Genomic DNA, 57,671 nt, shown 5'->3' on the forward strand with positions numbered 1-57,671 from the left:
CGGCGAGAAGCTGTTCGCTGCTGTCGATACCGGCTTCCGTATACCATTCTGCCGGAAAGCGGTATTCGTTCTGTTTGATCACCGCTGCCAGGCCGCAGCTGTCGGCTGCTTCCTGCATCGACTGAAGGGCCCGAAGCACAGGCACCTGCTCGTCGGAACGACTGACAACAACAGCGTGGAGCGGAATCCGGTCATACATTGTGCGGATCGCTTCCGGTACATGCTCGTACATAGAAGAAAGAAGCGGCTCGGTTAAATATGTGCGGCTCTCTCCACGGAATACGAGAAGGCGGACACCGGATCTGACGGCAGGCTGCAGTTCAGCAGACGCCTCCTCCCAGAGCGTCTGAATGACAGAAAGCGGCACGTCTTCGGTCGTTATACAGCGGAGCACCATCCGCTCGAGCATGACTTTCTCTACCATCGCTGTCATCACCTGCTCTTCCTGCTTTGTCAGCATCGCTGTTCCCTCCTTACTTGGATTGGTAATCCGTTACTAACTCGGATACAGGTGTCGGCTGCCTGCGTTTCGGCGGCTCGGCTGGATCAAAAAAACCGAGGTGAAGAAATCCGGCAATCTTCTCATCCGGTGCCGCACCGATTTTCTCCCGTACTTTCGGGTCGTAAATATGCGGGTTCGTTTTCCAGACGACGCCGAGGCGCTTTTCCCAGGCGAGAAGCTGGAAGTTATGAATGAGGCAGCTGACTGCGCCGAAGTTTTCCTCCCACTGCTTCTGCCGCGGATCCTCTTTCATAAGAACGATTAAAAACGCCTTGGGATCGGAAAAATAGTTTCTGCGGTTTTCCCGCATATCCAGTGGGAAGGTCGATGCCATCTCTTCAGCAAACGCGTCTTTCTCTTCCCCGGAAACAAAGACGAAGCGCCACGGTTCCCGCAGCCCGTGGTTCGGCGCCCAGACGGCGTCTTCCAGAAGTTCCATGACAAGCTCCTTCGGTACGTCCTCCTCCAGATAGCCGGTTTTGATCGAGCGCCGTTCCCGGATCACTTTTGCTATCGGTGTCTGTACAGTTCGTGTAGTCATGAGCGTTCCTCCATTTGCAATTATATTCAGCCATTTCACTATTAATAAAATACGATGATATTGGATGTTGATAATCATTCCCACTATATTGTTTGATAAGTGAGGGGGAATTGCTTTTTTATTTTAGTGAGAATGATTATCAACTGTGGTACATTGTTTACTTTACTGCACAAAAAATAAAACGTCAATACAGCCTTTATATATATTTTCATTTCTTCATCTTTTTTTCATCATATTAGTGATTATCATTCTCATATATCCTGTTAGAGAGTATGTTAAATGCTTTTTCACAGGCAGTCTTCTCAGACAACCAAAGAAAACCACCTTCTTCCAAAAGTGAATATTCATTCAAGTAAAAAAACTCCGCGGATCGGCTTTTCAGCCGCCGCGGAGTAAAACGTCCCCACCACTTTTTTCTCTTGTTTGTTTTACTGGTCGTTCATGATCCGGTAGAGCAGGACGGAGAAATCACGGCGCGTCATGTCCTGGTGTACGCCGTAGGCATTCGCGGAGACACCTGCCGTGTAGCCGCTTCCGTAAAGCTGTCCGACAGCCGAAGCGTAGATGGAACCGTCAAGGTCCGTGAATGGCGTTTCTGTTCCGCCGCCGAGCGAGAATGCCCGTGACAGAACTGCCGCCATTTCCCCGCGGGAAATTTCCCGCTGCGGAGCAAAGTTCCCATCTGTTCCGCCGGCAAACAATCCGGCTTCTGTCGCAGCTGCGACAGCTCCTGCATAGTAGGCATCACCGGATACATCAGGATAATCTGCTGTACCGGAAGGGCTGAGTTCCAGTGCCCGTGTCAGAAGCACAGCCGCTTCGGCGCGCGAAATGCTGTTATCTGGACGGAACGTGCCGTTTTCGTACCCTTGGATCAGACCGGCAGCCTGCATCGCGCGGACCGCGGCATAACCGGGATCAGATTCATCGAAATCGGTGAACGCATCCGGAAGTTCGGGCTCCGGAGGGGCTTCCGGTCCGTCATTGCCATTGTCGTTGTCGTTGTCATCGTCTTCTTCTTCATACGCATCCATGATCGCATCAAACGCCGGTTTCGTATTGAAGTCCGTGTCAAAGACGAATGGAGCGTCTTTACCAACGCCGTCGTTGTACTCTTCGGCGCGGTCATCGAGCCATGTGTGATCATCTGCAATGCCCCAGAACGTGACGTTGGAGATGTCATCGTCGTGACGCTCATACAGGTTAAACAATGCATTGTAGCGGTCTGCCTGACGCTCAAATTCCTCATCTGGGATGGCGTCATAGCTTTCGTAGGCAGGCTCCGGCGGCCAGCCGTACAGGCTGACGTCAAGCTCAGTGATGTGCGTGTCCAGGCCGAGACCGGCGAACATTTCGATCGATTCTTCGATCTCATTCAGTGTCGGCCAGTCAAGTTGAATATGTGCCTGATGGCCGAACCCGTCAATCGGCACGCCTTCATCGAGAAGGTCCTCTACCAGACTATAAAGGTTGTCACGCTTAGGGTTAATTTCTGTGTTGTAGTCGTTAATAAACAGCTTGGCATCTTCCCCGCCGGCTTCACGTGCTGCTTCAAAAGCGGTGCGGATGTAGTCTTTCCCTGCGATCTGATACAGCGGTGATTCGCGGAGACCTTCGTCGTTCGGTTCACCGTCATCGATGACTTCGTTTACAACATCCCAGGCATCAACGACATCTTTGTACCGGTCGACGACTGTTTTTACGTGCGTTTCAATGCGCTCGAGAAGAACTTCTTTGTTCTCCGCACGCTTGTCCGGGTCTGTTTCATCGACCATCGGCTCCCCGTTCTCATCTTCGAAGAACCAGTCCGGCACCTGGTTGTGCCAGATCAGCGTGTGGTAGCGGAGGGTCATGTCATTTTCTCTTGCGAAGTCAGCGATTTGATCAGCGTCATCCCAGTAGAATACGCCTTCCTCCGGCTGAATGTAGAGCGGCTTCATGACGTTTTCCGCCACGAGGCTGTTGTAGTGGCGTTTCAAAATCTCTCCGTGCACACCTTCCAGCTGGTAAAGCTCCACTGCTGCACCGATGTCAAAGGAGTCTTCATACCGCTCCTTCATGGAATCAGCATCAACTGCTGCTTCACCGGCTGCGGATACGCCGGCCGGAACGGATGCAGCCATGATCGCTGCGGTTCCGCTTAGTAAGTACTTGTGTCTACGTTTCATTCCCTTACCTCCCCAGATAATGATGAAATCGATACGCTCTGTAAGCGTTATCATTTACTATCATAATCCCTCTACTTTGTTTAATCAATAACTTTACTTAATATTGGTAAAATTGCGTCATATGTCATTAAATATGGAATTAATTAGAAAATAAGAGCAATAATGGACGGTTCATTCTAAAAATACCGGCATTTTTACATAACCATCGTGGTATTTAATTTAATGAATGAACTATATGCCCAGGTGATTTCGTGCACTTTCATTGAGCGGGCCCGGTGTAAAATTTTACGTAGACATAAAAAAAGCTGACGAGGATCCACACCTCTGTCAGCATCAATCTCTTTATTCTGCTGCTTTCCAGTCAGCAATCAGCTGTTTTACCTGTTCCGCCTCCTGCCAGTTCCATGCATACGGCAGGGCGGCTGCCGATTTCTCCATCAATTCCGCCGCTTCCCGCCAGGCGTCCCAGACGGCCTCTGCCTCTGCCTGCGGATAAGTATGCTTCAGCTGCTGCTCCTCTTCTTCACTCAAACAGCGGAGCAGCCACTTATCGCTTTTCCCCGGGTTAAATGGCTTTCCCCGCTCGTATACCGCTCTCCAGACCAGCATCCGCCGCAGCATGCGGCGGGCTGTCTCCAGGTGGTCGAGCGCATACAGCATTTCGCCGCGCAGCAGGCCACGGGCGGTGTACGGAGCCAGCCACCAGAATTCATTCCAGCATGCCGCCGCTTCTTCATTTGATGGAAGCTGTATGTACCACGAAGAAGCATCCGGCTCTGCCGGCTCCAGCAGCTCCTCCTTATCCAAGAGCAGTTCTACAAGAGAGTCTTCTCTGTAAATGCGCGGCGCATCCTTTACCAGACAGAACGTCAGATCGAGCCGCGTGCCGTCGGTAAACTGCATGAGAAACGCGTACCGGTCTTTCCTTCCAGGGGAAAGGACTCCATCATCCGGCGTCTGTATGATCGCTGCCTCCCCGAAACGGGACAGCCAGGAAACGTCCGATAAAAACGGCTCCATGTCGTTTACCGCAAACACAGCGTCCACGTCCTGCCACGGATCCGGCGTGACTTCCGGATTCACGAGAGAGCCGTTCAGCCAGGCTGCCCGGATTTTTGCACATTCCTCCGCCGTTTTTTCGACGATACGCTTAAGCCCGGCAGTCTTCTCATTCAATTTCCCGCACATAGTGCACCTCATCCACCCAGTTTCCGTTCACCCAGAGAGACGCCGGTTCTTTTCCCCAGCGCCGGAATCCCATCTGGGAATAGAGCGATTCAGCTGCGTGGTTTTTCTCCGCACTCGTCAAGTGAACGTATTTCATTCCGCGGACCGCCGCCTCCTCCAGCACACGCTCCACAAGCTGGGTGCCGATTCCCTCATTGCGGCATTCCGGAATAACGTACATGCCGGTCAGCCAGCCTTTATGCTTCGTCTTCGGCCGGTAGTCAGGAATCAGCGTCGCCATCCCTGTCAGCGTACTTCCGGAAAACGACCCGAATGTTACGGTGCGCCCTTCTTTAAACTGTTCGGCAAGCCGGGAGATACCAAGCTCCTCTACTTCCTCGGGACTCTTTGCGAACGCTTCCGGGTGCTCACGCAGAGCACGAATGCGCAGCACAAAATAATCTTCTGCATCTTTTTCCGTCAGCTGGCGGATCTGCATCGGATTTCCTCCTTTACTTCAGCGGCTGGTGGTGCCTTACCGGTTCCGGCTGGACAGCTTCTTCTGACGGACGTTCCCCCGCGGTGCGGCGCCGGTTCTGCTCAATAACTCCCCAAACGAGAAGAATTAGTCCTGCCGCTGCTGCCAGTGCCATAACCGGGAGCAGCATCGAAATCCATTCCATTGCACACACTCCTCTCTACTAACCTAGTATGCCCGTTTTCCCACAAAAATATCCTTTTTTTACCGTTTATTCTCGTATTTTTGACATTTTTTCATAATTTGAAAACGACGATTTACAAATGTACTTCCTCCACGTATGATAATGACGGACTGTATTCACGGAAGGAGAATGAACATGTCATTTACCATTCACGATACGATGCTTTCAGAAGAGGCGATTCAAAAGCGGGTAAAAGAAATGGGAAAACAAATTGAAGCAGACTTTCAAGGGGAACCGGTGACATTGATCGCTGTCCTGAAAGGATCCTTCGTTTTCGCAGCGGATTTAATGAGAGCGGTCGGAGGAAATGTTCAGGTGGACTTTATTTCGGTTTCCAGCTACGGCAACCAGACCGAGACGACCGGAAAAGTGCGCCTGCTGAAAGATCTCGACAGCAATATTACCGGAGAAAATGTCATCGTCGTGGAGGACATTGTGGACAGCGGGCTGACGCTCCACTTCCTGCTCGATCACCTCCGCATGCATAAACCGAAGGCGTTGAAGGTGTGCACGCTGCTCGATAAACCGGACCGCCGCCGGGTGGAGCTTCCAATTGATTACATCGGCTTTCAGATCCCGGATGAGTTTATCGTCGGCTACGGCATTGACTACGCCCAGCAGTTCCGCAATCTGCCTTATATCGCCAGCGTACGGAACGAAGACGATTAAATAGAACGCTCTTCTACGCAGACAGGACCGCCCCGCGATGGGACGGTCCTGTTTTTTCATGATTATTATCCCTGCTGATTCGGACGGACGATGATTTCGTTTACGTCTACGTGCTTCGGCTGGCTGCAGGCATAAAAGACGGCTTCGGCGATATCTTCACTCTGAAGCGGCGTCATTTCATTTAAGCCGATGCCTTTTTTCAGCATATCGAGCGCTTCTTCATCCGTAATGGTGTCGGTAAGCTCTGTATCGACAACTCCCGGCGAAATGGACGTCGTGCGTACATCGCTCTTGGCAATTTCTTTGCCGAGTCCTTCCATAATGACACGCGCGGCAAATTTCGTACCACAGTAAACGGCTCCGGCCGGCATCACTTCGTGTCCGGCAATGGAGGATGTCGTAATAATATGGCCGCTGTTTCTCTCCAGCATATGCGGGAGCACGGCTCCGACGCCGTAGAGCACCCCTTTGATATTCACGTCGACCATTTTCTCCCACTCATCTACTTTTTTGTTTTTCATAAAGCTGAGCGGCATCAGGCCGGCGTTGTTAAAGAGAACGTCCACCTGGCCGAATGTATCGACGGTAAACTGAATCAGATCCTCGACCTGCTGCTGATTTGTTACATCTGTTGCTTTATACTCCACTTTACCCGGCAGATCGGATAAACGGTCTTTTAATTCCTGAAGACGCTCCTCGCGGCGGGCCGCTACGACAACGTCAGCACCTTCTTTCGCAAAACGGGCCGCTGTTGCTTCCCCGATCCCACTGCTCGCACCTGTTATTACTACGGTTTTTCCGGACCAGTCTCCCATGGTATAACCACCTTTGTTTGATAATTGTAGAACCCTTGTCTCATTCCCCATATGCTCAAAATAAAACGCCGCGCTAACTTTCTCCTTCTTTTCCATATTCAAGTGGACGTTTAAAATCATTCACCAAATAGTGAACGCATTCATAATGTAAGCGCATTCATTTTTCTGGCGTTTCGTCATATACTTTGTTTACAGAAAGGAGGTGCACATCATGAACGCCAGGCGCCGTCAATTAATACAAATGATTTTAAACGGACATACGCGCTTTAAGTTAAAAGAGGCAGAGGAAGTGTTCGGTGTCGGTGAACGGACACTCCGCTACGATCTCGATACCGTCGCAGACTGGCTGCACACAAAAGGGGTGACGCTGGAGCATCTGTCCGGACAGGGCGTATGGGAATTAGCCGGCGATCCGGACCCTGTACAGCTGGAACAGATCCATGAAGAGCTGAACAGACAGGGCCGGAGCGTCTCCACCAAAGAGCGTCTTTTCTTCATTCTCCACGAGCTTCTGCTGGCCGAAGACTGGCTGACGCTCCGGGAGCTGGCCGAAGAGCTGGAAGTAAGCAAAGCTACCGTTGTCCAGCAGATGGATCACGCTGAATCCTGGACCGCCTCGTTTCACCTTCAGCTGGAGCGGACGCGGCAGGGGTTCCGCCTTACCGGATCAGAACGGAATAAACGGATGGCCATTTTAAGTATCATCGGCCAGCTGGAAGAGCTGTGGGATTCAATGAACCCGCTCCCTTACATCAACTGGTTCCATTTAAAACTTCGTGAACTGGAGGAAAGTGAAGCTCTCATCTATGAGGCCCTTCCGGACAAAGGAATTCCATCCACGTTTTATTACGTTTGGGCCCTTCATCTGGAGCGTACGAGAGCCTCCTGTCCTATCCAGGGTGAGCGCTCGCCGGAGAACCTTCCGGAATGGTTCACCCGCTTATGGGAAGATCTCTGCCGGCAGACCGGTACCACTGTTTCCTCGGATGAGATGGCTTTTGCCTTTCATTATTTGAAAGCGACTTCAAGTATCTTCAGCGAAACCCGTCTCTCCGTTCAGGACACCGCCTTTTTCAGCTTTCTGGAAAAGATCGAGGTCCGCATGGGACTGACCGGCACCTCTGAAAAACAGCGGAATGAACTGTACCACGAATGGCAGGCACTTCAGTACGGACAGGCACACCGTATTCAGACGGTCCACCCGCTCCGGCAGAAAATCGAGGATCAGTACCCGTTTATTCTCTTTCATCTATGGGAGACGCTGCAGGAAGATACGGAGCAGCCGGCCCGGCTGACCGTGGACATGATCATTCCACTCGTTATCTGTATGGCAGTCATCTACGAAAAGGCTTCCTTTGAAAATGAACGGTATAAAGTCTGGGTCGTCTGTCCGCGCGGACTTGCCGCAAGCCGGCTTCTGACCGTGACGCTGATGAAGCATTTTCCGCAGATCGACGTGAAACGGACCATTTCTATCTCCGAACTGGAAGAAGAAACCGGATGGGAAAAACCAGACTTTATCGTCTCCTCCGTTTCCCTGCCGGCAAGTCCCTGTCCTTATGTGACTGTAAAGCCCGTCATGACCGAGGAGGAGATAAAAAAGATAGCACACTTTATTGAGGAAAGCGGACACCGGAACGACTCCCTTCTCGCCGGAGACAGCCGCAGCGCCGTCCATGCCCTTATTCCGCCGGAGCGTATCATGATTTATGCACCTGTAGAAGGAGAAGGCCTTGGACCTGTACTGCGGGCCGGTGTTTCCATGCTGGAGCAGGCAGGGATTACAGCTCCTGGATTTCTGGAGGATATCGAACGAACGGTACTGGAAAAAGACTATCTGTATGAAATCGTGCCGGGCCTGCTCTTCATTCATACGCACTCCGATCACGTGTACAGGGCCGGATTCAGCCTCGTACAGCTGCCGGAACCCTTCCAGCGCGGAGAGCGGATCCACAGTACGGCCATTCTGTTTATGGCTACCCCGGACAAACAGGCACATCTGCCGCAGCTGCAGTATTTATACCAGCTGCTTACAAACGAAGCGTGCATGAATGCAATTTTAGACTGGAAAAGACTTTCGAAGAGGTGACATGATGAGCGAAATTACTCTTTATTCAGAAGAAATTCAATGGTCAGATAAGCCAATGACATGGCAGGAGGCGATTGCTTTCAGTGCCGGACCGCTTCTCGATGCAGGAAAAGTTGAGCCTTCCTACATCGAGGCGATGATTCAAAACATCCATGATCTCGGACCGTATATTTTAATCGCCCCGCACGTGGCACTGCCGCACGCACGGCCCGAAGCAGGTGTAAATGAAGCCGGCGTCTCCGTCGCTGTTCTTCAGCAGGGCGCCGCTTTCCCGGAGGCAGGGCACACGGGAGATAACGAGGCCCAGATCTTTATCTGCCTCGCAGCCGTTGATTCGGAGTCCCACCTCCACCTGCTGAGAACGATCTCGACCTGGATCGAAGACAGCCAAGTGATTGAGAAGCTCCGCCGGGCCGGTTCAGCCGACGAAGTAAGAACAATTCTTTTCGACGTTCAAAAACAAAAAGGAGATGACGAAAAATGAAAATTTTATGTGTATGCGGAATGGGATTCGGCTCCAGCCTGATGCTGAAAATGACAGCGGAAAAAGTGATTCAGAAAAAGGGTGTCACCGCAGACGTGGAAGCCGTTGACATCGGAACAGCAGAGAGCGTGAAAGCAGATCTTATTTTAACGAACAGCGAGTTTGCCTCCCAGCTTGCCGGAGGATCAGCAGTAGTAAAGGCCATTAAAAATATGGCCAGTGAAGCAGAAGTAGAGCAGGCCGTGACGGAGTTTCTGGAGTCCAACTAACGACACCTGACACGAGGAACGAAAAGGTAATAGGGGGTTAATGTTATGGGTTTTCTCGATTTTCTAATGAATGACATTTTAAGTCTGCCGGAGGTGCTGGTCGGTCTGATCGTTATGACCGGTCTCATCCTGCAGCGGGCCAAATTTGAGAAGATTTTCTCCGGCACAGCCAAAAGTATCATCGGTTTCGTCATTCTCGGCGCCGGAGCCGGGGTGGTCATCGGCTCGCTGGATTCTCTCGGCGGCATCATTCAGGACCGCTTCCAGATTCAGGGGGTCATCCCGAATAATGAAGCCATCGTTGCCCTTGCACAGCAGACGCTGGGTACCGAAACAGCGCTGATTATGGGCTTTGGTTTCATTGCTAACATATTGTTTGCACGCTTCACTCCGCTGAAGTACATCTTTCTGACCGGACACCATACGTTCTTCATGGCTGCCCTGCTCTCTGCGGTGCTTGGAACATCCGGAATGACCGGTGTTCCCCTCATTGTCACCGGTTCTGTCATTCTCGGAGCGGTTATGGTCATCATGCCCGCACTCGCCCAGCCATTTATGCGTCAGGTGACCGGCGGCGACGATATCGCCATCGGACACTTCGGCACTGTCGGTTATATTTCCGCGGGGCTTGTCGGCAAAGCTGTCGGTGATGTGAATAAGTCCTCTGAAGATATTAAAATTCCAGAGCGTCTTTCTTTTCTTCGGGATTCCTTGATTTCCACGGCATTGACGATGGTCGTCATGTTCCTCTTTCTCGTCCTCGTTGCAGGTCCGGAAATTGTGAGCCAGTACGCAGGAGACCAGAACTATATCATGTTCGGAATCATGCAGGGTGTCACGTTTGCTGCCGGTTTCAGCATCATCATGGCTGGTGTACGGATGATCCTCACAGAAATCGTCCCTGCTTTTAAAGGGATAGCAGAAAAAATGGTACCCGGTGCGAAGCCGGCACTCGATGTACCGATCATTTTCAACTACGCACCGACCGCCGTTATCATCGGCTTTCTTTCCAGCTTCATCGGCGGTGTGATCAGCATGTTTTTCCTCGGGATCTTCTCTCTGGCACTCATCATTCCAGGGCTCGTTCCGCACTTCTTCACAGGTGCCGGAGCCGGTGTCTTTGGAAATGCTGTCGGCGGCCGGAGGGGAGCCGCTGTCGGCGGGTTTACCAATGGTGTGCTGATCAGCTTTATCCCGGCACTTCTTCTGCCGGTGCTTGGAAACCTCGGGTTTGAAAATACGACGTTCGGCGATTCCGATTTCGGCGTCATCGGTATATTGATCGGGCTGCTCGCTGATTTATTCAGCTGATCCCCGCTGGAGTACTAATCTGGAGAGCACTTCCTTATGGAGGTGCTCTCTTCGTTTTGTTACTGCAGCTGTGAGTCTGGAATTGGGTAGAGCTGCGGAGAGAAATTATCTCAAAGCGGCGGCTCCCACCCGTACCTTATTGTCCAGCTTTGGCAGGCGATTTTCCAACTTCCGCACTTTATTTTCTGCCCCTCTCCCTGGACCACCTGCGGTTTAAAGCGGAGGGCTTTGGCGGGAGGATCCCCACCGGCTTCTTTAACATTCACGGCTCCTGCACTTCTCCGTCAGTGTGCAGAATTTCTGTGACAGAAAATCAAACACTGGTATAGACATCTTATTCACTAGAGGTTATAATAACGTTTACATACAGTTCAAAGGGGGATCTATTCATGCTCAGCTTTCTTCAACGTATCGGTAAAGCTCTGATGCTTCCGATCGCGGCGCTTCCTGCAGCAGCCCTGCTGCTCCGTCTTGGTGCAGAGGACATTTTTAACATTCCATTTATGGAGTCGGCCGGGGCCGCACTTTTTGACAATCTTCCGCTGCTTTTCGCCATCGGAGTGGCGGTCGGTTTATCGAAAGACGGCAACGGTGCCGCCGGACTTGCCGGAGCCATCGGTTTTCTCGTATTAACAGAAGGAACACAGGCCATTAACGAAAACATTAACATGGCGTTTCTCGGCGGAATCTTCAGCGGCGTCGTCGCCGGCCTGCTGTATAACCGGTTCCATAACATCCAGCTCCCGCAGTGGCTCGGCTTCTTCGGTGGAAGGCGGTTTGTGCCGATAGTCACCGCCGCAGCGATGGTCGTCTTTGCCTTTTTATTCGGCTTTATCTGGCCGCCGATCCAGGCCGGTATTGATGCGCTCGGTCAGTGGATTATTGCTTCCGGTGCGGTCGGTGTCGGCGTGTACGGTTTCTTAAACCGCCTCCTCATTCCGATCGGCCTGCATCACGTATTGAACTCCCTCGTCTGGTTTGAATTTGGGGAATACAACGGAGCTACAGGGGATCTGAACCGCTTCTTCGCCGGTGATCCGACGGCCGGAACGTTCATGGTCGGTTTCTTCCCAATCATGATGTTTGCCCTTCCTGCAGCCTGTATTGCAATGATTTTTGCGGCGAAAAAAGAGAACCGCAAAGCCATCGCCGGTCTTATGATCGGTATTGCATTTACCTCATTCTTAACAGGCATTACAGAACCGATTGAATTTACTTTCATGTTCCTGTCACCGCTTCTTTATGTGGTTCACGCATTCTTAACAGCAAGCTCCATGGTGATCACGAACCTGCTCGGACTGCAGCACGGGTTCGGCTTCTCTGCGGGGGCGATCGACTATTTCTTAAACTTTGGTATCGCAACGAATCCAATTATGCTCGCTGTCGTCGGGCTTGGATATTCCGCCCTGTACTTCGTCATTTTCTACTTCCTTATCATAAAGCTGGACATTAAAACACCCGGCCGGGAGGATGAAGATCCGGATGCTCCTGCCGCTGTTTCGACAGAATCCGGCGGCGACAAGTATGAAGCGCTTGCTGCCCAGTACATCGAGGGACTCGGTGGTCAGGAGAATATCGCTTCACTCGATAATTGCGTCACCCGGCTCCGGATGAAGGTCCACGATATGGATCAGGTCGATGAGAGCAAATTAAAAAGCGCCGGCGCACGAGGTGTCATGCGGTTAAACCGCACAGATATCCAGGTCGTTGTCGGCACCGACGTTGAATTCGTCGCAGATAAGATGAAGCAGCAGATGTAGCAGCAGCCCCTCCCGTTGGGTAATCCGGCGGCAGGGGCTTTTTGGTACCATATGAACTATTTGATTTTATTATATTTCTCCCACCCATATTACAACAACGTTACAATTCGAAAAGATTCGTCAGAAATGTTTGTCTCTTTTTTAAGCGGGTACTAGTCGTTGTACGGGCGAAACTAGGGCAAAAGGTGAAACATTATTATCCAATAATAGAAAATAATGTTTTATCACCGATAGTCCCGGGTACACCCATCAATACGTACGGCAATGAGTACTTATCCGTCTTCCCCAGATTTTGCGAAGCGCCGTTCCGGGAACCGCGGCCCGGAACACGCAGAACCAATATGAAAAAGGAGACTTGCATTATGAGACAGACAGTTACAGACAAATATCCTTCCCGGACAGGTTCTGAAGCTGAAATTATGGATCGTAAAGATCCGGTTGTTCACCAGGAACCCGAACAGAGCAGCGGCCCGCTTTCCACAGATGAAATGAAGTCCTTCCAGAAAAACGGCTATCTGCTGAAAAAGCAGCTGTTCAACGAAGAGGAAGTGACCATACTCCGGAAAGAACTCGACCAGATCATGAAAGCGAACGAATCCCGCGATGCAGATGATGTCATAAAAGAACCAGGCAGCAATGAAATCCGATCCATATTTGAAATTCATAAAGACGGCGGATTCTTCCAGGCGCTTTCGAAAAACGAACGTATCGTAAAAATTGCCGAGCAGCTTCTGGCAGACCAGGTATATATTACGCAGTCCCGGATTAACTTTAAGCCCGGCTTCAAAGGGAAGGAGTTCTACTGGCACTCCGACTTTGAAACGTGGCACGTAGAGGACGGCATGCCGGACATGCGTGCAGTCAGCTGTTCCATCGTGCTGACAGATAACTATGAGTTCAACGGACCGCTCATGCTTATTCCGGGGTCCCAGAACTGGTACGTTTCCTGCCCGGGTAAAACACCGGAAGGCAACTATAAGGAGTCACTGAAAAAGCAGGAGAGCGGCGTGCCGGACAACGACAGCATGCGCTGGCTCGTGGACGAGGCAGACGGTGATATCGACCGTGCCACCGGTCCTGCAGGTTCCGTCCTTTTCTTCGACTGCAATACGATGCACGGCTCCGCAGGGAACATCTCCCCTTATGCGCGAAGCAACGTATTCTTTGTCTACAACTCGTTTAAAAACAAGCTGCAGCAGCCATTCTCCGGCATGGATCCGCGCCCTGAGTTTCTCGCGAATCGGGAAAACGTGGAACCGATCAAGCCGGGCCGCGATCAGCTTGCACGCAGAAAATAAACGACCCACGAAAACGGGCATTCCAGAAATGGAGTGCCCTTTTTTTCTATGTCTTTCTTTCGGATGCAGCCTTCCTCCAGGGGACGTCTTGAAAAAACGTCCACTACGAGCAGGGGAATGTATCGTAACCCGCCGCTGAACGTTCGTAAGCAGTGGTTCGACGTCCGTAACTCAGGCACAGACGTTCACTTCTCTAAAAAGGTACCACTTCACCACCTAAAACGTTCATAACCAGCGGGAAAGGTCCGTTCCTCCCGAAAAACGTCCGCTGCCTCAAAACCTGCCCCCCCCCCATCATCCCCGGCAGAGGCGGGCACCTCCCAGCCCGAAGTCTTCCACTCCTTTAACCCTTCCGTCATCACGAAAAAAACTGCCCCGGCCCATTAAAGGACCGGGACAGCTTCCTGAAATCAAAACAGCACTCTTCCGCACAGCACCGCTTTCTCAGGCATACGTCCATTTCCGCCACAGTGCTTCCATCGGCCCCTGGCGGAATCGTTTCAGCCAGAGCTGGCTCAGGACGACCTGGGCCGCAAAAACGCCCAAGGCAATCAGCATTCCCGTAAAAGCCCCGACACTGCCGTACAGACCGAAGCCGTAGCCGTGAAACAACAGTACGCCGATAACCGACTGCAGCAGGTAATTCGTCAGCGCCATCCGGCCGACCGGTGCCAGCCAGGCGAGCGGAGCTCCGCCTGAAACGAGCAGCACGAGCACGGATACGTAAAACAGCATAAGAAGCGGCCCGGCCAGAATGTTGAGCCCCTGGCCGAGAGCGTCGGCTGCCCAATATGGCACCGGCAGCTGATCAAGCTTCAGCATCACAACGAGCACTGCTCCGAGAATACCGCTCCATCCAGCATGCAGCCGGAGTGTTTTCCACTGCTTTTCGTACGTCTTCGGATCATGAAACCAGCCGGCTTTCCCAAGCGCAATGCCGATCAGGAAAATGCCGAAGACATTGATGACGGCAAACGGGGTGTTGAACAAAATAAGAAATACTTCCGACGACAGCCGGAAACCAAGAATTTCCGCATAGTTCCCGGAAGGCATAATGTCCATGGCACGGGACGCACCGGTCATCATTCCGCCCTTCATCATCGAAGCGGCGTTGCCGAGAAGAAGCAGGAGCGTCATGAGGACAGCGGAAAACGTAACCAGGCCGATCCCCCATTTCACCAGCGATCCCGCTGACTTTTTCACAAACAATAAAAGGAAAAATCCTCCCACAGCATACGTAAACAAAATGTCCCCCGACCAGATAAACACGAGGTGCACGAGCCCGAGGACGAGAAGAAAACTCATCCTGCGGTAGTAGCGGCGCTTCGTCTGATTCTGAAGCCGCTGGTAAAACAAATAAAATCCAAGGCCAAACAGAAGCGAAAACATCGGGTAAAACTTTCCTGTCACGAGTCCGTCGACACTGATGACGGCGAAGATATTCAGGGCACTGTCCGATAAAATCGTGCGCGCCTGCATCGCCCCTTCCTGAAACACCGGCGATTTAAACGAAGCCATATTCGCAAGCAGAATGCCGAAAAGAGCAATCCCGCGGATAATATCCAGGCTGATGATTCTTCCTTCAGCCGGCGTTGGTGTTTCATTCATCTGCTGTATCCCCTTCCTGTTCCGGCCGGAACTCCAGTGATTCCTCCGGTTCGGTAAACCGCATCGTTCCGTACGCCCCCTCTACCCACGTATCCAGCTGATCGTCGTAGTGCGGGGAGAGCCACTGACCGGACTGGCCCGGCAGCAGCACGTCTTCCGGATCCTGCAGATCACTGACAAAGCGCCAGCCGGCACTGTGGTCTGCTCCGCCGGTCTCTATGTTATAACTGACCGCCCCCGGCGTCATGCCGCTTCCCGGAAGGGCGTCCCCGCCGAGATTCAATACGTAGTTGAACGGAAATACGCCACCTAAGGGATGATTGATTTCCAGCTGGTGGTAGTCTCCCCACGCCCAGCCGGAAGCCTCATCTCCCTGCAGTTCCACCGCCCGCGTGACGGCATCATGGAACGTTTCCCGGATGACGCGTTCGATGGAGCGCTCCTCCACTCCTTCCAGTCCGGAAAACACCGTCCCCGAGGCGGCTCCTTCCGTGAGCACACGCTGACGCGTCAAATGATCCGGGAGCGTTATATCCAGGTGCCTTTCAAACAGCGTTTCCGGCAGCCCTTCATACCAGAGCTGATACACAAGCGCAGCCGCACTGTCTGTCTCTTCCCGGAAATCCCAGTCTGAAAGAAGAGCCAGCGCCTCTTCCTCTGTGGCACTCCAGCTGCCGAGCGCCTCTCCTTCCATATCCGTTCCGCCGTCCGCTTCGGTCCAGGAAGCCGCGGCTTCTGTCAAAAGCGGCACAAGTTCCCGCGCCTGGGTGTTTGTGATGTCCTGCTGCATCTGTTTCATATCCTCCAGTACCACCGGATCCTCTGCCCCGATTCGTTCCTGAAGAAGCTCTTCCAATCTTACGGCCCGGAACGGAAGAAAGTTCCGTCCGATTTCATATGGGTAGGCATCCGCCGGCACCGGCTGATGATTCGCTGTCATCAGATAACCCGATTCCGGATTCAGCTCCTGCGGCAGCTCTTCCCCTGGAATGAATCCGTCCCACTGGTAGGCCGGATCCCATCCCGGAACCGGAAGCTGACCGGTGGAGGACGGACGCACCGGCAGCAGTGCCTGACCGCGGAAACCAATGCCACCTTCCGTATCCGCAAACATCCAGCTGAGCCCCGGTGTGACAAACCCTTCAAGCCCTTCAGAAAATTCATCCACGGTTTCTGCACGATTCACCCGGAGAATCCCGTTCAGTTCCTCCCCCGGTTCCATCCCCGTCCAGCGGAGAGAATACGCTGACACCGGTCCTTCCTCTTCGACATGGTTCATTACCGGTCCGTTCCGCGTCACTTCCACACGGTGTATCCGCGGCTCTTCCTCGCCGTCGACAAAAATCTCCTCTTCGATTACTTCTGCCGCTTCATACTCTCCGTCATACAAATAAAAGGAGGGCCGCTCTGGATCCTGCCGCTCCAGATAGACGTCTTCATAGTCTGCACTCAACGACGTCACACCCCAGCTCACCGAGCCATTATGACCGAGCACAACGCCAGGTATTCCCGGCACCGTCACACCCATTGACGAAAAGTCCCCTTCAATCTCCAGCTGCGTCTGATACCACACCGCCGGAATGGCAAGCCCTAAATGAGGATCATTGGCAAGCATCGGCAGGCCGGTGTCCGTATGCTCTCCGCTCACCGCCCAATTGTTGCTTCCATTCCACGGATCCGGCGTCCACTCCGGTGCCATGCCAAGCTCCGGTCCAGCTGCCAGAGCAGGAAGATCTGTGCCGGCCGTTTCCACTCCATCAAGAATCGCAGGATACTCTCCAGCCTCTTCATAATCTGGGAAGTAAAAAGACGCCTCCTCCCCGAACCGCCGGAGCAGCTCATAGTTACGAAGCTCTTCCGAAAAATTCCCGTTCAGCGTATAGCCCATATACTTCACCGCAATCGCCGTATCCTCCGGCGTCCACGCCTCCGGCTCATAGCCGAGCACCTGAAACTCCAGCGGCAGCTCCCCGGCGGAAGACGCCTCCTCGATATACGCCGTCACGCCGTCCGCGAACGCCGTCACCATCGCTTCCGTCTCCTCATTAAACTCCGCCGTCAGCGCCTCCGTCCCGCGGTGCATCCCATATGTACGAAAATACTCATCGCTCTCAACCGCCTGCGGACCAATCACCTCCGCAAGACGCCCGCCAGCCTGCCGCCTCGTCATATCCATCTGGAACATCCGGTCCTGCGCCATCACATACCCCTGCGCAAAAAACACATCCTCCGCCGACTCCCCGCTGATCTGCGCCACACCGCGTTCATCCCGGTCCACACGCACCTCCGAACCGACCGGCGCCTCGATCACCCCGTCCGTCTGCGGAAGCCCCGAACGCACGTAAAACCACACCGCCGCAAGCAGAACCGCCGCGATCCACACCAGCACGACCGCCGTCCAGCTCACAACCTTCCACCAGCGCCGCTCATACCAGCGCTTTCTCCGCATCGACGTCATCACCGTCCCATACATACACCCAAGCCCCCTCTTCCCGGAAACCAACCACATTGTATCCGCTTCCGCTTTTCTGTTTTAAGAATACCTTTTTCTTCCTGCCTTCAGCAAGTTTTCCTTCTGCGGGACATGCCTTTCGGTTTTCAATCCGCCGCCGGAAAACGTAGAATGGAGTCAGAGGAGTGTTATATATGACAAAAACCAATCACGGATGGAACCTTGCATCCACCTATACACAGCTGCGGTCGTTTTTCTACACGGAAGCCGCGCCGCAGGAAGTGCCGGCACCGGAAATGGTGCTCTGGAACCGCTCGCTTGCGAGAGAACTCGGACTGGATGAGAACGCCCTTTTCCACGAGCCTGCCCTGTTTGCAGGTGCGGCGTTTCCTTCAGGTGCCGTGCCGATTTCCCAGGCGTATGCCGGCCATCAGTTCGGAAACTTCACGATGCTCGGCGACGGGCGCGCCGTCCTTCTCGGAGAGCAGCAGACGCCGGAGGGACAGCTTGTGGACATTCAGCTGAAAGGCTCCGGCAGAACTGCCTATTCCCGGAGCGGGGACGGGCGCGCCGGACTCGGTCCGATGCTCCGCGAATACGTGATCAGTGAAGCGATGCACGCGCTCGGCATTCCGACGAGCCGGAGTCTCGCCGTCGCAAAAACAGGAGAGCCCGTTTACCGGGAAAAGCCGCTCGAGGGCGCCGTGCTCACCCGCACCGCATCGAGCCACCTCCGCGTCGGCACGTTTCAGTACGCCCGCGCAGCCGGCTCTATCGAAGACGTCGAGCAGCTGGCGGATTATGCTATTAAGCGGCACGATCCCGAGGCAGGAGAGGCGCCCAACCCGTACCTTGCATTTCTCCGCGGCGTGATCCAGCGGCAGGCAGCCTTGACGGCATCCTGGCAGCTGACTGGATTTATCCACGGCGTCATGAATACCGACAACATGACGATCAGCGGGGAAACGATCGACTACGGGCCGTGCGCGTTTATGGACACGTACGACCCGGAAACGGTATTCAGCTCGATCGACACCGGCGGACGGTACGCCTACAAAAACCAGCCGTACATCGCAGCCTGGAATCTGTCCCGGCTGGCAGAAGCCATTCTCCCGCTTCTTGACGACGATGAAGAAGCGGCGCTGAACCAGGCACAGAAGGAAATTACGGCGTTTACTCCGCTCTATCAGCAGTACTGGCGGGACGGCATGAGCGCGAAACTCGGTCTCGCCTCCAGCCACCCGGGCGACGACAAGCTGTTTGAAGACCTCCTCGCCGTGATGGAAGCGGAAAAAGCCGATTTCACGAACACGTTCCGCGCGCTCGCACTCGATCCGGAAGAAGACGAGCTGCTCGGCGGCACCTTTTCCGACTGGCATCTCCGGTGGGAGGAGCGCCTGCAGTCCGAAGGCACAACGCCTGCGGCCGCTTCGCAGCGGATGAGACAGGTGAACCCGGCCGTCATTCCGAGAAATCACCTGGTCGAAGAAGCGCTGGCAGCGGCCGTCGACCAAGGCGACATGGGGCCATTTCATGAGCTGCTTCAAGTACTCTCGAACCCATACGCCGATATCGACCCGGACAGTCGCTTCTGCCGTCCGGCGCCTGCGTCCGCCTTCCCATTCCGTACGTACTGTGGGACGTAAAATGGCCTAATCAAGCAGATAGATAACAAAGAAAACAGATCCAAGGAAATAAACACCCGTAATCAGACGCAGAACGGCCCGGTCGGGTCCGCCGGCCCGCCATTCCACCCAGACCCGCAGAAGATACTGCAGCAGAAGGGCGGCGGCCAGCACGGCCGCTGCCTGTCCTGTTTCCATAGGAAACGCGGTGCCACGGGCGTTCAGAAGGTAAACAACAAGAAAAAAGAGCACGGCCGCGCCCGGTATATACCGCCCCGCTGCGTGCAGGACACCTCCTGCATGTTCCAGCGGGTCCTCCTGGACGCGGCTTACGCCGAGCCGACGCGCACACCAGCGCCGCAGAAGGGCCCCGCCGGAAGCCAGCGCAATAAGCAGTAGAAGGAATGGAATCATATTCACCAGCATCACCTCTTTTCCCTTATACGCATACGAAAGGAAGACGTTTCATGCCGATCCCATTTCAAAAACGAACCTGTCATTTCTGCAGAAAAAAAGAGCGCGGCATGCAGAAATACTACGATACGGCCCGCCGAAAAATTTACGTCTGCCGCACCTGTGTCCCCTACGCCGAACGCCGAGCGTATCCGAAGCGGTAAAGAGCCGATATCTCTTCTGCCAGCGCGAAAAAGCTTCCGGTCCTCCCACATATGGGTTGATCAGAAGCTTTTTTGTTCTTTTATTCCTCCATCCGGGCAATGCAGCGTTTATCGTCATGCACCGGCTTATTTACGTAGCGGCTGACCGGATACATCTCCATGTCCTCCGAAGTGTAAGGAACGAGGAGCTTTTTCAGCGTAGATGGATCCTGCAGGCTCCGGTCCAGCCAGACTGCTTCCTGCTCTTTCGGCATAATCACAGGCATACGGTGATGAACCGGCGCCATGACGTCATTGGCCTCTGTTGTAATAATCGTGCACGACTGAATCACGGCACCGTCGTGCTCCCAGCGGTCCCACAAACCGGCAAAGGAAAACAGCGTCCGGTTCTTTAACTGAATGCGCATCGGCTGCTTCGTCCCGTCCGACGCACGTTTCCACTCATAGAAACTGTCTGCTGGAATCAGGCAGCGCCTGCGCGTCAGAAGCTGCCTGAAGCTCGGTTTCGTGTCGATCGTTTCCGCCCGGGCGTTGATCATTTTCGCACCGCCGCTGCTGTCTTTCGCAAAAGAGGGGATGAGGCCCCAGCGGAGCAGGCCGAGCCGGATGTTCTCTCCGTCATGCACGGCCGCTGCGATCTCCTGCGTCGGTGCTGCGTTGAAGCGCGGAACCTGCAGTGCAGCCGGTTCGGCACCATAGTAGGCTGCGATCTCTTCAGCTCCCGGTATTAACGTAAATCGACCGCACATCGGATTTCCCTCCCGGCGCTACAGCGCGCTGATAATATCTCCTGCAGTTACATTCTGCGAACCCGGCCGCTGTTCTGCCGCCTGATCTCCTGCTCTTCCGTGCAGATAAACCGCACAGACAGCAGCCTCCTCTCCGGTCATGCCGCGTGCCAGAAAAGCGGCGGTCATACCGGTGAGAACATCTCCTGCACCACCGGAGGCCATGAACGGATTGCCGGTCGTATTAATGGAAACGAATCCGTCTGCTGAAGCCGTCACGGTTCTCGCTCCTTTTAACACCACGGTCACCCCATGGTCGACAGCGAAGCGGCGGGCGGTTTCGATCCGGTCTGTCTGTACGTCTTTCGTCTTTTTTCCAGAAAGGCGGGCCATTTCCCCCGGATGGGGCGTGAGGATGACTTCGCCTTCCCGCGGCTTCCAGTTCTGCCAGTCGGCATCGGCAAGAATATTCAATGCGTCTGCATCCACAACGATCGGGGCGGTCGTGTTTTCCCAGATATGCTGAAGCCATGCTGTATCTCCGGACCACCTTCCCATTCCCGGTCCGATGGCACCCGCCGTTCCCTCATTCAAGAATGCGGCGGCTTCATCTGCTGAAACGTTCTCCCACGTACCGGTACCGCCGTCCGCAAGCGCCTCCAGCATAATTTCCGGCTGGTGGCCGGCAGCGGAGGCGAGTACAGTGTCCGGCAGTCCCCACGTAACGAGCCCGGCACCGCTCCGGAGCGCTGCGGTGCTGCTCAACAGCCCCGCTCCGAGCATCCGGCGGGTTCCCGCAAGAATCCGGGCGTGGCCGTACGTGCCTTTATGGGTGTCGGCCCCGCGGTACGGCTCGACAACATCGATACCGAACCGGTCTGCGATAGAGAGGGCGTCGGCCGTGACGGTCTGAATACCGAAATCCTCCGCCGTTTTCGGCGGGATGCCGATATCACAGACAGTGATTTCTCCGGCCTGCGAACGTCCCGGATACTGCTCTAGTCCGCGCTTCGTGTAGGCGAGTGCTGCCGTTTTTACCGCAGCAATACACGGGTCATACACTTTGCCGGTATCTGCATCGAGACCACTCGGGATATCGATGGCAACAACCGGCAGGCCTGCGGCGTTGGCTTCACGGATGAGTCCTGCGTAAGGCTCCCGCGGGGCTCCGGCCGTTCCTGTACCGAGAAGAGCATCCATAACGCCGTCAAACCGCTCCCAGGCAATCTTTCCCGGCTCATATACCGTACGCTCGACGGCGAATTCCTGCATAATATCACGCTGCCTTGCTGCTTCACCGACGCACGCACCCGGATCCTCTGCAAAAATGACGACCGGCTCCAGGCCGAGGGCAGCCAGATGGCGGGCGGCAACGATGCCATCACCGCCGTTGTTTCCCTTTCCGACCAGAACCGCCCAGGAAGGCCCCGCCTCTTCGGCTTCCAGTGCTGCAAGCTCTGCCGCTTCTCTGCCGGCATTTTCCATCAGCACCATGCTCGGGATACCGACCGATTCGATTGTGTGGGCATCCATCGCCCTCATTTCTTCGCGTGATACGACGTACATGGCTTATTCCTCCCTGTTTAGTTACGGACCTCGCCGCCTGCTTCCTCCACTGCATTCATTACTGTCCGCCGCTGCTGGACCAGCTCCATATTCATATCCAGTTCGAGCCGTGTTCCGTCTTCAAGCTCCAGGTTCATGCCGGCATATCCTGCTGTGCCGTCGGTTTCCTCCCGCTGCATTTCGATGACTTCCACTTCCGACCATGCGTACGTCTCTGCTTCAAACGAGAGCAGTGGGTTCCACGTGATTCCGTCTTCATCCATTGTATAGTAATGGAGCAGTCCGGAGGCCGCTGCCGGAATGGCTGCCAGGCTCAGAATAAGAAACAGCGCAGCTCCCGCAGCAGGGTGCCGTTTTCTCCGCCACCGGCCGGCAAAGGCATAGATGATGGCTGCGGCCGGTACGGTCAAAAAGCTGCCGATCACGACGATGTAGGAAAGCGCCGGACGCGTCAAAAGCCACTGTCCGCTTCCGTAAAAAAACAGCTCCTGAAACACAACCACCATCACAAACGGCGCCATCAGTGCCATCATCGAAAAGAGGATCGCCAGCACGATCACGCCTTTGTCTACATCATCATGATCCAGTCGATTAAGCATATCGTTCCTCCTGATAGGTTATTTACCCGTTCCGGGGCTTCCTAAATACAGTTCTGCCATCACCCAGTGGCGGTAGGCGGCGAGAAGCTCCCGGTCCTTCTCTGTAAAACGGCGCGGCTCGAAATCGAGCAGGCACAGCGTGCCGATCGCCTCGCCCGTATCGGTTTCAAGCGGCATGCCCGCATAGAAGCGGATGCCGAACTCCTTATGGACATCACTTTCCTTGTATATCTCATCTCCTGCAAGATCCTCGATGACGAGCGGCTGTTTCGCCAGCACCACCTGGTTGCAGATCGTATTTTCCCGGGGCACCTCACGGAAAACGCCCCATGATACCGGAAAGCCGCTTTTCGCTTTCAGCCACTGCGTTTCTTCAGTAATAAATGAAATGTAGCTGATCGGCGCCTGAAACGCGGCACGGACAGCTTCCGTTATCCGGTTGTAGCGCTCCTCAAAATCGGTATATAAAATATCAAACGAACGCAGAGCAGCAAGCCGGCGCTGCTCTTCTTCCTTCCCTTTCCGGGAGGTGAAAAGCTGTCCGTTCAGCCGGCTTTCCGCTTCTTTTAAATGAGCATGCACCTGGGCCACAGCTTTTTTCAACTGACGGATCGGCACAGGTCTGCTCAGGAAGTATCCCTGCAGTTCTTCACATTGAAGATCCAGAAGCGTCTGCATCTGATCCTCCGTTTCGACACCTTCGGCTGTCACAGATAAGTTCAGCCGCTTGGCGAGCTGCATGATAAAGGAGACGATTTCGTACTCCTTTTTATTCAGGTTCCGGTCGATTTTCCGGATAAACGACTGGTCGATTTTGATCCCATCGAGCGGGAATGCGGCCAGATAATTGAGGGAGGAATAGCTGACACCGAAATCATCGATGACGACACGGAATCCTTCGTCCCGGAGGTATTCCACGAGCCTGCGCCCTTCCTCCGGATCTTCCATCAGCATCCCTTCGGTAATCTCCAGCTCGAACCGGGAAGTCGGAATCTTGCAGGAGCTGGCCGTATCGACAAACAGGCGCTTCAGAAGGTCTTTCCGGAACAGGTTGGCAGAAACATTTACTGCAGTGACAGAATCCCCAAAAGCTTCCGGACGAAGCAGCTGGTCCTCGCACACCCGGGTGAAAACGAATTCGGTGACCTTCTCAATGAGCGACGAACGTTCTGCTATCGGAATGAACCGTCCCGGCGGAATCGTGCCGAGATGAGGCGAGTGCCACCGTGCAAGCACTTCGAGATTCACACGCTGGTTTTTCGTATCAAGTTTCGGCTGGTACGCGACCGACAGCTCTTCCTCCTGAAGCGCACGCATCAGCTCCAGCTCCAGCATCAGCTCTTCTTTCCGCTGGACGGTCTGGGCGTTTTCCTGATAAAGCCGCACGGTGTTTTTTCCGAACATTTTCGCTTCCGTCATTGCCTGTGACGCATTTGTCAGAAGCACATGGGCATTCTCCTGTCCGCCGCTGATGCCGATGCATGCAGACAGCGTAAACGTCATATCCCGCAGCGTGTAGCGGAAGCGGTTAATGCAGTCAAGCACGCGGTGGGCGGCCGTCTCCGCTGCTTCCGGCGTAAAACCGGGAAGCACTGCAGCAAACTCATCCGCATCGACACGGCCGAGCACGGTTCCTTCAGGGAGTACCTGTACAATTTCTGCTGCGAGCCGCTGCAGCAGCTGGTTTCCGCTCTCCCGTCCAAGCACTTCATTAATAATGTCAAACCGGTCCAGGTTGATGCAGAGAACCTGTACGGGCTTTTTTTCACGGGAAATATAGGCGTTCATTTCCGAACGGAGGCGCATCACATTCGGAAGTTTCGTCAGATAGTCAAAATCCTCGATCGATGTGAATACTTCCGAGAGCGCCTGGTCGGATAAATCAGACGTGATTCCTATAATAAAGGCAGCTTTCCCCTCCACCGTATGCACCGGCATTAAAATGGAGGAGGCGTAAGCTGCCACGTTCGTTTCCTTGTTCATCTTGTCGGAAAAAAAGACCGGTTCCCCCGCCTCTTCTGCGCGCCGGTACTGTGCCGTAAGCGGCTCCGCCACCTCTTTTGTATACATTTCCCCGATCGTCCGTCCGGCGAAGTCTTCCGGAAGCGAAGCGAGCCGGCGCGCATCCTCACTGACACGCACGTACGTAAAATCGTCGTCTTCCACTCTCATCAGAAAGACCATTTTATACAGCTTTTGAAAGAATTCAAACAAGTAATCCGGATCTGCCCGCAGCAGGGACTCTTTCATGGCTGCACCCCTTTTCCTATCGACCAATTTCCCTCATTGTACCAATAGTCTGTCACTTTCTCCATAGTCATTTTGGGTGCATGTTCTTACCTGCCTGCAGAGATCCGCTTCGAAAAGCAGACGACCCGTGCCGCTTCAGAGAACCCCGACGCACGGTGGAACTGCTGTCCCGCAGCATTATCCAGCTCACTGTCCGAAGCCACCCACCGGCAGCCGCGCTCCCGGGCCCACCGCTCCGCTTCCTGAATCAGCGTCCCGGCAATTCCCTTTCTGCGCGCTTCCTGACGCGTATACACGCCTTCGATATATCCCGTCGGCGGCTCTGCACCCTCGACATACTCGCGCCGGATCGTTGCATGCAGAAACGACACGGCTCTTCCGTCCATCCGGGCAAGCCAGACCGAGGCCGACCGGCTTACCGCCGAGTCCTGCATCTCCCGTTCCAGCTTTTCCCGGACAGACTCCGGCCATAACTCCGATGCCAGCGTCACTGCTTCCTGCACGTCTCTTTCCGTCTGTACACGCTCGATCTCCATGATTTTACCTCCTGATTCATTCCAGATGCTTTCTCAGCCACTCCCCGGCGAAAACGACGCTCGATTTCAGCGGAAACCGGCGGCACGCTGCATCGCCGATCGTCACTTTCCTGACCTGGTGGGCTTCTTCATATGCCTGTCCGCAGGCTGCGAATGGACTGCTGTCGTACGCTTTGTCTTCATATTCCACCCACGTGCGGACACCGTCTTTCATCATCGGCGCCCCGCGTGTTTCTGTTTCAACTTCAGAGAGCCTCGCTTCTGCCAGGTGGAATCCGGTCGCTGTATCGTAGCCGGTTCCAAGGAAAAGGATGTCCGCATCGAGCTGCTCCAGCCGGCCGAGGGGGGACGTTTCCCCGAAACTGTCTCCAGGCTGGTGCGTTTCCAGCACCCAGGATGCTTCTTTCCCCCAGGCTGCAAACGAATCGGCCGGATGCAGACTCCGGTGGACACCCGGATACGTGCGGAACAGCTCTGCAATCGTCCCCATACCGCGCGTCGGTGTTTTTTCCGGATCATACAGCGGCATCGTCCGGCGGATTTCCTCCCACCAGGCAGACGGAACGGCCGGAGCACCCCAGTTTTTCGGGTCGCTCCAGTCACCGCTCTGCGCAGGCATGACAATGGTTCCCGAGGGACCGACCGCTTCCTGAAGCGCATCGATCACGGCCGCCGCTCCGCCGTTCACCCAGCCGAACGCAGACAGCGAGCTGTGTACAAGAAGCGCATCCCCTTGCCGGACACCAAGCTCTTCCAGACCGCGGACGATGGAGTCCACCGTATTCAGTGCTGTGTTCTCTGAAACTGCCTGCTGCTTCATCACTGCTTCCGCTCCTGTTTCCTCGAGCTTTCTCGACATCATGTACTCATCCACCGGCGAGCCGTCGATCAGAAGGCTCGCGGCTTTCGTTCCTTCTATTCTGTAGCCTGCCTGCTCGTACAGTGCATATGCGCCTTTATTCGGCACCGCCACCGTCAGTTCCAGCTTGCCGAGTCCCATGGTTCGGGCCGCACACTCCACTTCCCGTAAAAGTGCACGTCCCCAGCCTCTCCGCTGGTAGGCAGGCGCTACGCCCATTACAATTGATGCTACATGCTTTTTCCGTTTCATTCCGTTTGTAAACATCACCGCGTACCCGGCAGCCGTCCCCATTTCTTCGGCTAAAAACCAGTTTGTATGCGGTCCTCCAAGCATGTGCCGGACGTCTTCCTCCGTATGGTCGCGCTCCCCCGGTCCGGCAAGCATGTAGGCTGCATGTGTCTCCACGTGGTCGACCAGTTCTTTGACCGTCTTCGCATCTTCCGGTCCTGCACGTCGGATCATCGGCGTCCCCTCCCGCTCTGCTTCAATGAAGCGATATCTTCATCCAGTCCTTCCATGCGCTCCAGCACCATCCGTCCGGCATCCTCCACCCCACGGTTGTAATAGAGCGGTGCCGCCGCTTCTTCAAAACACTGGAGCAGCTGTTCCGCCTGCAGCAGACCGATGTCCTCGCCGCGCACGTCGAAAATGGTCTGCTGGAGTGCTTCCAGTACACGCTGCCTCTGCTCATTTGATAACTTCTTCACGTTTCTCATCCTTCCTTGTTAGAACGTCGACAAGCCGGAAGCCTCCTGAAAGCGGTACAGCCAGTATTTCCACAGGCTGTCGTCTTCGTAGACGCTGCTGTCTACTGTATAGAGACCGCCTTCATTTTCCCACAACCGAGTAAAGTACGATTCCATTTCTTCGGAAAAGCCGGCACCTTCCTCCGTTTTCACGTGAAGGTTCGTCTCCAGATTATAGTCCTGCAGGTTCCGCCGCGTTAAATTGGAAGAGCCGGTAATCGTCGAGGACGTCTCTCCCCGCTGAATGAACGTCGTTTTCGTATGATACTGCTCGCCCTGTGTGTTGTACCAGCGCACCTCGACGCCGGCCTCCATCAGCTCGGCGGCTGTCTGACGGTTCGGAATGCCTGCTTTCTCTCTGCCGAAGGCGTCTTTGTTCGGATCCAGAATGAGCCGGACGTCCGCCCCGCCCGCTTCGGCCTCTTTTAAGGCGCCGATAACACCGCGGTCAGATAAATAAAACATGCCCATCCAGACGACGTCGCCGTTTTCCGCTTCATTGATCTCCTCCAGAAGCGCCTCCCGGATGCCGCCTTCGGTGATAAGACGCACCTCCGGCCCGGACGTCCGGGATTCCGCCGGTTCTGCCTCTGCTTCAATCGCCTCTCCGGAAAACGACGCAGCCGCTTTCTCGGAAGCGAGCAGATCATCGACGACGGGTCCCTCGATATGGATCGCGGTATTGGAATGCCATGCGCTTGCATCATGCGGATTACCGGTGGAGACGACCGCTTCCTTTTCTGAGAGCACCACTTTCCGGTGGTTCGCCTTGAAATTCAAGAGCGATGCGTAGGAAGGGACGGTAAAATCCGGAGCTTCCGGTGAAAATGGGTTGGGAAGGATGCCGTTTTCTCCCGGCTCCCACCACTGCAGGTAGGAGCGCCACCAGCCGGAATACAGCGGATTGGAGTCGCGCAGCTCCGAAAGATCGGTGTAAATAACGTCCACCCCCGCTTCGTCCATCGAAGCGAGTGCCTCTGCTTCATATGTATCATAGCCGGTGTTGATCGGGTCGGTCAGAACGACGATCTCCATCTCCGGATTTTCCCGCTTTTTCGCGGCAAGCGCGCCGGCAAGTTCGCCGCTGAGGTCCGGGAAGTCGTAGGCAGGATTATACTCGCCGTTAAACAAAAACATATCTGCCACGATGTGATCCTCCGCTTTCTCGATCACCTTCAGGACCGAATCCATAATTTCCTGCTCGTGTACTGTCTCCCCGTCTTTTTCGTATGTAATATCTTGAAGCAGTTCCACATCCGATACATGAAAGTCACCGGTTACTGACAACCCTGCCGGTACACTTTTCTGCGTATGCACAAGCGCCATGACTGCAGGCGGCACTGCCAGAAGAACCGCTGCTGCCCCGGCGGCATACATTATTTTTTTCCGCATGTTCACAGGCTCCGCCTCCATCCATTTTCTCCCTATTTTACGCTTCTGTAAGCGCTTCGGCTATCCCCCCTCCGGAAGAAGTGACGATAGACCCGTAAATCATAACGAAAGCGTCACGCTTTATCTCACATCAAAGCAGAAAAGCTCCATCTACAGAACAACGGGCTGAACTGCCTTAACACCTGGCTTATCAGCGGGAAAAGCCTTCGAATTATATACATTCTTAAACTGTAAAAAAAAACAGGCAGAACTCACTTGGTCTTAAAAGAAAGAAAAAGATATTAAATGGGTTCCCGCTTCCTACCTGTACCTCTGGCCGTACGCGTTCCGGAGGGAACGGCCTCCGATTCCGGCAGGTAGAAAGTAACGCTTGGTAGAAGCGGCCCCTTCTGCACGGAACATGCTGCAATCCAATCAAGTTTTTAGAGATCATCATTGTCTCATAGACATCGATCCTGCTACAGATTCTCTGTTTTCCATTTAATTATATTCTTGTCCTGCAAGAAAAACAGCCTGACCGGAATGCCGAAACGGCAGCGGACAGGCTGTTTGTTCTCCTTTAATGTTATTGGCGGAGGTATGGAAGTTTGTTTCCGGCATAATAGGCGGTGTAGACGCCAAGCACAGCGAAAAGGGTCCATACCCAGGCATGGAGACTCATCGAGGCGAGGCCACTGAAGTAGGCACCGACGTTCGCGCCGAAGGAAATGGCTGCACCGTACCCCATCAGCAGTCCGCCGGCGAGCGTCATCACTGCATTCAAAAGCGTGATGCCGGAAAAACGCATCAGTCCGGCGAGTGCCATCGTGACAAGCGTGCCGGCAACGACGCCGAAGTTTAAGACGCTGAGACTGCTCGTGAAAATCGAGTTCGTGAGATCGGTTACGGCAGCCTGATCCCCCCAGTACCGCCACGACGCCGGATCAAACCCTACCGCATCGGATATCTTTGAGCCCCACAATGTAAAAGCAGCCGTCAGTTTCCAGGGAGAGCCCTGGACGAGCAGAACCGCCGCGTTCAGAACCGCAAAGACGGTCGCCCCGACCCAGATCGGCCACCAGTGGAACAGAACTTCCCGGAACCCGGTCCCACGCGGCATCGGAGGCAGTGCCGGCGGACGCCGTTTCTTTTTATACAAGTAGCTCCCAAGAATAACCGCTGCAAAAATGCCTGTCTGAAGCAGCCAGGCCCCTATGTAGCCGAGAGGCGTATCCTCTGCCAGAGAAATTGGACTCATGTGGGGCAGCGAGACGTTCCAGAGTGCATAGTGGGCACCGCCGATCGTCGCCCCGGTCAAAAATCCTGTTACCGTAAACAACAGCGCCGTTCTGCCGCCTTCTTTCGTTTTCATCGCTGCCGGCCCCATGTTGCTGCCGATATTCATACCGAAACCGAATAGAAAAGCTCCGATGACGACACCGAACGAAACCGGAGAGACGGCTCCTTCCGGCCGGACGCCGAACAGTCCGGTCTGGGTGGATAAAATGAGCGCAAACAGCGTGACCGCGATGATCAGCTTCTGCATATGCCCCCGGAGCATCTGTGTATTTCCATCTTCTAAAATCTGTGTATAGACGGACGAGAAGCCGTATCTCGTATGAAACAGCGTAAAGCCGATAAGAAAGCCCAGCACAAACAGGACAACGAACTGCCAGCCGGAAGTCGTATAGCTCATCCAGAGAACAAAGACAGACGCAGCTGCAAATGCCAAAAGCCATCCGTACTGCGGATCTTCGTATTTTGTCTGGTCTTCTGTCATGTTATCCCTCCTTCACCTTCTTTTCCCTTTCCCTCCTGCGCCGGTTTTATGCACCTTTCCTTTTCTCCCTTCATTTTTACATACTTCGTTATTTTATGTGGATATAATTCCCAGTAGACATTCCGCCTCTTTCCTATTACGTTAGAGGAAACGGTTACAGAAAGGGAGAGCGTGTATGAGTACGGAACTGCTCATCGTCATGTTTGAGCGCCTTGGAATTATTGTCATGGTGGCCTTTGTCATGACGCGAATTCCGTTTATACGTAAAATGATCGACCAGCATGCCGTCACCCGGAAGCAGCAGATCGGCGCCATGCTTCTGTTCGGTTTTTTCGGCATTATCGGCACGTACACCGGTGTCGTGATCACGACCGGCGAAGCCGGCTATACGATGTGGTTTTCGCCGCTCGCAGAAGATGAGGCGATCGTCAACGCCCGGGTCATCGGTATTGTCGCTGCCGGGCTTCTCGGAGGCTGGAAAATCGGTCTCGGCGCCGGCATCATCGCAGGCGGCCACCGCGCGCTTCTCGGCGGATTCACCGGTATTGCCTGCGGCCTGTCTGCGGTCCTTTCCGGTGTCCTCGCCGGACTTGCCAGCCGCTACATGAAACGCGGCTCCAATTTATCTCTCCCGGTCACGCTTGCGGTCGGCATGACCGCAGAAGCCATGCAGATGGCGCTCATCCTCGGCATTTCCCGTCCATTTGAGCAGGCCCAGGCACTCGTCGGCATGATCGGCATGCCGATGATTCTTGCCAACGGTGTCGGCGCCATGGTGTTTGTCCTCATTATCCGGAACGTTATCAAAGAAGAAGAGAAGCAGTCTGCGATGCAGTCCGGCCGCGCCCTCCGCATTGCCGAGGAAACGACACGCTACATGCGGCACGGCCTCACGCCGGAAAGTGCGGCGGACACGTGCCGGATTCTTCTGCGGGAAGCAGGCGCTTCCGCCGTGTCCATGACGAACGGCACCCACGTGCTCAGCTACCGGGGAGACGGCGAGGACCGGTGCCGTCCGGGTCTTCCGATTCAGACAGAAGCAACAAAACAGGTCATTCAGAACGGAAATCTTTATACCGGTGTGCTGGAAGAGGACGACGCCGGCTTCACCGACCACCCGCGCATGGCGGTCATCGCCCCGTTAAAACAGCGCGATCGTGTCGTAGGAACGCTGAAGTTCTACTACCGGAACCCCCGGGATGCTTCTCCGGTGGAGCTGGAGCTGATCCGCGGTCTTGCAAAACTCTTAAGCGGCCAGCTCGAAGCTGCGCGCGCAGAAGCACTCGAAAAACTGGCACACGAAACCGAAGTGAAAGCACTGCAGGCGCAGGTCAGTCCACACTTTCTGTTTAACGCTCTCAACATTATCGTGTCGATGATCCGCACAAATCCGGAACGCGCACGAAAACTGCTTCTGTCGCTGTCTGCGTTTTTCCGCCAGAATCTCGCCGGCGTGCATCGTGAGCAGATTACGCTCGAAGAGGAGCTCCGCCACGTGCGCTCCTATCTGGATATTCAATCGGCACGGTTTGATGAAGCACTTGAAATTGATCTGGCCGTTGATCCGGCACTGCTCGGCCAGCGCGTGCCGATTTTCTCGCTGCAGCCGCTTGTGGAGAATGCCTTTCACCACGGCCGTACCGCCGGTGAAACACCGTTCTATATCCATATTGGAGCTGCCTTAGAGAATGGCCTCGTCCAGCTTACCGTCCGGGATAACGGGCGGGGCATCACCGAGGAGCGGCAGGCGGAGCTTCTGCAGAAGCCGGTCCACTCTGAAAACGGCACCGGCATCGGCCTGTACAACCTTCAGCAGCGGGTGCAGGATTTATTTCCGAAGACAGGCGCGCTTGCGATCACCAGCGGTCCGGACATGGGAACCGAAGTCCGGATAACACTTTCAGAATGGGAAGGAGAGTCAGATCATGAAACCGATACGCGCTCTATTGGTTGATGATGAGCGCTTCAGCAGAGAAGAGCTCCGTCATTTATTATCTATGCACAGCCATGTCGACATCGCAGCAGAAGCAAAATCCGCCTATGAAGCGCTGGAACTGATTCTCGTCCATAAACCGGACGTCGTTTTCCTCGACATTGATATGGGCGGCCGCACCGGAATTGATGTCGCTTCATCGATCCGGCAGATGGATCATCCGCCGCTTATTGTGTTTGCGACGGCCTACCCGGATTATGCTGTCGATGCCTTCCGGGTGGAGGCGCTTGATTATGTACTGAAGCCGTTTGAGGAAGAAAGCATTAACAGAGTGGTACGCCGGCTGGACAGGGAGATGGAAGCCGAGGCGGCAGTGCCGGCACCGCGGCGGAAGATTCCGCTGCAGCTGGAGGATTCCATTCAGTACCTCCGTCCCGAAGACATTGCGGTCATTTACCGGGAAGGCAGCCAGACGAATGTGGTGACGACGAATGAGGTTTTCTCCACCCGCCAGACATTGAAGGAAATGGAGGAAAAGCTCAGCGGCCACTCCTTTTTCCGTGTGCACAAAGGATACCTCGTGAATCTGCATCACGTCGCCGAACTCGTTCCGTGGTTTAACGGGGCGTATCAGTTGAAGGTGAACGGCATGCATGAGGTGGTGCCGGTCAGCCGGAACTATGTTAAGGAGCTCCGCCTGACGCTGGAGGCGTAGCCGGGATCTTAAGCGCTGTGGCGGTCTATTATAGCCCGCCGCAGCTTTTTTATGTTCCAGCCAGCCAGTCCGATCTGCTCTACGCTTCCCTTTCTCCCACCTCCCCCTGCATGTGAGCGCTTTATTTCTGCATTTCATCCTCTGATTTCAACATGTTGGATGAAAACAGTTTGTAAACGCTTTCTTTCCGCTACACTGAAGCTATCCATTTCACTCAGGGAGGGTGTCTGCATGATTACGTTTTTTATTTCCATTATCATCTTGATTATCGGCTACTTTACGTACGGGAAAGTAGTGGAGCGGATATTCGGCGTTCAGGAAGAGCGCCTGACACCGGCGGTTTCCCACGGGGACGGCGTCGATTACGTACCGATGGGGCGCGGACGAAATCAGCTGATTCAGCTGTTGAACATCGCCGGCGTCGGTCCGATCTTCGGCCCGATTATGGGAGCCCTTTACGGGCCGGTCGCTTTTCTCTGGATCGTTCTCGGCGCTATTTTTGCCGGTGCGGTGCATGACTACTTAACCGGAATGATCTCAATCCGGAACCGCGGTGCCCATCTTCCGGAGCTTGCCGGTAAGTTTCTCGGCAAGGTGATGAAGCATGTCGTGAACGGCTTTTCCGTTCTGCTGCTTCTCCTCGTCGGAACGGTGTTTGTCACAGCACCGGCAGCACTCATCCATGACATGGCCGGCGGCTGGACGACGCTCGGCGTGATCATCGCGCTGATTTTCGTTTACTACACAATCGCAACGATGCTGCCGATTGATAAAATCATCGGACGGGTTTACCCGATTTTCGGTGCGCTTCTGCTCATCAGCGCTGTCGGTATCGGCGGCAGCCTCGTCATTACCGGTGCGCCGATTCCAGAAATGACGCTTGCCAACATGCATCCGGAAGGCCTGATGATCTTCCCGCTTCTGTTTCTGACGATTTCCTGCGGGGCGCTCTCCGGATTCCATGCGACGCAGTCGCCGATCATTTCCCGGACGACCCAGCGTGAAAAAGACGGCCGCAAAATCTTTTACGGCATGATGATCACCGAAGCGATCATCGCGATGATCTGGGCTGCGGCTGCTATGAGTCTTTTCTACGGCACGGATTTAAATGCGCTGATCGCAGATGGCGGACCGGCAGCGGTTGTCAGTGAAGTATCAATCACGATGCTCGGTGCGATCGGCGGAACGCTTGCTGTACTCGGTGTTATCATTCTGCCGATCACTTCCGGCGATACGGCCTTCCGCAGTGCGCGTATGATCATCGCCGACTACATCGGCATGAAGCAGGTCAAAGTGAAAAGCCGGCTTCTTATCGCGTCGCCGCTGTTCTTTATTTCTGTCCTGCTCACGCAGATTGACTTTACCCTTCTCTGGAGGTACTTCTCCTGGGCGAACCAGTCGACTGCGATGATCGCACTCTGGGTCGGAGCGATGTACCTCGGCCTGCAGTACAAAAATCACTGGATCGCGACACTGCCTGCGATCTTTATGACAATGGTGACATTCACGTATATTCTGAATGCACCGATCGGATTCGGTTTAAGTCTGCCGCTCTCCTACGCCGGGGCTGCTGTTGGAACGGTAATTGCCACGATCCTCTTCGCCCGGAAACTGGCATTTGAACGGAAACAGAACACGATCGACGTCGACGAACGCGTCGATCCAGCGGCATAGAAAATAAAAAAGTAAAAGATATTAAATGGGTTACCGCTTCCTGCCTGCACCTCTGGCCGTACGCGTTCCGGAGGGAACGGGCTCAACTAATTCCTTCTTCCTCTCGTCTGAAGGAATGGATTTTCGCCTCGTTCGGATCCTCCCGGAGTCGACGGCCTCCGGTTTCGGCAGGTAGAAAGTATCGCTTGGTAGAAGCGGCCCCTTCTGCACGGAACATGCTGCAATCCAATCAAGTTTTAGAGATCATCATTGTCTCATAGACATCGATCCTGCTACAGATTCTCTGTTTTCCATCCCTACTTAAACTACCCTTCGGAGCGTTCGGCAGGGACGCCAGTGGTATTCGTTCTTTGCTTGAAGAAGCATGGCAGAAGATCGCTGCCCTGCGGCTCAAACCAAAGGCCGGCTCCACTCATGCTCTGCAGCCGTGCAAATAGCGCCCGGCTAGAAGACAAGCCCACGACAATCTTCTGCCGAAAAGCGGAGAAAGCAATAGATAGAACAATGGGTGAGCTGCCGTTTCCCTTGGCACACCTGCTTGGATGAACCTTCGAATTTTATCCTTGCTTAAACTGACAATGGAAAAGCCTCCACCTGGTCCGCTTCGGCGGCCGGGTAGAGGCTTTTTTAAAAGAGAAACTGCTTCTTGCGCCCATAATGAAGCAGGCTCTCGTACGGATCGGTTTCATCGAGTGACAGCAGGCGGCAGAAGGCCGTTTCGGTTTTCCATCCACGGCGTCTCAGCTTCATGACAGCTGAACGGAGTTCGGTATCCTCCTGAAGCAGCCGGTACTCAATCTGCATATGCTGGTATGCCCGCTGCCGGCGGACCGGGAGCGGCTGTGCGATGCATTCGATCCGGAGCCTGCGGAATAGAAGCGTCGTTTTTCTGACCGGGACGTCCTGCCAGCTTCTCGTTTTGAAATCGGCGGCTCCAATCCGGGTCATGACGCCCTCCCATTCATCCAGGTCGTCTGCTTCCATGAGGAGGTCGACGTCGGAGCCGGGGGTGTAGATGCCCAGTGGAAAGGTGCCGCAGATGACCGGGGAAAAGCGGGCTGCCTGTTTCAGGATGCCGGATTCCGTCAGCTCCCGGCATATCTGGCGCTGGACGCTGTCGCCGGTCTGGAGTTCCTGAAATGGGTTCAATTCTGTTCGATCGGCTTTTCGAGGACAACCATATCGACGGCGCGGATGCCGTTTTCTTCGATGACGCGCGGGTAATCGTCAAAGAAGTTTCTGCGGATCTCGAGAAAGCGGAATCCGGTTTTCTGATAAAAGGCGAAGTTGGTCAGGCTGGAGTTGGCGGTGCCGACGATCAACCGCTTATATCCTTGTTCTCCGTACATCCGCTCGACTTCCTCAACGGCTTCCCGGCCGTAGCCTTTTCCTCGGTGGGCCTGGACGACGGCCATGTTTTTAATCTGAACCGTGTCCTCCTCCGGAAAGGTGCAGAGCATGATGCCGACGGATTTGCTGCCATCGGTTACGGCAAGAAGCTCCCCGTCGTACAGGTACTGCCGGATAATCTCTTCTGCTTCATCTGCCATGAGTAGAAACGGAATCCACTCCGCCCGTTCTTCCTTACGTACTGCACGTAATGTCACCATATCAATCGCTCCCTTATCGGTAAAAGTATGTCCTGATGTGGTTCTGCGGTGGTCGTTGATTCCAGCTTTCGTATTCTGAACGCAGATTCAGCGTTTGCAACTAAACATACCGGAAAAATGATGTTTTTGCAAACGATTTCTACCTATTTAATAGAATCCTTGAAAAATTGCCCAGAAAAAGGCCAGCGCAAAACCGAGTAGAATGAGACCGGCGCTGATGGAAATATACTGCATCCGCCGAGGGGTTATAAAGCGCCGGCTGTACGCAATGACGGCGGCACTGGCGAGGTCCCAGACGATGATGCCGAGAAAGATACAGGCGGTGGCCGCTGCGGCAGCCGCGCTCCCGCGGTCTTCGATCGAGACGAGGACCGATCCGTAAATACCGGCCCAGAAAACGAGGTTCATCGGGTTCGCTGCAGCGAGCAGAAAGCCGGTCCGGAGGGAAGAGCCGGCACGTGCCGTTTCTGCTCCTGACAGCTCCGGCAGCTGTCTCCGGCCGGTGCGGATGCTGTCGATTCCCAGATAGAAAAGCACGATGCCGCCTGCCGCCCAGAGAATCGGCTCGATCCACCAGATGTCAGGGAGCCGGGAAAATCCGGCTGCGACGAGGAGCATCATGAGCAGGTCCGCCCCCATGCCGCCGACACCGACGAGCCAGGCGGCCCGGAATCCTCCCTGCAGACCGCGGCTGATCTGGACGATCGTGACCGGTCCGACCGGCGCAGCGAGAGCAAGACCAAGCAGAAACCAGCTGACGTACAGCACAGCTACCTGCTCAGCCCCGCTATTCCTTTTTCTTTCATGATGCGTGCGAGCTGATCCATGTCGGCATGAATATCTTCCAGCACGCGCCGGTTATAAAAAAACGACGCCGGGTGGTACGTCGGGAAAATATCGTATACCGTTTCTGTCCAGCCGAACTGCTCGTTTTCCAGTATCTGCACTGGATGCCGGATTACTTTTCCGTGAACGTCGGTAATTTTATAGCCGGGGCCCACGAGCCGGCGGAGGCCGACATTGCCGAGCGTGACGAGAAGCGGGGCCTTCACATGAGCCAGTTCGTAGTCCAGAAGCGGTGCATGCGCTCTAATTTCTTTCTGTGTCGGCGCCCGGTTATACTTCCGCTCTGTCGTCGTTCCGTCTCGGTTCTTTTTCGTTCCCCAGCGGTACGGGCGGCTCCGCACCGCACTCGTAATATAGACGTCCTCCCTGGTCAGACCCGCCCGTTCCAGAAATCCCATCAGTTCTTTGCCGGATCTTCCGCTGAACGGAATGCCGTTATGTATTTCCGTTTCGCCGGGGGCTTCTCCTACAAGCATGAGCGCCGGTTTCTCCGGGCCGCTCCCATAAACAAATCCTTCAAGGGCGAACCCTTCCGCCCGTTTCATTCCTTCTTCTGCAAGCCATTCAGGTATCTTCACAGCTCTCCCTCCTCTGCTGAATCGTTTCCCGCTACGTGCGCCGGAGAAACCAATACACACTGCCGAGCACGAGCAGTCCGCCGGTCATCTGAAGCGGCGTCACGCTCTCCCCAAGGAGAATCACGGCGAGAATCGTAGCGCCGACCGGTTCACCGAGAATGCTCATGGAAACCGCTGAAGTACTGATGTAATTCAGCAGCAGATTATAGATGACGTGTGCGATTGTAGGGAACAGCGCAAGCAGAAAGAATACCTGCCATTCGCCGGCATCATAGCCTGTCATCGGCACGCCGGCAAGCAGGTTGTAGATATTTAACGCCACGCCTGCCGCAAGAAAAACAAAAAAGCTGTAGAGCCAGTGGGAAATCCGCCGCACGGTCGACTGCCCGATCAGCAGATACGCCACGATGGCCAGAACGCTCAGAAATGAGAGCAGGTCGCCGATCAGATAGTCGCGGCTGATACCGAGGTCACCGAGCCCGATAATGCCGATTCCTGTAAGCGCAATGAGCGCAGTGCTGATGCTCTTCCAGTCGCTTTTCTCCCGGTAGACGAGGTACGCGCCCGCCATGGCGATCATCGGCTGCATCGCGAGAATCACCGTGGAACTCGCGACACTCGTCAATTTCAGCGAGCCGAACCAGAGCGCAAAATGCAGCGCAAGAAAAATGCCCGATCCCGCCAGTATGTAAAAGTCCCGCGCCTTCAGCCGGCGGAGGTCCTCCCGCTTCCACCAGACAATCGGAAGCAGAAAAAGCGCCGCCAGGTACATCCGGTACATGCTGCTGATGGAGGCCGGGGCGTCGGACCATTTAACGAAAATGGCCGCAAAGGAAATCGCAATTATCGATATAAAAAGAAGCAGACCGGCCGGAGGGGCCTTGTCTGCACGTGCTGTTACTTGTTCTGCCACATCGATCCCTCCCCTCTTTAGTGTAGCATGCCTGAAGAAGGTCCGGGGAGCGTATGGAACCATTTTCCACCCTTTCCGTAGAGAAGAAAAAGCAGAGAAAGGAAGCTGATATTGTGAAGCGGACGCGGCGGACAAGATATCCAGGAAAAAATTCAAGATGGGAGTATATCAGCGTAATTATCGAAGTACTGCTGTATTTTCCACGGCTTTTCATTTCGTTCCTGCGGTGGGTGTGGCAGGCTTTATTCTAAGCTACCAGTTCATCTGTTCCGGTTCGGCCTCGGTCTCCTCCAGAAGGGATTCGATGACCTGCACCGGGTCTTTTTCTTCTTCCATGACGTAGTAGTCGTCCATTTGATTTTCGTACAGGTGAAAAGCAAAGACATTGTCGCTGACGATCCGGACGCTGTAGAGCCGTTCGGATACAGACCGGGGTTCGGTGCGCCTGAGACGCATCGGTTTCAGCTCGGCGTAGGTGTTTTCGAGAAGTTGTTTATCTTCAATCCGAACACGGATAAACTCCGGATCTCCGCTGGTGCTTTCACGCTCGTAGGTGATGCTCATGCGGTGCAGCTCTTCTTCGGCGATGGCGCTTCCGGACCACTGGCCGAATGTCGTATAAGGGTTTTCGTAGGAGAGCAGCAGATATCCTGCCAGACAGACCACACCGGAAGCAAGCAGCGCGGTCCGGTAGCGCCAGCGGATGCTGAGCAGCACGCCGAGAATTAAAAAAGTGAGTACCGCTGTAAAGAAAATAAATAAATCAAACGAGAAAAACATGCCATCTGCCTCCGTTCCTTCCATCTGTCATTTATTACCGATTGAACGGCAGAAAAGTTTCACTTCAGCTGGAATAATAGGAATCTTTTTCCCTTCTCCTGCGTTTTCGACACATGGAGGCAATGACAGATGACGAAAAATGGTGGTTTTTCCGCTTTTGGCACGAAAGAATACCTAATTGGCACGAACGGGTTTCGTTTTGGCACGAGGCGGGCTGCTTTTGGCACGAATCCTCTCGTTCATGGCACGAAATTGCCTCTTTCACCGTTTCGGACCGCGGTCCCGTCTACTACAATTCGCCGCGCAAAAAACCAGGCAGCTTCGCCTGACCTTAAATGAAATGGGAGGTTTGTTGAATAGATTGCCGCTCCCTGCCTGCAGCTGAAGTCGTATACGTTCCGGCAAAAGCCGAAGCGTGGAAGCGCAGCGGGTGCGGCGTAGTCTTACTTCAGAACAGATTTGTCTTATAACGGAGGCTTCCGCTCCAACAACTGCCCCTTCCAGTCTCACAACTCGGCGGCCCATTCCAACTCTACTGCCATAGTCTAACTTCTACCGTCTATATTCCAACTTCTCCTCCTAATATTCCAGCAGCGTACCAGTAAAGTCCAGCTTCTCCATCCTGCGGGAGGCGGCTGAAAGCAGAGGCGGGCTCCGCTCATGCTCTGCAGCCGTGCAGACAGCACCCGGCTGGAAGACAAGCCCACGAAGGCTTCTGCCGGGTAGCGGAGAAGCTCCATCACCAGAAACAAACGGTACATGAAACAGAACGTTGACATGCTATAACCCATGGCCTCCCGGCTGGAAGAAGATTCGACATCCCTATAATCTAATAAAACTGCGGCCGGCACATAGATGTACCGGCCGCAGCCTGACTGTTGTGTTCGTATGTCGCTTATTCCGACTGCAGCGTCACGGTAATGATTTCCGGGCGGTTGAAGATCCGCTGCGGGAAGGTGCTGTTGCCGAGGCCGCGGCTGATCACCATTTGCGTGACCCCTTCGGTATGAATGCCGGATGTATACTCCGGCATCCAGCCCTGCCCCGGTGCGTTCAGCCCGCCGATAAACGGAATGCGGATCTGTCCGCCGTGGGCGTGGCCGGTGAAAACGACGTCCGCGCCCCATTCGGCATAGGAAGCGATATCCTCCGGCCGGTGGGCGAGCAGCAGGTGAAACGGGGGGTCGCTGATGGAAGAGCGCACCGCTTCATCTGCCGGGATCGAAGAGAGCGGGTCTTCAATCCCGCTCATCCGGATCGTTTCTCCCGCCTGTGTGAGTTCCACCGTGTCATTACGCAGTGTCGTCACCCCGCGTTCGTTGATTTTCTGTTCCAGATCATCCCATCCGCCGAACCGCCATTCGTGGTTGCCGCTGATCATATAGACCGGCGCAATAGCTGTCAGCCGTTCCATAAGGACGAGTCCCTGATCACTGCCGCCGTAGTCTTCGTCCTCCAGATCGCCGGTAAAGACGATAATGTCCGGATCTTCCGAGGCGGTGCGGGAAACCAGGTCTTCCTGATTTTCACCGAACGTATGGTTATGCAGGTCCGACAAATGGACGATCCGGTAGCCCTCAAACGCCTCCGGAAGGGCGTCGGATGCAATCGTGTGCCGTGTGTGCATGAGTCCGTTATTCTGCCACTCGAGCCAGGAAGGAAGCGCGAGAATACCGCCGGCAGTAAGTAAAACGAGCGAGAGAAGAAACCACCACCGCTTTCTCATCGACGGTACTCCAGAAGCGGCAGCTGCCTGTCGGGATCGATCTCGGAAAAAACGCTTCCCGTGCGGACGGCGCCGAGACGTTCATAAAAACCGCATGCTCCCGGATCGCTTTTGATCTGGAAGACCGTGCCGGCAGCAAGCGATGAAACGATCGTTTCAAACAGCCGCTTTCCGGTGCCGCTTCCCTGGAACGCAGGGTCGACGAACAGATGCGTGAGCTCCTGCTCTTGTTTATTGTATAAGCCGAACCCAAGGAGAACCCCCTTCTCTTCCTCTACGACGATTGAGGCGGTGTCCTCTTCCGTAAAGCGGAGCACGTCCCGGCACGCTTCCATAAACGCGGGTTCATATCCCCATCCTGCCTTCGCCCGGTAAGCGAGCCGGCTGAGCGGTCCCGCTTCCTCCGGAAGGGCCGGCCGGAGGTAGCGGCTTCTGGCTTGTCTGCTTTTGTCCTTCATGGCTATCGCTGCTCCTTCGTCCTGTGATTCGAGCTTTCAGTATAGCACATGGCCCGCGGGGACAAAGCGCTTCCCACATTCTTTGAGAAAAAGCCTTACTGTCCGCTCCGGACTTCTTCTGCCGCTTTTTTCATATTTTTCAGCGCGTCCACCGTCTCCTGCTCCGTCCGCGTTTTCAGGCCGCAGTCCGGATTAATCCAAAACTGCTCCGGGGAAAGTACGCGCAGCGCCCGGCGGATCATGTCTGCCATGTCGGAAGCTTCCGGAATCCGTGGACTGTGAATATCGTAGACACCGAGCCCGATGCCCTTTCCGTACGTGTTCGTTTCAAACGCGTGAATCAGCTCCCCGTGGCTGCGGGACGTTTCAATGGAAATGACATCGGCATCCATCGCGTCAATGGCGTCGATCATGTCCTCAAAACTGCTGTAGCACATATGCGTATGAATCTGCGTTTTCGCATCCGCCTCCTCCGCTGTCAGACGGAATGCATTGACCGCCCAGTCCAGGTAGGCCGCCTGATCCTCTTCCTTCAGCGGCAGTCCTTCCCGGAGCGCTGGTTCATCCACCTGGATCATATCAATGCCGCCTTCCTCCAGTGCCCGGATCTCTTTCTGCAGCGCCCTCGCAGTCTGGGCTGCCATCGTCTCCTTCGGCAGATCATCGCGGATAAACGACCAGTTGATGATCGTTACCGGACCGGTGAGCATCCCCTTCAGAGGTTTGTCCGTCAGGGACTGGGCGTATGTCGTCTCCTCCACTGTCATCGGCTTTTCCCACCGGATCTCTTCAAAAATGACAGGCGGTTTCACGCAGCGGGAGCCATAGGACTGCACCCACCCATTCTGTGTCGCAAGAAATCCGTCGAGGCGTTCTCCGAAAAATTCCACCATATCGTTCCGCTCAAATTCCCCGTGGACGAATACATCAAGGCCGATGTCTTCCTGCAGCTGAATCCAGTGCTCGATTTTTTCGCGGATAAAGGAGCTGTAGGCCGCTTCACTTACTTCCCCCCGGCGGTATGCGCTGCGCGTGCGGCGGACATCTGCACTCTGCGGAAAACTGCCGATCGTTGTCGTCGGCAGAAGCGGAAGCTGCCACTTCTCCTGATGCAGCTGCTTTCTCTCTGCATAAGGTACGGCACGCCCGGCGTGCGGCACGGATCGTTCTTCATCTGCCTGGCGGTGCGCTTCGTAGAATTCCGCAAGCTCCTGCTGATGCTCGTTCCAGTCCGGCGCATCCGGCCCCTGCTGGAGAAGCGCCAGTTCCCCGAGTTTCTCTTCCGCAAACGCGAGCCCTTTTTTCCGAGACGCTTCCATGTCTGTTTCTGATGCCAGACTGACCGGCACATGAAGCAGGCTGCACGACGGCTGCAGGATCACGTCTGCTGCAAGCTCTAGCATCTCCGGAAAACGGCGCCGGACCGCTTCCAGATCACTCTTCCAAATGTTTCTGCCGTCGATAACGCCGAGGGCGAGCCGTTTTTTCCTGCCTCTGTTTTCCTGGAGCGCCTGCCGGTTCCGGCCATTGTCATGCACCAGGTCCAGTCCGATCCCATCCACCGGGAGGGAAAAAACGCGTTCCGGAAAGGAAACACTGTCGAAGTACGTCTGCAGCAGAAGCGGCGCATCCGGCACAAGCTCTGCAAGGCGTGCATACGTTTTTTCAACGATCGTCATTTCCGCTTCCGTCATCGTCAGGACGAGTGCCGGTTCATCCATCTGAATGAGCGGTGCCCCTGCTTCATGGAGCTCTGCAATAATTTTGGCGTACAAAGAAACCAGAACCATTACAAAACCTTCCAGTTCCTCTTCCTCCAGTCCTTTCGCAAGTTTTATGAATGTATAGGGTCCGGTCAAAACCGGCTTCCCTTTAATACCGAGCGCTTCCTCCGCTTCCTTGAAGGCGGTGAGCGGCTTGTTTTCAACAATTTCCGGCACCCAGCCGGATTCAACCTCCGGAACGATGTAGTGGTAGTTCGTATTGAACCATTTCGTCATTTCACATGCCGGGGCCGACTGGCTTCCCCGCGCCATGGCAAAGTACGTTTCCAGACTGTTTTTTGCTGGCCCTTTGTACCGTTCAGGCACCATACCGAACATGACGGCGGTATCCAGCATATGGTCGTACAGGCTGAAATCGCCGACCGGAATCAAATCCAGCCCGCTCTCCTGAAGGTCCTTCAGCCGGTTGATCCGGACCTTTTTCATCTCCTGCTCAAACGAAGCTTCGGAAAGCTCTCCGCTCCAATAGCTCTCCAGGAGCCGTTTCCATTCACGGTTTCTGCCGATTCTCGGGTATCCCTGTACACTCGTCTTCATCTGTTCACACTCCCTGATTGTTTGGTTAAACATCGATCTCTCCGTTTTACAGCAACAAAAAAAGGCATTCCTCCTCATAGAGAAATACCTTCTGCGCACAACGACAGCAGCGTGTCTGTTTTCAAAAAGGACACACGTGTGGCTCTGATATTCCACCTCCCTATGACCCGTAGGTTAATGGCTTGCCCGGACAGGCAGGTCTCCTGACTCGAGGATGAACACAGCGGCGCCTTCCCGGACTGCTCCAGTGGACGTATGCAGCTGCTAGCCTCTTACAGTGGCGGGACCGTTCCGGAATTGCACCGGATTCCCTTTTAAGAAACAGAATCATTCTGCTTCACCTGACCAGTAAACTTTTATGAAGTTTGTCTCAGCATACCCTGCCGGAGGCTGTTTGTCAAAAGCATTCTTATCCGATCAGGAAAGTCAGCGCCATGGAAATCAGCAGTGCCTGCGCGCCAGTAATGGCAAGGTCGTTTTCCCAGTCCATCGTGCCGAAAAAGCGTCCGGATCCGATGCCGCGGAGCAGTCTGGCGGTGAGGAAACCGACGGCCCAGATGAGAAGAAGGACATACAAGAAACCCAACGAAATCCACCTCTTTTGTTAAAAATATGTAACATTTGAATCTGTTCACCGACTGTACAAGTGAATCCACTTTTTGAAAGGAGCGGGTAATGATGAAACGACTCGGCATGTTAGGAGGAGCAGCGGCTGTTGCTGCGGCTGTCCTTTTTCTGCTGCAGGCAGTTCTGCCCGGCGGAGAGTCACCGGAGACGAATGCAGGTGCAGCGGAAGAGATTCAGGCAGGCACACTCGTGGTGGAAGAGACCGGAGAGATCAGCGTCACCCCGGACGTTGCCACGGTTCACCTCGGAGCGCGCATCACCGCGGAGACGGCGGATGAAGCGCAGGCAGACGTCAATGAGCGGATGGAAGCAGTCCGGAGTGCACTGGACGACTACGACATTCCGGAAGAAGACATTCAGACGCAGAACGTCAACGTCATGCCGATCACGAATCATCAGTCCGGAGCAGAAGAGTATCAGGCATCGCACCAGCTGACGGTGGACTACCGGGATCTTGACCGCGTCGGCGAGCTGATTGATGCAGTATCGGAGGCCGGTGCGAATCACATCACCCATACCCAGTTCGGGCTGGAAAATGACGAAGAGGCGGAAAAGGAAGCCCTTGATCAGGCGATTCAAAACGCCTCGGTCCGCGCGGATGCCATGGCAGAAGCTGCCGGCAGAGGCCGCGGGGAGATTCTGCAGATTTCCGACAGCCAGGCGCAGGTATCGCTGCCGGTGCAGGAGGATATGGCTCAGGAAGAGTCGGCGGATGCCGCCGGAACGGAAGTGAATGCCGGAGAGATTACCGTCACGCAGAACATTACGATCGTCTACGAACTGCAGTAAAAGAACCTGCTACCGCTCGAATCCATGGGCGAGGAAGCGTCGGATCTGGGCTTCGTGGTGCGCATCGTGATCAGCGAGCAGGACGGCGATATCAACGGCACCCCATTCACCGCGGTCCGGCACCAGGAAGCGCGTCGTTTCCGGAAGCTCCCGGAGCTCTTCGATCAGCGTGTTTCTGACGGACTGCCATTCGTTCAGGATCCTTTCGGTGCGGCGTCCTTCCAGTGCAGCCAGTGCGGCACGGTTGTAAATATCCGCCTGTGGAAACGGCGGGACCCGCTTTCCTTCTCTGGCTGCCGGAAGAATCGACTCCAGAATAAAGCGGTCCCAGTAATACAAGTGGCCGGCGGTCTGGCGGATGGACCATTTCCCCGCCCGCATCGGCATCGTTAACTGCTTTTCCTCTATTTGTTTCAGTTCTTCAGCCCAGGCGCTGGCCCGCTCCATGCGTGCCAGCGCCTCTTGTTTGGTTGACTGCATCGATCTCTCTCCTTTCAGCTGCTTGCGTTTTTGTGCGTGCTGCGGTACAATAACCGCATAAACACGCACAAAGAAAGATAATAAAGCAAAAAACACGCATGGAGGAAGCGGAATGTATCAGGAAGAACGGCTCCACACCATTACGGAACATCTGCATACACACGAACGGATCGCTGTCGACGACATCTGCCGCTGGTTTGACGTTTCAAGAGACACCGCGCGGCGCGATTTATCCAAGCTGGAAGCACGCGGCGAAGCGGTCCGCACCCACGGCGGCGCGCTGCTGGCGGAAAAACGCCACCCCGTCACCGACTACGCCGGAAGGCTCCAGCTCGTTTCCGAAGAGAAAAAACGGATCGGGAGCATGGCGGCTGCGATGATCCACCCCGGGGAGCGCATCATCCTCGACGCCTCCACAACCGTTCAGGCCTGCACCGAAGCGATGCCGGATATTGCGTGCACCGTCGTCACAAACTCCATCAACCAGGCGGATATACTTTCCACCCGCACCGAAGTCGACATACACCTTCTCGGCGGCCACCTGGACAAGGAGCACCGCTTTCTCTACGGGACGAGTGTCATCGAGCGCCTGAAGACGTATCAGGTGGATAAAGTGTTTCTCGGCGTTCTCGGCGTGTCGGAAAACGGCCTGACACTGGCCCATGAAGAGGACGGCTGGGTGAAGCGCCAGATGGTTAAGCAGGCGGCGGAAGTAATCGTGCTTGCGGACCATACGAAGCTCGGCAAAGCCGATTTTTTCACGTATGCAGCACTGGAGGACGTCGATGTTCTGATCACCGACCGGCCGCCTTCCCCTGCGTTTCAATCTATTTTAGCACAGCATCACGTGAGTGTTCAGACCGCGGATGCAGATAAAGGAGCGACGTCATGAAACTGATTGCAATCGATCTCGATGGAACGTTGTTAAATGATGAAAAAGTGATTCCGGAGGAAAACCTGGAAGCGATCAAAGAAGCGCAGGATGCCGGTGTGGAAGTAGTAATCGCCACCGGGCGGGCCGTTTTTGACGTGCAGCGGCTGATCGAACCGACCAATTTCCGGCCATGGATTATTAACATGAACGGCGCAAGCATCCATCAGCCGGACGGCACGCTCTTCTATGACCAGCCGATCCACCAGGACAAAGCCCGTCCTGTTCTCGAATGGCTGCATGAAAACGGCTATTACTATGAGGTGACGACCGCAGAGCGGCTCATCGCCCCGCACGACGGTCTCGATCGTCTGGAAGCGGAGCGGCATGCGGTGGATCCCGCTTCAGCGGAAGGCGTCTTTTTTGAGAAGATTTTCTCCGGACAGTTCTCCCAGAGCAGCCGGATTCCGGAAAAAGATCCACTGCAGGCGGCGTCAGAAGAGACAATTTATAACATTCTGGCGCTCTCTTTTCTGCCAGAGAAGCTGCAGACAGGCTGGGAGCGCTACGAGGAGCATCCGGATTTCAATCTGGTTGCCTCTGCAAGCATCAACTTTGAACTGCAGCACGCCGATGCCTCCAAAGGAGCCGCCGTGCAGCGCCTCGCCGGACACCTCGGCATTTCCACGACGGAAACGGCCGCAATCGGCGACAGCCTGAACGACCTGTCGATGATCCACCTCGCCGGCCGCGGCATTGCGATGAGCAACGCCGCCCCGCAGGTGAAGGAGGCAGCGGATGAGGTCACTCTCTCCAACCATGACTTCGGCGTCGCAGCGGCGATCCGGGGTATGCTGCAAAACATTCAGGCAACCTGACTTCATGCGTCAACGTGCCAGCGTGACGTTTCAGGCGGCGTGATCCGCACGTTTTCGTAATAGAGCCCACTGCCGGTAAGCGGCGGTGGGCTCTGCTGCTATTGACCGCAGACCGGTACCAGCCGCCGGCTGCCCGGGGCGGCTTGAAAGCAGAGGGGCCGCTGCGGGTGTGCAGCGGCCGGTATTCCGGAGGGGTCGAGCTGCCGGGAAGATCGCCATAAGCCTGGTGAAGATCGCCACGCGGGTGGAAAAGACCGCCATGCAGGCGCAGGAAACCGCCACACGAGAAGCAGACCGCCACGAAGGTACAGAAGATCGCAACGGTACCTCGTAACACCGCCACGAAAACGTGTGGACGATGCATCTGTACCCTTCCGCTCCTGTTCCGGCTGCCCCACAGAAATTCCCTTTTTCTGAAACCACTTCCGCCTCCTCTCCGTATGCATAAGACACTTATTATTGGAGGGATTTCCCATGCAGGAAAAAGGATGCGTGAAATGCGGAAACAAAGAAGCCGATACGAAAGAGATTTCAACTACTGGAAGCGGCCTGTCCAAAATGTTCGACGTGCAGCATAACCGATTTACTGTCGTTTCGTGCAAGAACTGCGGCTACAGCGAGCTGTACAGCAAAGATGCCGACAGCACGTCGAATGTTCTCGACTTTTTCTTCGGGGGATAAAGCAGAGGAAGTTCCGGGCAAAAAACCAAAAAATCAAGGTCGGAAAACAGCTGCGGCGGTCCGGGAAAGGATCTGCCGCAGCATCCTTTATTTATTTTATTTTCAGTAAATTTAAAATTAAATGAAAATTAGGTTGTACTGGGAGGGAATGTATGTAAAAATAAAGATTGTACCTATACTTAACGACTCAAAAGGAGTGAATGTGCATGCGGAAATGGCTTGTTGGCGTAGGAAGTGCGATGCTGCTTACTTTTGGTGGTGCAGGAGCTGTGAGTGCCGATCACGGGGAAACGTTAAACTGTGATGCGTTCAGCTCAGGTGAAGAAGTCTGGGAACATTGGAACGCCCACGGATACAGTGCGGACAATGATCCGGAAGGCTTTGATGCGGACAGTGACGGCCAGCCATGTGAATCGTTGACGGACGGCGTGCCGAATCCAGGTGCTTCCGATGGAAACATGAACAACGACGATGATGACAATAACCATAACGACGACAACAATAACAATGACTACGATAACAATGAGAACGGTGCGTGGAATGACGACAACAACCACGAAGGCAATGCGATGTCGGATACAGCAACATCCTATCCGGGCATGATGCTCTTCGGTATGCTTGCTGCGATGGCAGGGTCTCTTCTTCTGATCCGCCGCAGAACGGCTGAAGAGTAAAAGTCAGCACCATCCAAAGAAGACGAGCTGCCCCTGGGCGGCTCGTCTTCTTTATTATGCCTGCAGCCGGAAGCGCTGCACCATGGTCCGCAGACTGTCTGCGAGCTGGGCGAGTTCATCCGAGCTGGAGGAGACTTCCTGCATCGTACCTGCTGACTGCTGGGCGGATGCCGTCGTCTGCTCCACCCCGGCCGCAGATTCTTCCGACACGGACGCAATCTCCTGTACGGAGCTGCTCATTTCTTCCGTATCCACTGCCATCTGACGCAGCCGGTCGTGCACGGCGCGCACCTGGCCGGCCATGTCGTTGACACTTTCGGAAATGTCCGCAAATGTTGCTTCCGTCTGTGCCATTTCCCGGCTGCCGGCTTCCACTTCTTCATACCCCTGTTCAAGCGATGTGACGACGCTTCCGCTCACACGCTGAATGCCTTCCACGATTTTCGTAATTTCCGACACGGAGGAGGAAACCTGCTCTGCCAGGCGGCGCACTTCTTCTGCCACCACGGAGAATCCGCGCCCGTGCTCTCCTGCCCGCGCCGCTTCAATCGCCGCATTTAATGCGAGAAGGTTCGTCTGCTCGGCGATATCTTCAATAACGGAAACGAGCGAACTGACTTTCCGCGACTCCTGATCGAGCCCGCCGACATTCGATGCCGCTTCTTTAATGACCGTATCGATCTGCGCCATCTGTTCCACCGCTTTTGTCATCTGTCCGCGGCCGGTTTCACTCAGCGACAGCGCGCGCTCTGCTGCTTTGTCCGCTTCTTCGCTTCTTGCAGCGCCTTCCTCCACGTGCTCGGTGAACGTAATCATCCGGTCCGCGAGGCTGCTCGCGTGGTTCGCCTGCGACTCCGCTCCACTGGAAAGTTCCTGCATCGTCGCAGCAATCTGGGAAGTGCCCTGCTGCACCTCCCCTGCGGAACGCGACAGCTGCGTGCTGGAGCTGCCGACCTGCTCGGTTGCTCCGGCAACGCCGGCGATAATTTCCTGCATCTGTCCCTGCATTGCATTCGCTGATGTGACGAGATCACCGATTTCATCCGTCCGCCGGGACGTGAGCGGCTCTCCGCGCAGATCGCCGGCTGCCACTTCCTTCAGCCGCTTATTGAGCGCCAGAATCGGCTGCCCCATCGACCGGCCCATCCACCAGCCCATGACGACCGCACCGACTGCAGCGAGCGCACCAAAGGTAAATACGAGCACGCGTAGAACACCGAATACCTGCTGGTTCTCTGTATATAATTCCGCACTGATCTCTTCATTCAGAACCGTCAGTTCCTGCGCCGCCTCCCTCGCTGCCTGATACGGCTCCGCTCCGTTGGCAAGGCCTGCCTGCGTTTCAGCAAATGCACCGGCAGCGAGCGTTCCGGTATTCTCCGTCACCACGCCGGAAAACGACGTCCAGTTTTCCTGAAGCCGGCCGAAAATCGCCGCTTCCTCTGTCGTCAGACGCGTCGCTTCGTACTGCGCAGCGTATTCATTTAACGATGCAATGTTTTCAAGCGCCGCTTCCGCATGAGACGGATCCTCCTCCAGCACCCCTGAGACCATCTGGAGCCGCGTGTTTTCCAGCAGCTCGCTGATATGTACGATGTAGGAGAGTGCTGCCACCCGGTCCTCGTACATTGCTTCCGTATTGTCATTCATCCGTGCCATTCCCCACAAAGCCAAACCACCAAGTCCTACGACAACCACTGCCAGCAGCAAATACGACCCAATTAATCTGCCTTTCATCCCCATACCGCTCTTCCTCTCCATGTTTAAATGCTCACAATTTCACAAAGTATCATTATATAAAAAGTACCCGTTTCAACATGCTTCATACTGGGTACTTGGGATTATAATAAGTATATCATGGAAAATAGCGTGAGCAATAAGTCCATACACGATAATCATGTATTTTTTGTGAACCTTTTTACCTAATTCTATTACCTCCGGTGGTGGGAAAACCAGAAGGCTTGTACAAACAGCGCAGCCACCTCTTTCGGAAAGGCATCCTGCAATGTCATCTCCGTATATGTTTTCCAGAGAAACCCCCGGGGGACGGTTTCGCCGGCAGGATGCTCACCGAGATAGATCGTGCTCTTGTTCCACCCTGCTTCAATGACGAAAGGCTCGTGATGCTGCAGCTGCCCTGTTACAGAATAACGGCCTTTTTCCGCGTAAGAACTGTGCGCACTGCCACACGGCCGGCCGTCACAGGAAAGCGTCCATTGATGCCCTTCTCTCTGATTGAACGGCTCCTGGTCCAGCGCCCAAACGGTTCCGGATGGCGTTTTAAGAGTGAGACGGACGTCAAAGCGGGGGCTTCTGCCGGGGAGAGAACCGGGGGACGCCAGCGTTCTTATTATGGAACCGATGGTTTCTGTATCGTCCCACACACGGATGGATTTTTTAGAGACGCCTGTGAAAGGCCGGCTCAGGTACAGTTTCACAGCAATCATCCTTTACTTAAAAACTTGTCATCCTCACTTTTTCCTTGGGTGGAACGTTCAAAACCTGGGTATCTGGTTGACAGCTTATTTTCTGTTATGATTTGCACCCTGTTTGTCCTGGTTCTATGCTACGATAAGAATACTTACAGCCGCAGCGGGAGAGGAGCCACCATGATGAGAACACGTTTAACAAGAACCATCGGCCTGGCCGTCCTGGCTCTGCTTCTCCTCGGTTCTCTGGCGGTGTTTTTTCCTGGAGCGTCTCTGCTGTTGACGGCTCCTCCCATTCACCCTTTGGAAGAAGAATGGAGCTACACAACGGATTCAGCCAGCGGCACGCTCTCTTCTCTGCCGCAGACACTCGATGCGCCGCCGGGTACTCCGGTTGTACTTGAACGGGAGCTTCCGGAGGCATTTGCAGGACCGCGTTCGATTATGTTCCGCGCCTCGCTGCAGCAGTCACACGTCTACCTCAATGATGAATTGATCCTTCAGGGCCTGGAGGAGACTTCCGGCCCGGCCCGGCTGCCGGTGGCAAGTCACTGGGGGCTCGTGCACCTGCCGCCGGAATCCAACGGGAAAACGCTGACGATCCAGCTCACCTCGCCTTACGAGGGAATGAGCGGCGTCGTTAATGAGATGTACTACGGATCCAGCGGCGGCCTGCTGCTTCATCTGGTGGACGCACACTTGTACGAGCTGATTTCTGCATTCGGCATTCTGCTTCTCGGCATCATTCTGACCGCCGTCTACATGCTTTTTTACCGGATGCAGCCGTACGAACTGTTATATATCGGTCTTTTTTCCATCGCCATCGCCTTCTGGCTGTTTGCCGAAACGAGAATGCTGCAGTTTTTCACCGGCAGCCAGTGGCTTCTCGGCGGTCTTGCCTATATGATGATTCCGCTCATTCCGATCCCCATTTTTCTGTATGTCCGGGACGTCGTTTTTCAGCAGAAGAAGCCGGTCATGACGGTGTTTGCCTATACGTTCTTTGCTCAGTTCCTGCTCGTGACCACTCTGCAGTTTACCGGCGTGATGGATTTCTTCATCTCCGTGCAGGTGTCACTGGTCATGCTGGTGACCGGTTTTGTCTGGACAGTATCACTTGTTGTCCGGGAAATGGTGCTCCGGAACAACAAAGAAGCGAAGCTGTTTCTTCTTTCCTTCAGCGCTCTTTTCCTGACAGCTATTCTGGAAATCATCCGTTTCTTTACTGCGGATCCGGTGCTGATGGCGGACTTTATCCGGATCGGATTTTTCCTTTTTGTCCTGACGCTGACCGTTCATTCGATCCGCCAGATTCTGCAGCGGGTCCGGCGGACACAGGAGCTGGAAATTTCCCACCAGCTTGCCTACCGCGATCCGCTTACCGGCGGGCCGAACCGGCTTGCTTTTGACCAGGCGCTGGATACGTGCTTTACGAAGGAAGCGCCGCCCTACCGCCGCCTTGCCTACTTCGACCTCAACAACTTAAAGCCGATCAATGACACCTTTGGTCATAGAGAAGGGGACAAAGCGCTGCTTCAGGTATTTGAGCAGCTGCAGCTCACGTTCGGCCGGTACGGCACGTGCTACCGCATCGGCGGCGATGAATTTGCCTGCCTTCTCCCCGACGAGAGCGAGACACGGTATGAACAGATCAACGCCCAGCTGGACGCAGCGCTGAAAGAAAAAAGCCGGACACTTCCTTACGCACTCCGGCTCGCGTCCGGCTCGGCCGCACTGGACCCGAACCGCGACCACTCCCCCGGGGACTGGCTGCACCGCGCCGATCACGCAATGTATGCGGAGAAACAGCGCATGAAAGCAGAAAGCAGCTTTTATACGAACGAAAGCGGACCGTCCTAGAGGGCGGTTCTTTTTGTGAATAAAGATTGCTATTTATTCTGCAGTGATTAGAAAAAAACTATGTTCTGCTTCATTTATATTAAACGACTTCTTCTTCGACTGCTTAGAAAACGTACCGAGCAATGTACCTAAATAAGCAGAATCAACCTTAGATCATATGGAATCTGATCTATTTCAATCCACGCACCCGCATGGGGTGCGACGCGTGCTGATTATGGCCGCCGCGCTAACACCACGCATTTCAATCCACGCACCCGCATGGGGTGCGACATAACTTCCACACTATCAACCAGATCATTAATGATTTCAATCCACGCACCCGCATGGGGTGCGACATTGACTCTATAACAGACGGTGACTATATCACTATTTCAATCCACGCACCCGCATGGGGTGCGACTCGCGAAAAGTAGCGAAAAGCAACGCAAAAACGATTTCAATCCACGCACCCGCATGGGGTGCGACCCTAACACGATACACGGCGATTGATAGCCGGATCCATTTCAATCCACGCACCCGCATGGGGTGCGACGGAGAGTGAGTGGTACGATTACTATAAAACGTTATTTCAATCCACGCACCCGCATGGGTGCGACCAATGGACGAAGCATGGGCGCGCATATTGGCGATATTTCAATCCACGCACCCGCATGGGGTGCGACGAGTTTGGCGCACCTGGTTGCGGCGGAAGAATAATTTCAATCCACGCACCCGCATGGGGTGCGACCCAAAGAGCGAGACATCGACGGCTATCAGCAGATATTTCAATCCACGCACCCGCATGGGGTGCGACGTTTAACGGCAGAGGTTACAAGGTGCTGTGTATTAATTTCAATCCACGCACCCGCATGGGGTGCGACCGGCAAAACAACGTCAGCGGCGGCCCTGCTAAACATTTCAATCCACGCACCCGCATGGGGTGCGACACTTGACGCATTGCTGCCCGGAACGGATGACGATTTCAATCCACGCACCCGCATGGGGTGCGACAATTTCCGATTGTGGACAAAGTGTCACCCCCTTAATTTCAATCCACGCACCCGCATGGGGTGCGACCCCTCCACTTGCTGCAAGGGAGGATGCGGAATGTATTTCAATCCACGCACCCGCATGGGGTGCGACTAATGACAGAGGGGATATACTGCTCAGCCATTCGATTTCAATCCACGCACCCGCATGGGGTGCGACGTGAGCTGGATAACGTCAAGCCGGCCGATGTGCATTTCAATCCACGCACCCGCATGGGGTGCGACGCCACCGGCATTGACACGGAATGACTTCATTTATATTTCAATCCACGCACCCGCATGGGGTGCGACGGAATCTAAGTTTTTTAACGCCAATCCTGACGGATTTCAATCCACGCACCCGCATGGGGTGCGACGGTAAGCGATGATGGCCTCCTCTATCGACTCCTATTTCAATCCACGCACCCGCATGGGGTGCGACTTCAGCGCCTTACGCTCTTCTAAGAGACGCAGGGGATTTCAATCCACGCACCCGCATGGGGTGCGACAAACACCGAAAACCTAACCAGCACAGGTGACAATATTTCAATCCACGCACCCGCATGGGGTGCGACTACTAATTTTAATTGCTTTATTGTTTCTCAGTGTATTTCAATCCACGCACCCGCATGGGGTGCGACATTCTCCTGAAACAGACAAAATTAAAGAACTCTTATTTCAATCCACGCACCCGCATGGGGTGCGACAAGTTGGCGACCTGGTGTACGTACAACGTTGCGAAATTTCAATCCACGCACCCGCATGGGGTGCGACCCGTGCCAGCCTTCCATGTTATCAAAGTAACACGATTTCAATCCACGCACCCGCATGGGGTGCGACGAGTTTGGCGCGCCTGGTTGCTGCGGAAGAATAATTTCAATCCACGCACCCGCATGGGGTGCGACGCTGTAGTCGATCATCAGCAGCCTCCTAATATTTCAATCCACGCACCCGCATGGGGTGCGACCTTGAGCCTTACGACTTGCTCGGGCCACTTCATTCTATTTCAATCCACGCACCCGCATGGGGTGCGACTCTAGGGGCGGACATTTTCGTTTCAATGCACATATTTCAATCCACGCACCCGCATGGGGTGCGACCAGGCAGAGCGTGTTTAACCAGCTGCGGCGAATATTTCAATCCACGCACCCGCATGGGGTGCGACGTATGTTAGTTCAATTTTTAGTGTTTGGGGAAATATTTCAATCCACGCACCCGCATGGGGTGCGACAATATGGGGGCGCTGGATAAAGGCATCAAAGAAATTTCAATCCACGCACCCGCATGGGGTGCGACTCATTTACTCGTTCACACACAAAATGGGATTAAAAAGATTTCAATCCACGCACCCGCATGGGGTGCGACACAGCGTGCAATTTTTAGACACCAAAGGCAGCCAATTTCAATCCACGCACCCGCATGGGGTGCGACTCTCGGACTTCTGGTGATACCACTTGGGTTGTAATTTCAATCCACGCACCCGCATGGGGTGCGACAGAGGGCTAAAAGAGGTGGGCTGGGTTCAAGGAAATTTCAATCCACGCACCCGCATGGGGTGCGACAGATAGACAAACCAAAAAAGGAGAGGGTAATGATATTTCAATCCACGCACCCGCATGGGGTGCGACCAGGAACAGTCATGTCGTCAATGATGCTCTTTTGGTATTTCAATCCACGCACCCGCATGGGGTGCGACTATGAGGCATCAGATCAAGTAAGCGCGATTGCAATTTCAATCCACGCACCCGCATGGGGTGCGACGCGCGAATCTATGAGTATTGGGCAAGGCATGGCATTTCAATCCACGCACCCGCATGGGGTGCGACGCCATTCGGGCGAGTGTTTATACGTAGGCAAGTCATTTCAATCCACGCACCCGCATGGGGTGCGACGCGCCGATAGGGACGAATAGAGCGCAGTATATATATTTCAATCCACGCACCCGCATGGGGTGCGACTGCGCTGCAGGTGCGGGCTTTCCTTAACCCAATCATTTCAATCCACGCACCCGCATGGGGTGCGACCAACAAAAATTATGATCCAATTATCGTCAACGAAATTTCAATCCACGCACCCGCATGGGGTGCGACGCGAAACGATTGCTTCAAAATGTCATTATCAACAATTTCAATCCACGCACCCGCATGGGGTGCGACTATCCTGTATTTCCTTAATAATCGGGTCTGACGATTTCAATCCACGCACCCGCATGGGGTGCGACCCAGTGGAGTGACAGATCACAAAGCATAAAGGAGATTTCAATCCACGCACCCGCATGGGGTGCGACGGCGAAAAGAAGGTCGTTGGTTTTATTTTTATAAACCAATCGAGAATCTTTTCACCACTTCGGAACTAATATGAACAATTGTCCCGAGCCTGAATATAGTTATTTCAACTCATTAATCGGTATTTTTCTATGTGCGAATACCTTGGAGCTTTCATGATCACTTGGGGTTCGCACAGCATCAAAATAATAAAGGATCCTGCATATCCAGACCTTTTGTGACTCCTACGTGTTCTACTTTTGTTTTGTAGTTGTTCCCGAGGCGGTAAAAGCGCAGGCTGTCTTTCTCTTCGGAGATAAGTGCAGTCAATTCATGCTTTAATGCCGTGTACTGTGCCTGATCGATATAGCATTCAAACACCGAGTGCTGGACGCGCTGTCCATATTTTTCGCAGTGCTTTGCTACTTTTCTTAATCTTTTCTGCCCGCCAAGGTCGGAGGTTACTACATCGTATGTGATCAATACTAACATGCCTTCACCTACTTCCAGAAAAATGGCGGATACGCATCCAGATCGCCCCGTATATACCTCGCAAGCAGAAGCGACTGTGCATGTGGTACCAGGCCCCAGCTGATTTTTTCTTTTAAAAATGGGTGGGTAATCTGTTCCTGTTTCTTTTCCTGCCAGGCTTTCAGCACTTTTTTCCGTCCATCTTCCGTGAGCAGTACCGCATGATTCTCTTTCTCTTTAAAGTCTGCACTTGTCACCATCTTTCGGTTTACAAGAGATAGAACGAAGCGGTCTGCAAAACAGGAACGCAGCTCTTCCATGACGTCCAGTGCTAAGGATATTCTTCCGGGACGGTCCTGATGGAAAAAACCAACGTACGCATCCAGTCCCACCCCTTCCAAAGCTGCAGCTGTGTCGTTTGCGAGCAGCGTGTAACAGAAGGAAAGCAGGGCATTCATATTGTCTTCCGGCGGTCTGCGGGACCGTCGCTTATAAAAGAAGGACTCTTTCTGCTGAAGAATGAGGTGGTCGAAAGCATGCAGGTAGTCTCT

51 protein-coding genes, 1 CRISPR repeat array and 1 riboswitch (2 of these 53 running past the window's edge) are annotated in these 57,671 nt (G+C 54.5%); of the genes, 17 read left to right on the forward strand and 34 right to left on the reverse strand.

Annotation, left to right across the window (positions count from 1 at the left end):
- The 6 genes from C6I21_RS00455 to C6I21_RS16235 form a co-directional block, all read right to left on the reverse strand.
- Nucleotides 1–460 carry the 5' portion of a nitroreductase family protein gene (locus tag C6I21_RS00455; protein WP_105957459.1) on the reverse strand. The gene continues 86 nt to the left of window position 1, outside the view, so 460 of the gene's 546 nt are visible here — the first part of the coding sequence; it begins with the start codon at nucleotides 458–460; its stop codon lies off the left edge, out of view.
- 13 nt (nucleotides 461–473) lie between these two features.
- Nucleotides 474–1,043: a nitroreductase family protein gene (locus tag C6I21_RS00460; RefSeq protein ID WP_105957460.1), complete on the reverse strand. Its 570-nt coding sequence runs from the start codon at nucleotides 1,041–1,043 to the stop codon at nucleotides 474–476.
- Between the two features lie 428 nt (nucleotides 1,044–1,471).
- Entirely contained in the window at nucleotides 1,472–3,211 is a 1,740-nt protein-coding gene (locus C6I21_RS00465; protein ID WP_105957461.1) for an endo-1,4-beta-xylanase, read from the reverse strand.
- 342 nt (nucleotides 3,212–3,553) lie between these two features.
- Nucleotides 3,554–4,399: an aminoglycoside 6-adenylyltransferase gene (locus tag C6I21_RS00470; protein ID WP_181186006.1), complete on the reverse strand. Its 846-nt coding sequence runs from the start codon at nucleotides 4,397–4,399 to the stop codon at nucleotides 3,554–3,556.
- Entirely contained in the window at nucleotides 4,380–4,877 is a 498-nt protein-coding gene (locus C6I21_RS00475; protein WP_105957463.1) for a GNAT family N-acetyltransferase, read from the reverse strand. Before C6I21_RS00475 ends, C6I21_RS00470 begins: the two co-directional genes overlap by 20 nt.
- Nucleotides 4,878–4,890: 13 nt before the next feature.
- The gene (locus C6I21_RS16235; protein ID WP_181186007.1) at nucleotides 4,891–5,061 is read right to left on the reverse strand and encodes a hypothetical protein; all 171 of its coding nucleotides are present in this window, start codon (nucleotides 5,059–5,061) and stop codon (nucleotides 4,891–4,893) included.
- Between the two features lie 174 nt (nucleotides 5,062–5,235).
- Between C6I21_RS16235 and hpt the strand changes: the two genes are divergently transcribed.
- On the forward strand, nucleotides 5,236–5,769 hold the full coding sequence (gene hpt, locus C6I21_RS00480) for a hypoxanthine phosphoribosyltransferase (protein ID WP_105957464.1): 534 nt from the start codon (nucleotides 5,236–5,238) through the stop codon (nucleotides 5,767–5,769).
- Nucleotides 5,770–5,834: 65 nt separating this feature from the next.
- Here the strand turns inward: hpt and C6I21_RS00485 are convergent, their stop codons facing one another.
- Complete coding sequence (locus C6I21_RS00485; RefSeq protein ID WP_105957465.1) at nucleotides 5,835–6,584, reverse strand: SDR family oxidoreductase; 750 nt, start codon at nucleotides 6,582–6,584, stop codon at nucleotides 5,835–5,837.
- A gap of 211 nt (nucleotides 6,585–6,795) precedes the next feature.
- On the opposite strand from C6I21_RS00485, the gene C6I21_RS00490 reads away from it, so the two are divergent.
- The 6 genes from C6I21_RS00490 (at nucleotide 6,796) to thpD (ending at nucleotide 13,795) form a co-directional block, all read left to right on the forward strand.
- Nucleotides 6,796–8,673 (forward strand): helix-turn-helix domain-containing protein, encoded by a 1,878-nt coding sequence (locus tag C6I21_RS00490; protein WP_105957466.1) that lies wholly within the window; start codon nucleotides 6,796–6,798, stop codon nucleotides 8,671–8,673.
- A 1-nt stretch (nucleotide 8,674) separates the two neighbouring features.
- Complete coding sequence (locus tag C6I21_RS00495; RefSeq protein ID WP_105957467.1) at nucleotides 8,675–9,157, forward strand: PTS sugar transporter subunit IIA; 483 nt, start codon at nucleotides 8,675–8,677, stop codon at nucleotides 9,155–9,157.
- Nucleotides 9,154–9,426, forward strand: a complete 273-nt coding sequence (locus C6I21_RS00500) for a PTS sugar transporter subunit IIB (RefSeq protein WP_105957468.1) — start codon at nucleotides 9,154–9,156, stop codon at nucleotides 9,424–9,426. The genes C6I21_RS00495 and C6I21_RS00500 overlap by 4 nt, the downstream gene beginning before the upstream one ends.
- 45 nt (nucleotides 9,427–9,471) lie before the next feature.
- The gene (locus C6I21_RS00505; RefSeq protein WP_105957469.1) at nucleotides 9,472–10,737 is read left to right on the forward strand and encodes a PTS ascorbate transporter subunit IIC; all 1,266 of its coding nucleotides are present in this window, start codon (nucleotides 9,472–9,474) and stop codon (nucleotides 10,735–10,737) included.
- A 389-nt stretch (nucleotides 10,738–11,126) separates the two neighbouring features.
- A complete protein-coding gene (gene nagE, locus C6I21_RS00510; protein WP_105957470.1) occupies nucleotides 11,127–12,497 on the forward strand; it encodes an N-acetylglucosamine-specific PTS transporter subunit IIBC in 1,371 nt (456 codons plus the stop codon).
- A 362-nt stretch (nucleotides 12,498–12,859) separates the two neighbouring features.
- A complete protein-coding gene (thpD, locus tag C6I21_RS00515; protein WP_105957471.1) occupies nucleotides 12,860–13,795 on the forward strand; it encodes an ectoine hydroxylase in 936 nt (311 codons plus the stop codon).
- A gap of 444 nt (nucleotides 13,796–14,239) precedes the next feature.
- On the opposite strand, the gene C6I21_RS00520 is transcribed toward thpD, so the two are convergent.
- Nucleotides 14,240–15,403: a DUF418 domain-containing protein gene (locus C6I21_RS00520; protein WP_105957472.1), complete on the reverse strand. Its 1,164-nt coding sequence runs from the start codon at nucleotides 15,401–15,403 to the stop codon at nucleotides 14,240–14,242.
- On the reverse strand, nucleotides 15,396–17,876 hold the full coding sequence (locus C6I21_RS00525; RefSeq protein WP_181186008.1) for a penicillin acylase family protein: 2,481 nt from the start codon (nucleotides 17,874–17,876) through the stop codon (nucleotides 15,396–15,398). The genes C6I21_RS00520 and C6I21_RS00525 overlap by 8 nt, the downstream gene beginning before the upstream one ends.
- Nucleotides 17,877–18,049: 173 nt before the next feature.
- On the opposite strand from C6I21_RS00525, the gene C6I21_RS00530 reads away from it, so the two are divergent.
- Complete coding sequence (locus tag C6I21_RS00530; RefSeq protein ID WP_105957474.1) at nucleotides 18,050–19,501, forward strand: protein adenylyltransferase SelO; 1,452 nt, start codon at nucleotides 18,050–18,052, stop codon at nucleotides 19,499–19,501.
- 6 nt (nucleotides 19,502–19,507) lie between these two features.
- On the opposite strand, the gene C6I21_RS00535 is transcribed toward C6I21_RS00530, so the two are convergent.
- From C6I21_RS00535 to C6I21_RS00580, 10 genes are all read right to left on the reverse strand, one after another.
- Nucleotides 19,508–19,894 (reverse strand): hypothetical protein, encoded by a 387-nt coding sequence (locus C6I21_RS00535; RefSeq protein WP_181186009.1) that lies wholly within the window; start codon nucleotides 19,892–19,894, stop codon nucleotides 19,508–19,510.
- A gap of 283 nt (nucleotides 19,895–20,177) precedes the next feature.
- A complete protein-coding gene (locus tag C6I21_RS00540) occupies nucleotides 20,178–20,846 on the reverse strand; it encodes an SOS response-associated peptidase (RefSeq protein ID WP_105957476.1) in 669 nt (222 codons plus the stop codon).
- An 18-nt stretch (nucleotides 20,847–20,864) separates the two neighbouring features.
- Nucleotides 20,865–22,391: an NAD(P)H-hydrate dehydratase gene (locus tag C6I21_RS00545; RefSeq protein ID WP_105957477.1), complete on the reverse strand. Its 1,527-nt coding sequence runs from the start codon at nucleotides 22,389–22,391 to the stop codon at nucleotides 20,865–20,867.
- 17 nt (nucleotides 22,392–22,408) lie between these two features.
- Nucleotides 22,409–22,990 carry a hypothetical protein gene (locus tag C6I21_RS00550; protein ID WP_105957478.1) on the reverse strand — a complete coding sequence of 194 codons (582 nt, stop codon included), beginning with the start codon at nucleotides 22,988–22,990 and terminating at the stop codon, nucleotides 22,409–22,411.
- 18 nt (nucleotides 22,991–23,008) lie between these two features.
- The gene (locus C6I21_RS00555; RefSeq protein WP_105957479.1) at nucleotides 23,009–25,240 is read right to left on the reverse strand and encodes an EAL domain-containing protein; all 2,232 of its coding nucleotides are present in this window, start codon (nucleotides 25,238–25,240) and stop codon (nucleotides 23,009–23,011) included.
- 86 nt (nucleotides 25,241–25,326) lie between these two features.
- Entirely contained in the window at nucleotides 25,327–25,776 is a 450-nt protein-coding gene (gene aac(6'), locus C6I21_RS00560) for an aminoglycoside 6'-N-acetyltransferase (RefSeq protein WP_105957480.1), read from the reverse strand.
- A 16-nt stretch (nucleotides 25,777–25,792) separates the two neighbouring features.
- Nucleotides 25,793–27,100, reverse strand: coding sequence for a GNAT family N-acetyltransferase (locus C6I21_RS00565; RefSeq protein ID WP_105957481.1), 1,308 nt, complete (start codon nucleotides 27,098–27,100; stop codon nucleotides 25,793–25,795).
- Nucleotides 27,097–27,345, reverse strand: coding sequence for a DUF2164 family protein (locus tag C6I21_RS00570; RefSeq protein ID WP_181186010.1), 249 nt, complete (start codon nucleotides 27,343–27,345; stop codon nucleotides 27,097–27,099). The genes C6I21_RS00565 and C6I21_RS00570 overlap by 4 nt, the downstream gene beginning before the upstream one ends.
- Before the next feature lie 18 nt (nucleotides 27,346–27,363).
- A complete protein-coding gene (locus tag C6I21_RS00575) occupies nucleotides 27,364–28,776 on the reverse strand; it encodes a phospholipase D family protein (RefSeq protein WP_245411496.1) in 1,413 nt (470 codons plus the stop codon).
- A 565-nt stretch (nucleotides 28,777–29,341) separates the two neighbouring features.
- On the reverse strand, nucleotides 29,342–30,535 hold the full coding sequence (locus C6I21_RS00580; RefSeq protein WP_105957483.1) for a YeeE/YedE family protein: 1,194 nt from the start codon (nucleotides 30,533–30,535) through the stop codon (nucleotides 29,342–29,344).
- A gap of 175 nt (nucleotides 30,536–30,710) precedes the next feature.
- On the opposite strand from C6I21_RS00580, the gene C6I21_RS00585 reads away from it, so the two are divergent.
- The 3 genes from C6I21_RS00585 to C6I21_RS00595 all read left to right on the forward strand — a co-directional run bounded on the left by C6I21_RS00585 (nucleotide 30,711) and on the right by C6I21_RS00595 (nucleotide 34,857).
- Complete coding sequence (locus C6I21_RS00585; protein ID WP_105957484.1) at nucleotides 30,711–32,489, forward strand: LytS/YhcK type 5TM receptor domain-containing protein; 1,779 nt, start codon at nucleotides 30,711–30,713, stop codon at nucleotides 32,487–32,489.
- Nucleotides 32,461–33,183 carry a LytR/AlgR family response regulator transcription factor gene (locus tag C6I21_RS00590; protein WP_105957485.1) on the forward strand — a complete coding sequence of 241 codons (723 nt, stop codon included), beginning with the start codon at nucleotides 32,461–32,463 and terminating at the stop codon, nucleotides 33,181–33,183. The genes C6I21_RS00585 and C6I21_RS00590 overlap by 29 nt, the downstream gene beginning before the upstream one ends.
- A 231-nt stretch (nucleotides 33,184–33,414) precedes the next feature.
- Entirely contained in the window at nucleotides 33,415–34,857 is a 1,443-nt protein-coding gene (locus C6I21_RS00595) for a carbon starvation CstA family protein (RefSeq protein ID WP_105957486.1), read from the forward strand.
- Between the two features lie 627 nt (nucleotides 34,858–35,484).
- Here the strand turns inward: C6I21_RS00595 and C6I21_RS00600 are convergent.
- From C6I21_RS00600 to C6I21_RS16240, 10 genes are all read right to left on the reverse strand, one after another.
- Nucleotides 35,485–36,006 carry a DUF4269 domain-containing protein gene (locus C6I21_RS00600; protein ID WP_105957487.1) on the reverse strand — a complete coding sequence of 174 codons (522 nt, stop codon included), beginning with the start codon at nucleotides 36,004–36,006 and terminating at the stop codon, nucleotides 35,485–35,487.
- Nucleotides 36,003–36,467: a GNAT family N-acetyltransferase gene (locus C6I21_RS00605; protein WP_105957488.1), complete on the reverse strand. Its 465-nt coding sequence runs from the start codon at nucleotides 36,465–36,467 to the stop codon at nucleotides 36,003–36,005. The genes C6I21_RS00600 and C6I21_RS00605 overlap by 4 nt, the downstream gene beginning before the upstream one ends.
- Nucleotides 36,468–36,614: 147 nt before the next feature.
- Complete coding sequence (locus C6I21_RS00610) at nucleotides 36,615–37,235, reverse strand: LysE family translocator (protein WP_105957489.1); 621 nt, start codon at nucleotides 37,233–37,235, stop codon at nucleotides 36,615–36,617.
- Between the two features lie 2 nt (nucleotides 37,236–37,237).
- The gene (locus C6I21_RS00615; protein ID WP_105957692.1) at nucleotides 37,238–37,858 is read right to left on the reverse strand and encodes a uracil-DNA glycosylase; all 621 of its coding nucleotides are present in this window, start codon (nucleotides 37,856–37,858) and stop codon (nucleotides 37,238–37,240) included.
- Between the two features lie 64 nt (nucleotides 37,859–37,922).
- Nucleotides 37,923–38,804 carry a DMT family transporter gene (locus tag C6I21_RS00620; protein WP_245411497.1) on the reverse strand — a complete coding sequence of 294 codons (882 nt, stop codon included), beginning with the start codon at nucleotides 38,802–38,804 and terminating at the stop codon, nucleotides 37,923–37,925.
- 252 nt (nucleotides 38,805–39,056) lie between these two features.
- A complete protein-coding gene (locus tag C6I21_RS00625; protein WP_181186011.1) occupies nucleotides 39,057–39,608 on the reverse strand; it encodes a hypothetical protein in 552 nt (183 codons plus the stop codon).
- 871 nt (nucleotides 39,609–40,479) lie between these two features.
- Nucleotides 40,480–41,310 carry a metallophosphoesterase gene (locus C6I21_RS00635; protein ID WP_105957493.1) on the reverse strand — a complete coding sequence of 277 codons (831 nt, stop codon included), beginning with the start codon at nucleotides 41,308–41,310 and terminating at the stop codon, nucleotides 40,480–40,482.
- Nucleotides 41,307–41,768 carry a GNAT family N-acetyltransferase gene (locus C6I21_RS00640; protein ID WP_105957494.1) on the reverse strand — a complete coding sequence of 154 codons (462 nt, stop codon included), beginning with the start codon at nucleotides 41,766–41,768 and terminating at the stop codon, nucleotides 41,307–41,309. Before C6I21_RS00640 ends, C6I21_RS00635 begins: the two co-directional genes overlap by 4 nt.
- Before the next feature lie 95 nt (nucleotides 41,769–41,863).
- Complete coding sequence (gene metE / locus C6I21_RS00645) at nucleotides 41,864–44,089, reverse strand: 5-methyltetrahydropteroyltriglutamate--homocysteine S-methyltransferase (protein WP_105957495.1); 2,226 nt, start codon at nucleotides 44,087–44,089, stop codon at nucleotides 41,864–41,866.
- A gap of 176 nt (nucleotides 44,090–44,265) precedes the next feature.
- Nucleotides 44,266–44,449, reverse strand: a riboswitch (cobalamin riboswitch).
- 49 nt (nucleotides 44,450–44,498) lie between these two features.
- Entirely contained in the window at nucleotides 44,499–44,675 is a 177-nt protein-coding gene (locus C6I21_RS16240) for a hypothetical protein (protein ID WP_181186012.1), read from the reverse strand.
- 89 nt (nucleotides 44,676–44,764) lie between these two features.
- Between C6I21_RS16240 and C6I21_RS00650 the strand changes: the two genes are divergently transcribed.
- Entirely contained in the window at nucleotides 44,765–45,505 is a 741-nt protein-coding gene (locus C6I21_RS00650; protein ID WP_105957496.1) for an SIMPL domain-containing protein, read from the forward strand.
- Nucleotides 45,506–45,514: 9 nt separating this feature from the next.
- Here the strand turns inward: C6I21_RS00650 and C6I21_RS00655 are convergent, their stop codons facing one another.
- Entirely contained in the window at nucleotides 45,515–45,985 is a 471-nt protein-coding gene (locus C6I21_RS00655; protein WP_105957497.1) for a DinB family protein, read from the reverse strand.
- Between the two features lie 112 nt (nucleotides 45,986–46,097).
- On the opposite strand from C6I21_RS00655, the gene C6I21_RS00660 reads away from it, so the two are divergent.
- The 4 genes from C6I21_RS00660 to C6I21_RS00675 all read left to right on the forward strand — a co-directional run bounded on the left by C6I21_RS00660 (nucleotide 46,098) and on the right by C6I21_RS00675 (nucleotide 49,089).
- Nucleotides 46,098–46,877, forward strand: coding sequence for a DeoR/GlpR family DNA-binding transcription regulator (locus C6I21_RS00660; protein WP_105957498.1), 780 nt, complete (start codon nucleotides 46,098–46,100; stop codon nucleotides 46,875–46,877).
- The gene (locus C6I21_RS00665) at nucleotides 46,874–47,734 is read left to right on the forward strand and encodes a Cof-type HAD-IIB family hydrolase (RefSeq protein ID WP_105957499.1); all 861 of its coding nucleotides are present in this window, start codon (nucleotides 46,874–46,876) and stop codon (nucleotides 47,732–47,734) included. Before C6I21_RS00660 ends, C6I21_RS00665 begins: the two co-directional genes overlap by 4 nt.
- Nucleotides 47,735–48,208: 474 nt before the next feature.
- Complete coding sequence (locus C6I21_RS00670) at nucleotides 48,209–48,415, forward strand: zinc ribbon domain-containing protein (RefSeq protein ID WP_105957500.1); 207 nt, start codon at nucleotides 48,209–48,211, stop codon at nucleotides 48,413–48,415.
- Between the two features lie 206 nt (nucleotides 48,416–48,621).
- The gene (locus tag C6I21_RS00675; protein WP_105957501.1) at nucleotides 48,622–49,089 is read left to right on the forward strand and encodes a hypothetical protein; all 468 of its coding nucleotides are present in this window, start codon (nucleotides 48,622–48,624) and stop codon (nucleotides 49,087–49,089) included.
- 54 nt (nucleotides 49,090–49,143) lie between these two features.
- Here C6I21_RS00675 and C6I21_RS00680 read toward each other — a convergent pair whose 3' ends face one another.
- Both C6I21_RS00680 and C6I21_RS16245 read right to left on the reverse strand, forming a co-directional pair.
- Nucleotides 49,144–50,826 (reverse strand): methyl-accepting chemotaxis protein, encoded by a 1,683-nt coding sequence (locus tag C6I21_RS00680; protein ID WP_181186013.1) that lies wholly within the window; start codon nucleotides 50,824–50,826, stop codon nucleotides 49,144–49,146.
- 194 nt (nucleotides 50,827–51,020) lie between these two features.
- Nucleotides 51,021–51,527 carry a hypothetical protein gene (locus tag C6I21_RS16245; protein ID WP_181186014.1) on the reverse strand — a complete coding sequence of 169 codons (507 nt, stop codon included), beginning with the start codon at nucleotides 51,525–51,527 and terminating at the stop codon, nucleotides 51,021–51,023.
- Nucleotides 51,528–51,698: 171 nt separating this feature from the next.
- On the opposite strand from C6I21_RS16245, the gene C6I21_RS00685 reads away from it, so the two are divergent.
- The gene (locus C6I21_RS00685; protein ID WP_181186015.1) at nucleotides 51,699–53,378 is read left to right on the forward strand and encodes a sensor domain-containing diguanylate cyclase; all 1,680 of its coding nucleotides are present in this window, start codon (nucleotides 51,699–51,701) and stop codon (nucleotides 53,376–53,378) included.
- Nucleotides 53,379–53,549: 171 nt separating this feature from the next.
- Nucleotides 53,550–56,672: direct repeats of the CRISPR family, unit length 32 nt; unit sequence ATTTCAATCCACGCACCCGCATGGGGTGCGAC.
- A 178-nt stretch (nucleotides 56,673–56,850) separates the two neighbouring features.
- On the opposite strand, the gene cas2 is transcribed toward C6I21_RS00685, so the two are convergent.
- Nucleotides 56,851–57,141 (reverse strand): CRISPR-associated endonuclease Cas2, encoded by a 291-nt coding sequence (cas2, locus tag C6I21_RS00690; RefSeq protein WP_105957504.1) that lies wholly within the window; start codon nucleotides 57,139–57,141, stop codon nucleotides 56,851–56,853.
- 8 nt (nucleotides 57,142–57,149) lie between these two features.
- Nucleotides 57,150–57,671 carry the 3' portion of a type I-C CRISPR-associated endonuclease Cas1c gene (cas1c, locus tag C6I21_RS00695; protein ID WP_105957505.1) on the reverse strand. The gene runs 510 nt beyond the window's last position, so the window shows 522 of its 1,032 coding nt (coding positions 511–1,032); its start codon lies beyond the right edge, outside the window — the gene reads right to left on this strand; it ends in the stop codon at nucleotides 57,150–57,152.

The organism is Alkalicoccus urumqiensis, assembly GCF_002993335.1.
In the GTDB taxonomy this organism is placed as follows: Bacteria; Bacillota; Bacilli; order Bacillales; family Salisediminibacteriaceae; genus Alkalicoccus; species Alkalicoccus urumqiensis.

Coding starts and splice junctions, on each gene's coding strand:
- C6I21_RS00680 (WP_181186013.1), bottom strand. CDS start 50,826: ATGAAAGGCAGATTAATTGGGTCGTATTTGCTGCTGGCAGTGGTTGTC.
- C6I21_RS00535 (WP_181186009.1), bottom strand. CDS start 19,894: ATGATTCCATTCCTTCTACTGCTTATTGCGCTGGCTTCCGGCGGGGCC.
- C6I21_RS00580 (WP_105957483.1), bottom strand. CDS start 30,535: ATGACAGAAGACCAGACAAAATACGAAGATCCGCAGTACGGATGGCTT.
- C6I21_RS00500 (WP_105957468.1), top strand. CDS start 9,154: ATGAAAATTTTATGTGTATGCGGAATGGGATTCGGCTCCAGCCTGATG.
- C6I21_RS00685 (WP_181186015.1), top strand. CDS start 51,699: ATGATGAGAACACGTTTAACAAGAACCATCGGCCTGGCCGTCCTGGCT.
- C6I21_RS00545 (WP_105957477.1), bottom strand. CDS start 22,391: ATGTACGTCGTATCACGCGAAGAAATGAGGGCGATGGATGCCCACACA.
- C6I21_RS00540 (WP_105957476.1), bottom strand. CDS start 20,846: ATGTGCGGTCGATTTACGTTAATACCGGGAGCTGAAGAGATCGCAGCC.
- C6I21_RS00530 (WP_105957474.1), top strand. CDS start 18,050: ATGACAAAAACCAATCACGGATGGAACCTTGCATCCACCTATACACAG.
- C6I21_RS00520 (WP_105957472.1), bottom strand. CDS start 15,403: ATGAATGAAACACCAACGCCGGCTGAAGGAAGAATCATCAGCCTGGAT.
- C6I21_RS00640 (WP_105957494.1), bottom strand. CDS start 41,768: ATGAAGGACAAAAGCAGACAAGCCAGAAGCCGCTACCTCCGGCCGGCC.
- C6I21_RS00465 (WP_105957461.1), bottom strand. CDS start 3,211: ATGAAACGTAGACACAAGTACTTACTAAGCGGAACCGCAGCGATCATG.
- cas2 (WP_105957504.1), bottom strand. CDS start 57,141: ATGTTAGTATTGATCACATACGATGTAGTAACCTCCGACCTTGGCGGG.
- C6I21_RS00505 (WP_105957469.1), top strand. CDS start 9,472: ATGGGTTTTCTCGATTTTCTAATGAATGACATTTTAAGTCTGCCGGAG.
- C6I21_RS00585 (WP_105957484.1), top strand. CDS start 30,711: ATGAGTACGGAACTGCTCATCGTCATGTTTGAGCGCCTTGGAATTATT.
- C6I21_RS00635 (WP_105957493.1), bottom strand. CDS start 41,310: ATGAGAAAGCGGTGGTGGTTTCTTCTCTCGCTCGTTTTACTTACTGCC.
- C6I21_RS00655 (WP_105957497.1), bottom strand. CDS start 45,985: ATGCAGTCAACCAAACAAGAGGCGCTGGCACGCATGGAGCGGGCCAGC.
- C6I21_RS00475 (WP_105957463.1), bottom strand. CDS start 4,877: ATGCAGATCCGCCAGCTGACGGAAAAAGATGCAGAAGATTATTTTGTG.
- C6I21_RS16235 (WP_181186007.1), bottom strand. CDS start 5,061: ATGGAATGGATTTCGATGCTGCTCCCGGTTATGGCACTGGCAGCAGCG.
- C6I21_RS00650 (WP_105957496.1), top strand. CDS start 44,765: ATGATGAAACGACTCGGCATGTTAGGAGGAGCAGCGGCTGTTGCTGCG.
- metE (WP_105957495.1), bottom strand. CDS start 44,089: ATGAAGACGAGTGTACAGGGATACCCGAGAATCGGCAGAAACCGTGAA.
- C6I21_RS00485 (WP_105957465.1), bottom strand. CDS start 6,584: ATGGGAGACTGGTCCGGAAAAACCGTAGTAATAACAGGTGCGAGCAGT.
- C6I21_RS00525 (WP_181186008.1), bottom strand. CDS start 17,876: ATGTATGGGACGGTGATGACGTCGATGCGGAGAAAGCGCTGGTATGAG.
- C6I21_RS00595 (WP_105957486.1), top strand. CDS start 33,415: ATGATTACGTTTTTTATTTCCATTATCATCTTGATTATCGGCTACTTT.
- C6I21_RS00460 (WP_105957460.1), bottom strand. CDS start 1,043: ATGACTACACGAACTGTACAGACACCGATAGCAAAAGTGATCCGGGAA.
- C6I21_RS00470 (WP_181186006.1), bottom strand. CDS start 4,399: ATGTGCGGGAAATTGAATGAGAAGACTGCCGGGCTTAAGCGTATCGTC.
- C6I21_RS00670 (WP_105957500.1), top strand. CDS start 48,209: ATGCAGGAAAAAGGATGCGTGAAATGCGGAAACAAAGAAGCCGATACG.
- C6I21_RS00615 (WP_105957692.1), bottom strand. CDS start 37,858: ATGAAACGGGCGGAAGGGTTCGCCCTTGAAGGATTTGTTTATGGGAGC.
- C6I21_RS00550 (WP_105957478.1), bottom strand. CDS start 22,990: ATGCTTAATCGACTGGATCATGATGATGTAGACAAAGGCGTGATCGTG.
- C6I21_RS00495 (WP_105957467.1), top strand. CDS start 8,675: ATGATGAGCGAAATTACTCTTTATTCAGAAGAAATTCAATGGTCAGAT.
- C6I21_RS00575 (WP_245411496.1), bottom strand. CDS start 28,776: ATGCGGAAAAAAATAATGTATGCCGCCGGGGCAGCAGCGGTTCTTCTG.
- C6I21_RS00555 (WP_105957479.1), bottom strand. CDS start 25,240: ATGAAAGAGTCCCTGCTGCGGGCAGATCCGGATTACTTGTTTGAATTC.
- C6I21_RS00605 (WP_105957488.1), bottom strand. CDS start 36,467: ATGGTGACATTACGTGCAGTACGTAAGGAAGAACGGGCGGAGTGGATT.
- C6I21_RS00590 (WP_105957485.1), top strand. CDS start 32,461: ATGAAACCGATACGCGCTCTATTGGTTGATGATGAGCGCTTCAGCAGA.
- C6I21_RS00665 (WP_105957499.1), top strand. CDS start 46,874: ATGAAACTGATTGCAATCGATCTCGATGGAACGTTGTTAAATGATGAA.
- C6I21_RS00490 (WP_105957466.1), top strand. CDS start 6,796: ATGAACGCCAGGCGCCGTCAATTAATACAAATGATTTTAAACGGACAT.
- nagE (WP_105957470.1), top strand. CDS start 11,127: ATGCTCAGCTTTCTTCAACGTATCGGTAAAGCTCTGATGCTTCCGATC.
- C6I21_RS00660 (WP_105957498.1), top strand. CDS start 46,098: ATGTATCAGGAAGAACGGCTCCACACCATTACGGAACATCTGCATACA.
- hpt (WP_105957464.1), top strand. CDS start 5,236: ATGTCATTTACCATTCACGATACGATGCTTTCAGAAGAGGCGATTCAA.
- C6I21_RS00625 (WP_181186011.1), bottom strand. CDS start 39,608: ATGGAAGGAACGGAGGCAGATGGCATGTTTTTCTCGTTTGATTTATTT.
- C6I21_RS00565 (WP_105957481.1), bottom strand. CDS start 27,100: ATGATCCGACGTGCAGGACCGGAAGATGCGAAGACGGTCAAAGAACTG.
- thpD (WP_105957471.1), top strand. CDS start 12,860: ATGAGACAGACAGTTACAGACAAATATCCTTCCCGGACAGGTTCTGAA.
- C6I21_RS00675 (WP_105957501.1), top strand. CDS start 48,622: ATGCGGAAATGGCTTGTTGGCGTAGGAAGTGCGATGCTGCTTACTTTT.